This is a genomic window from Ruminiclostridium cellobioparum DSM 1351 = ATCC 15832, from assembly GCF_000621505.1.
GTDB lineage: Bacteria > Bacillota > Clostridia > Acetivibrionales > DSM-1351 > Ruminiclostridium > Ruminiclostridium cellobioparum.
On sequence record NZ_JHYD01000025.1, the window covers coordinates 115,344 to 158,974 of the forward strand.

Annotated in this window: 53 protein-coding genes and 2 rRNA genes (1 of these 55 only partly in view); 8 read left to right on the plus strand and 47 right to left on the minus strand. The window is 40.6% G+C overall.

Annotated features, from left to right (window positions below; all coding sequences use genetic code 11):
• The 24 genes from T344_RS0110500 to T344_RS0110605 all read right to left on the minus strand — a co-directional run.
• On the minus strand, positions 1-70 hold the 5' end (the start) of the coding sequence (locus T344_RS0110500) for a hypothetical protein (protein ID WP_027628667.1). 254 nt of this gene lie to the left of the window's left edge; the window shows 70 of its 324 coding nt (coding positions 1-70); it begins with the start codon at positions 68-70; its stop codon lies beyond the left edge, outside the window.
• A gap of 105 nt (positions 71-175) precedes the next feature.
• Positions 176-631: a hypothetical protein gene (locus T344_RS0110505; protein WP_027628668.1), complete on the minus strand. Its 456-nt coding sequence runs from the start codon at positions 629-631 to the stop codon at positions 176-178.
• A gap of 260 nt (positions 632-891) precedes the next feature.
• On the minus strand, positions 892-1,359 hold the full coding sequence (locus tag T344_RS0110510; RefSeq protein WP_027628669.1) for a phage holin family protein: 468 nt from the start codon (positions 1,357-1,359) through the stop codon (positions 892-894).
• 1 nt (position 1,360) lies between these two features.
• Positions 1,361-2,047, minus strand: coding sequence for a peptidoglycan recognition protein family protein (locus T344_RS0110515; RefSeq protein ID WP_027628670.1), 687 nt, complete (start codon positions 2,045-2,047; stop codon positions 1,361-1,363).
• Positions 2,048-2,255: 208 nt separating this feature from the next.
• A complete protein-coding gene (locus tag T344_RS31930) occupies positions 2,256-2,459 on the minus strand; it encodes an Ig-like domain-containing protein (protein ID WP_162178034.1) in 204 nt (67 codons plus the stop codon).
• A 186-nt stretch (positions 2,460-2,645) separates the two neighbouring features.
• A complete protein-coding gene (locus tag T344_RS0110520) occupies positions 2,646-2,849 on the minus strand; it encodes a hypothetical protein (RefSeq protein WP_027628671.1) in 204 nt (67 codons plus the stop codon).
• Positions 2,850-2,863: 14 nt separating this feature from the next.
• Positions 2,864-2,986 carry a CD1375 family protein gene (locus T344_RS31725; RefSeq protein ID WP_278246150.1) on the minus strand — a complete coding sequence of 41 codons (123 nt, stop codon included), beginning with the start codon at positions 2,984-2,986 and terminating at the stop codon, positions 2,864-2,866.
• Entirely contained in the window at positions 2,986-3,231 is a 246-nt protein-coding gene (locus T344_RS0110530) for a hypothetical protein (RefSeq protein ID WP_027628672.1), read from the minus strand. Before T344_RS0110530 ends, T344_RS31725 begins: the two co-directional genes overlap by 1 nt.
• Before the next feature lie 98 nt (positions 3,232-3,329).
• On the minus strand, positions 3,330-5,543 hold the full coding sequence (locus tag T344_RS0110535; protein WP_027628673.1) for a hypothetical protein: 2,214 nt from the start codon (positions 5,541-5,543) through the stop codon (positions 3,330-3,332).
• A gap of 4 nt (positions 5,544-5,547) precedes the next feature.
• Positions 5,548-6,087: a YmfQ family protein gene (locus T344_RS0110540; RefSeq protein WP_027628674.1), complete on the minus strand. Its 540-nt coding sequence runs from the start codon at positions 6,085-6,087 to the stop codon at positions 5,548-5,550.
• The gene (locus T344_RS0110545; protein ID WP_027628675.1) at positions 6,080-7,129 is read right to left on the minus strand and encodes a baseplate J/gp47 family protein; all 1,050 of its coding nucleotides are present in this window, start codon (positions 7,127-7,129) and stop codon (positions 6,080-6,082) included. The genes T344_RS0110540 and T344_RS0110545 overlap by 8 nt, the downstream gene beginning before the upstream one ends.
• Positions 7,122-7,550, minus strand: a complete 429-nt coding sequence (locus tag T344_RS0110550) for a DUF2634 domain-containing protein (protein ID WP_027628676.1) — start codon at positions 7,548-7,550, stop codon at positions 7,122-7,124. The genes T344_RS0110545 and T344_RS0110550 overlap by 8 nt, the downstream gene beginning before the upstream one ends.
• Positions 7,547-7,807: a DUF2577 family protein gene (locus tag T344_RS0110555; protein ID WP_027628677.1), complete on the minus strand. Its 261-nt coding sequence runs from the start codon at positions 7,805-7,807 to the stop codon at positions 7,547-7,549. Before T344_RS0110555 ends, T344_RS0110550 begins: the two co-directional genes overlap by 4 nt.
• Positions 7,808-7,817: 10 nt before the next feature.
• Positions 7,818-8,828 (minus strand): XkdQ/YqbQ family protein, encoded by a 1,011-nt coding sequence (locus T344_RS0110560; protein WP_027628678.1) that lies wholly within the window; start codon positions 8,826-8,828, stop codon positions 7,818-7,820.
• Between the two features lie 2 nt (positions 8,829-8,830).
• Positions 8,831-9,445: a LysM peptidoglycan-binding domain-containing protein gene (locus T344_RS0110565; protein ID WP_027628679.1), complete on the minus strand. Its 615-nt coding sequence runs from the start codon at positions 9,443-9,445 to the stop codon at positions 8,831-8,833.
• Between the two features lie 2 nt (positions 9,446-9,447).
• On the minus strand, positions 9,448-11,376 hold the full coding sequence (locus tag T344_RS0110570) for a tape measure protein (protein ID WP_027628680.1): 1,929 nt from the start codon (positions 11,374-11,376) through the stop codon (positions 9,448-9,450).
• 14 nt (positions 11,377-11,390) lie between these two features.
• Entirely contained in the window at positions 11,391-11,531 is a 141-nt protein-coding gene (locus T344_RS30995; RefSeq protein WP_154669440.1) for a hypothetical protein, read from the minus strand.
• A gap of 26 nt (positions 11,532-11,557) precedes the next feature.
• Positions 11,558-11,950, minus strand: a complete 393-nt coding sequence (locus T344_RS0110575; RefSeq protein WP_027628681.1) for a phage tail assembly chaperone — start codon at positions 11,948-11,950, stop codon at positions 11,558-11,560.
• A gap of 59 nt (positions 11,951-12,009) precedes the next feature.
• Positions 12,010-12,438 carry a phage tail tube protein gene (locus T344_RS0110580; RefSeq protein ID WP_034861090.1) on the minus strand — a complete coding sequence of 143 codons (429 nt, stop codon included), beginning with the start codon at positions 12,436-12,438 and terminating at the stop codon, positions 12,010-12,012.
• A gap of 26 nt (positions 12,439-12,464) precedes the next feature.
• Entirely contained in the window at positions 12,465-13,535 is a 1,071-nt protein-coding gene (locus tag T344_RS0110585) for a phage tail sheath subtilisin-like domain-containing protein (protein WP_027628683.1), read from the minus strand.
• A 4-nt stretch (positions 13,536-13,539) separates the two neighbouring features.
• The gene (locus tag T344_RS0110590) at positions 13,540-13,995 is read right to left on the minus strand and encodes a phage tail terminator family protein (protein WP_027628684.1); all 456 of its coding nucleotides are present in this window, start codon (positions 13,993-13,995) and stop codon (positions 13,540-13,542) included.
• Positions 13,995-14,357: a hypothetical protein gene (locus T344_RS0110595; protein WP_027628685.1), complete on the minus strand. Its 363-nt coding sequence runs from the start codon at positions 14,355-14,357 to the stop codon at positions 13,995-13,997. Before T344_RS0110595 ends, T344_RS0110590 begins: the two co-directional genes overlap by 1 nt.
• A 5-nt stretch (positions 14,358-14,362) precedes the next feature.
• On the minus strand, positions 14,363-14,950 hold the full coding sequence (locus tag T344_RS0110600; RefSeq protein ID WP_027628686.1) for a hypothetical protein: 588 nt from the start codon (positions 14,948-14,950) through the stop codon (positions 14,363-14,365).
• A 428-nt stretch (positions 14,951-15,378) separates the two neighbouring features.
• Positions 15,379-15,810, minus strand: a complete 432-nt coding sequence (locus tag T344_RS0110605; protein WP_027628687.1) for a hypothetical protein — start codon at positions 15,808-15,810, stop codon at positions 15,379-15,381.
• Between the two features lie 286 nt (positions 15,811-16,096).
• On the opposite strand from T344_RS0110605, the gene T344_RS0110610 reads away from it, so the two are divergent.
• A complete protein-coding gene (locus T344_RS0110610) occupies positions 16,097-16,414 on the plus strand; it encodes a helix-turn-helix domain-containing protein (protein WP_027628688.1) in 318 nt (105 codons plus the stop codon).
• Positions 16,411-16,908: an ImmA/IrrE family metallo-endopeptidase gene (locus tag T344_RS0110615; RefSeq protein ID WP_027628689.1), complete on the plus strand. Its 498-nt coding sequence runs from the start codon at positions 16,411-16,413 to the stop codon at positions 16,906-16,908. The genes T344_RS0110610 and T344_RS0110615 overlap by 4 nt, the downstream gene beginning before the upstream one ends.
• Positions 16,909-16,939: 31 nt before the next feature.
• On the opposite strand, the gene T344_RS0110620 is transcribed toward T344_RS0110615, so the two are convergent.
• The 5 genes from T344_RS0110620 to T344_RS0110640 form a co-directional block, all read right to left on the minus strand.
• Entirely contained in the window at positions 16,940-17,518 is a 579-nt protein-coding gene (locus tag T344_RS0110620) for a hypothetical protein (RefSeq protein WP_027628690.1), read from the minus strand.
• 189 nt (positions 17,519-17,707) lie between these two features.
• Positions 17,708-18,400 carry an L-ribulose-5-phosphate 4-epimerase gene (araD, locus tag T344_RS0110625; protein WP_027628691.1) on the minus strand — a complete coding sequence of 231 codons (693 nt, stop codon included), beginning with the start codon at positions 18,398-18,400 and terminating at the stop codon, positions 17,708-17,710.
• A gap of 42 nt (positions 18,401-18,442) precedes the next feature.
• Positions 18,443-20,050 carry a xylulokinase gene (locus tag T344_RS0110630; protein WP_027628692.1) on the minus strand — a complete coding sequence of 536 codons (1,608 nt, stop codon included), beginning with the start codon at positions 20,048-20,050 and terminating at the stop codon, positions 18,443-18,445.
• A 120-nt stretch (positions 20,051-20,170) separates the two neighbouring features.
• Positions 20,171-21,652: an L-fucose/L-arabinose isomerase family protein gene (locus tag T344_RS0110635; RefSeq protein WP_027628693.1), complete on the minus strand. Its 1,482-nt coding sequence runs from the start codon at positions 21,650-21,652 to the stop codon at positions 20,171-20,173.
• A 225-nt stretch (positions 21,653-21,877) separates the two neighbouring features.
• The gene (locus tag T344_RS0110640) at positions 21,878-22,972 is read right to left on the minus strand and encodes a GntR family transcriptional regulator (RefSeq protein WP_027628694.1); all 1,095 of its coding nucleotides are present in this window, start codon (positions 22,970-22,972) and stop codon (positions 21,878-21,880) included.
• Positions 22,973-23,233: 261 nt separating this feature from the next.
• Between T344_RS0110640 and T344_RS0110645 the strand changes: the two genes are divergently transcribed.
• A complete protein-coding gene (locus T344_RS0110645) occupies positions 23,234-23,740 on the plus strand; it encodes a hypothetical protein (RefSeq protein ID WP_027628695.1) in 507 nt (168 codons plus the stop codon).
• 142 nt (positions 23,741-23,882) lie between these two features.
• On the opposite strand, the gene T344_RS0110650 is transcribed toward T344_RS0110645, so the two are convergent.
• From T344_RS0110650 to T344_RS0110665, 4 genes are all read right to left on the minus strand, one after another.
• Positions 23,883-25,628, minus strand: coding sequence for a glycoside hydrolase family 13 protein (locus T344_RS0110650; protein WP_027628696.1), 1,746 nt, complete (start codon positions 25,626-25,628; stop codon positions 23,883-23,885).
• 32 nt (positions 25,629-25,660) lie between these two features.
• Positions 25,661-26,503, minus strand: a complete 843-nt coding sequence (locus T344_RS0110655) for a sugar ABC transporter permease (protein WP_027628697.1) — start codon at positions 26,501-26,503, stop codon at positions 25,661-25,663.
• Positions 26,500-27,384: a carbohydrate ABC transporter permease gene (locus T344_RS0110660; RefSeq protein ID WP_242842055.1), complete on the minus strand. Its 885-nt coding sequence runs from the start codon at positions 27,382-27,384 to the stop codon at positions 26,500-26,502. The genes T344_RS0110655 and T344_RS0110660 overlap by 4 nt, the downstream gene beginning before the upstream one ends.
• 106 nt (positions 27,385-27,490) lie before the next feature.
• A complete protein-coding gene (locus tag T344_RS0110665) occupies positions 27,491-28,756 on the minus strand; it encodes an extracellular solute-binding protein (protein WP_027628699.1) in 1,266 nt (421 codons plus the stop codon).
• A 211-nt stretch (positions 28,757-28,967) separates the two neighbouring features.
• Between T344_RS0110665 and T344_RS0110670 the strand changes: the two genes are divergently transcribed.
• Positions 28,968-29,990: a LacI family DNA-binding transcriptional regulator gene (locus T344_RS0110670; protein WP_034861095.1), complete on the plus strand. Its 1,023-nt coding sequence runs from the start codon at positions 28,968-28,970 to the stop codon at positions 29,988-29,990.
• A 445-nt stretch (positions 29,991-30,435) separates the two neighbouring features.
• Here T344_RS0110670 and T344_RS0110675 read toward each other — a convergent pair whose 3' ends face one another.
• Positions 30,436-30,825 carry a secondary thiamine-phosphate synthase enzyme YjbQ gene (locus tag T344_RS0110675; RefSeq protein WP_027628701.1) on the minus strand — a complete coding sequence of 130 codons (390 nt, stop codon included), beginning with the start codon at positions 30,823-30,825 and terminating at the stop codon, positions 30,436-30,438.
• Positions 30,825-31,505, minus strand: a complete 681-nt coding sequence (gene sfsA / locus T344_RS0110680; RefSeq protein WP_027628702.1) for a DNA/RNA nuclease SfsA — start codon at positions 31,503-31,505, stop codon at positions 30,825-30,827. Before sfsA ends, T344_RS0110675 begins: the two co-directional genes overlap by 1 nt.
• 222 nt (positions 31,506-31,727) lie before the next feature.
• Between sfsA and T344_RS0110685 the strand changes: the two genes are divergently transcribed.
• The gene (locus T344_RS0110685; RefSeq protein ID WP_027628703.1) at positions 31,728-32,108 is read left to right on the plus strand and encodes a desulfoferrodoxin family protein; all 381 of its coding nucleotides are present in this window, start codon (positions 31,728-31,730) and stop codon (positions 32,106-32,108) included.
• Positions 32,109-32,173: 65 nt separating this feature from the next.
• Here T344_RS0110685 and deoC read toward each other — a convergent pair whose 3' ends face one another.
• Positions 32,174-32,842, minus strand: a complete 669-nt coding sequence (gene deoC / locus T344_RS0110690) for a deoxyribose-phosphate aldolase (RefSeq protein WP_027628704.1) — start codon at positions 32,840-32,842, stop codon at positions 32,174-32,176.
• Positions 32,843-33,275: 433 nt separating this feature from the next.
• Between deoC and T344_RS0110695 the strand changes: the two genes are divergently transcribed.
• Positions 33,276-33,521, plus strand: coding sequence for a hypothetical protein (locus T344_RS0110695; protein ID WP_027628705.1), 246 nt, complete (start codon positions 33,276-33,278; stop codon positions 33,519-33,521).
• 195 nt (positions 33,522-33,716) lie between these two features.
• Here T344_RS0110695 and T344_RS28005 read toward each other — a convergent pair whose 3' ends face one another.
• From T344_RS28005 to T344_RS0110740, 9 genes are all read right to left on the minus strand, one after another.
• Positions 33,717-34,523 carry a YegS/Rv2252/BmrU family lipid kinase gene (locus T344_RS28005; RefSeq protein WP_242842057.1) on the minus strand — a complete coding sequence of 269 codons (807 nt, stop codon included), beginning with the start codon at positions 34,521-34,523 and terminating at the stop codon, positions 33,717-33,719.
• A 148-nt stretch (positions 34,524-34,671) separates the two neighbouring features.
• Positions 34,672-34,842, minus strand: a complete 171-nt coding sequence (locus tag T344_RS0110705) for a small, acid-soluble spore protein, alpha/beta type (protein WP_027628706.1) — start codon at positions 34,840-34,842, stop codon at positions 34,672-34,674.
• A 475-nt stretch (positions 34,843-35,317) separates the two neighbouring features.
• The gene (gene nadC / locus T344_RS0110710) at positions 35,318-36,154 is read right to left on the minus strand and encodes a carboxylating nicotinate-nucleotide diphosphorylase (RefSeq protein WP_027628707.1); all 837 of its coding nucleotides are present in this window, start codon (positions 36,152-36,154) and stop codon (positions 35,318-35,320) included.
• A 36-nt stretch (positions 36,155-36,190) separates the two neighbouring features.
• Positions 36,191-37,792, minus strand: coding sequence for an L-aspartate oxidase (nadB, locus tag T344_RS0110715; RefSeq protein WP_027628708.1), 1,602 nt, complete (start codon positions 37,790-37,792; stop codon positions 36,191-36,193).
• Between the two features lie 29 nt (positions 37,793-37,821).
• Positions 37,822-38,736, minus strand: a complete 915-nt coding sequence (nadA, locus tag T344_RS0110720) for a quinolinate synthase NadA (RefSeq protein WP_027628709.1) — start codon at positions 38,734-38,736, stop codon at positions 37,822-37,824.
• Between the two features lie 242 nt (positions 38,737-38,978).
• Positions 38,979-39,146 carry a FeoB-associated Cys-rich membrane protein gene (locus T344_RS30340; protein WP_004629330.1) on the minus strand — a complete coding sequence of 56 codons (168 nt, stop codon included), beginning with the start codon at positions 39,144-39,146 and terminating at the stop codon, positions 38,979-38,981.
• A gap of 39 nt (positions 39,147-39,185) precedes the next feature.
• Positions 39,186-41,339, minus strand: coding sequence for a ferrous iron transport protein B (gene feoB / locus T344_RS0110730; RefSeq protein ID WP_027628710.1), 2,154 nt, complete (start codon positions 41,337-41,339; stop codon positions 39,186-39,188).
• Positions 41,340-41,418: 79 nt separating this feature from the next.
• On the minus strand, positions 41,419-41,640 hold the full coding sequence (locus T344_RS0110735) for a FeoA family protein (protein WP_004629302.1): 222 nt from the start codon (positions 41,638-41,640) through the stop codon (positions 41,419-41,421).
• Positions 41,641-41,696: 56 nt separating this feature from the next.
• Positions 41,697-41,906 (minus strand): FeoA family protein, encoded by a 210-nt coding sequence (locus T344_RS0110740; RefSeq protein WP_004629427.1) that lies wholly within the window; start codon positions 41,904-41,906, stop codon positions 41,697-41,699.
• A gap of 347 nt (positions 41,907-42,253) precedes the next feature.
• On the opposite strand from T344_RS0110740, the gene T344_RS0110745 reads away from it, so the two are divergent.
• Together T344_RS0110745 and T344_RS0110750 are read left to right on the plus strand one after the other, a co-directional pair.
• Entirely contained in the window at positions 42,254-42,628 is a 375-nt protein-coding gene (locus T344_RS0110745) for a metal-dependent transcriptional regulator (RefSeq protein WP_084331196.1), read from the plus strand.
• 168 nt (positions 42,629-42,796) lie between these two features.
• On the plus strand, positions 42,797-43,159 hold the full coding sequence (locus tag T344_RS0110750; protein ID WP_027628712.1) for a metal-dependent transcriptional regulator: 363 nt from the start codon (positions 42,797-42,799) through the stop codon (positions 43,157-43,159).
• Between the two features lie 128 nt (positions 43,160-43,287).
• Here the strand turns inward: T344_RS0110750 and rrf are convergent.
• A 5S ribosomal RNA gene (rrf, locus tag T344_RS0110760) occupies positions 43,288-43,404 on the minus strand.
• Between the two features lie 140 nt (positions 43,405-43,544).
• Positions 43,545-43,631 (minus strand): 23S ribosomal RNA (locus T344_RS0110765); the annotation flags it as partial.

Here is a 43,631-nt window from a genome sequence, read left to right on the forward strand (position 1 = left end):
CGAAATCATATCCGCAATTACACCTTACAGCTCCTTCAGGATTATCAATATTGCAATTTGGACATATCATATAGTTTGACCCCCTTAATATTTATACCTACAATCTAACATCGCCACCATAAAATTACAACATTTTTCTATATAATTTTTATAAATTGATACTAGAGACCTATAATCAATCTATCCGTTCTTTTACATGGACCTTATTTAATATATACCTTTTAAATAGCAATCCTTGTGTTATACCAAATCCAATAGCCCCTATCAAGTGAGTATAGTAAGCCTTCAACTCCCTTAAGGGTATTGTTTTCCCTTCTACTATCAGAGTAATTAATATCTCAATGATAATCCAAGCTACAATACCGGTTATTACAGATTTCAACAAAATGTACTTTCCTCCGGTTTCTTTAACCAATTTAAAAAGTACAGCTGATATTATCACACCAATTGAACCTTCTATAACAAACCCTAAAGGCACTGTTGGTCTATTTAATGTTACAATAAGGCTGGTTAGTTCGTAATCGCTGTGATTTGCCAATCCGGTCAGTTTTCCTATCCATGTTATCATTTCAGATATAATTGTGGAAAATACCCCGATCATTCCTAATATAAGTGTTTTATCCTCTTTCAATGTTAAAACCTCCGAATTGATTAATAACTTGCAAATTTGAATTAAAAATCATATATAGTTTAAATAAAATTTAATATTTAATGCATTTTTATTCATTCAACATACCAATCTTGAATAAGATGTTTGGATACCAGTTATTTGATATCTTAAGTTATTATTTGGTATCAAAAATTAATTTTTCTTTTACCCTTTCAAGGTGACTGCCTTTGGTGCTTTATCGGAAAAAAGTTGTGTTAGGCCTGCTTCCTATAGGTTTGCCATTATTTATTTTCTGTGGTTTTCTCTCCTGCTGCATCGACACTCTCTTTTAAAAGTGCAATAGCTCTTTGTAAAAAAACCGGTACAGGAGCTCCCATCCTGCCGGCATTTTCAATTATACTTCCAAGTTCGGTAAGTATGTACCATACTATAACTATTGGACTTAAAAGAACCGTGTAGGTGAACGGCAGTGAGACACTTGGTATATTATTTATCATATTGCCAATTACGGCATCAAGTATTAACGTTACTAAAACAGCTATGATACTGCCTGTTTTATGCCATATGCCCTCACGTGCAATCTTGCTTTCCCACTCTCCTCTTTTCCAGGCTGCCATAGATCCTGTTATCCAGTCCACAGACATGCACACAACAAAAGTTATAACCAACCAGCCGAACCAACCCAACAGTGCTGAAACACTTGTTAATAGCGCAATAATAGAAGCCTTATAAGAATTAATCTTTTCCATATCATTCACCCCCAAACGCTTTTGCAACTTTTATAATCAGTGCGGAAAATGCCGGATCTATGTCCTTTCTTTTCAGCCAGTATTGGTATACCGTATTTATCTTCTTTGAAACAACTTCCAATGCCTGCTCAAATGTCAGAGGTTCTTCCATTGCCGCTTTTATCAGGGGTATAAAATTTTTCTCTGCAGCTGTCCTGCTATTACCTCCGAACCATTTCAATCCCGGACACGACGTGTTTTGTACCCAGCAATGATATATAAGTGTTGAAATGGAAGGAACTATATTAAACTTTTTACAGAGAAGTGCATTGAGCAATATTATACTTTGCTTTTGCTCCTCAGTCATAATGTTTGAATCAAAGTTCCCGACGTTCTCAATAGTTATTGAATCCTTGTTAAGAGGACTCAGGAAGCCTCCGCCATCTTTTGTAAGCGGCCTGCCTACACATATGCTTCCATCGGGGAATGTACTGAAGTGTTGGGCTACTTCACTCATTTTGAGCATGTTGACATGATAGTTTTCCATGCCCTTCATTAGCTGAAAATGGTTGTTTTTAACGTCTTTATATGCCGGGCTGGCTGTGTGATGCTGTTGAATTGTTTTAAAGGCCTTGGTTCCCTTTAGCCCTTCAATGTAAATCCTGAATTCATCCCGGTTCATTAAAATGAATTTGCCTTCTTGTTTCATTTGTCTCACCCTTTCATGTTTTTTGTAATATAAAAGGACTAGCCATTTCTGAGTAGTCCTTTGGTTTAAAAAATAATTTATTTAGTTAGGACTATAATTCTTACAGCCTTACCCTTACGTAAATCCGTCCTATTTCATTGCCGTCTTTATCACTTGCAACTACATATGTCTATGCTTAAATCAGCTGCAAGCTGATATTCTAAATCTACTACCAGGACATTGATTGATTCGGTATATGAATATCCTTACTTGTACAGGTAATTATCGTGTTCCCTGGTTTTAATGCTTTAACCTTGTCATTTGCATCAATTGTGGCTATTGAAGGAGCAGAAGATATCAAATTCATATTAGCATTATCACTTAATTCATCACTTACGCTTAGTTGTTTTTCTTGATTTACCTCAAGAACCAATTTTAATTGATTAGTTTGTTGTGGGGCTGTTGGAGTGGCCGAAACTTCATTTAAATTAGGGCCCTCTCTTTCATTTGTAATAGCATTTATAACCTAATCCATATCAAGATAAGTCTGATATTTTATGTAGACTAATAGTATAATTAGAAGGTTATATAATAAAAGAGAACCTTTTACAGTCCTCTTTTATCCTTGCACCAAAGGCTTGCCGTAACCGTCCAGGCCTATTGCGTTAAGTCCTGCTAAAACAGCCGGTCTTAATACCGCTGGTACTGTGTCAATAGTACGGTCCGTAATGTCGGTATTGACTATTAGTGCTATGTATACGTCTACCATAAAGCTCCCTCCTTTCAATAGAATGGCCCAGGCTATTTTTAGCCTTGTTATCATAAAAGTACCTCCTGTTACTTAGGTATTGTTGTTGCATCACGATCAAGCATTTCCTGGACATCTTTTTTAAGGTGCTCCGGCACTGTATCAAAAGTCCTTAATCCGTTTTTAACCAGGTTATAGTAAACTTCTGCCATTAATGAGTACCTCCAATTTGTAGAGCAATAAATTTTTCGTATACTTCTGCTAAAGCGTTCATCAAGATTAAGGACTTTCTCAAATTATCCGATCGAGCAGTTTCCAATTGTGCCTTTAGCTGCAATACCTGTTGTTCCAGCGGTGCGTTTGGGTTTGGCATATCCTCATATACGGCTATATGGGGCGTTTTTGTAACATCAATTCTTGTTAAATATTTGCCTGCCGGAGTCTCATTTAGTATCAAAAAAGGAACCCCTACCGGTTCCCTTAAATTGCTACCCCGAGACTGGCTTATTATAAAACCTGTATTATCGTAAATTACTAATGTTGCATAAAATCCTCCTATTCATATGCTTCCCAAACATAAGTATGAGTTGCTCCCGTAGCAACAGGCAATGTAAAACCTGTTGAAGTTATTGAAACCGGTGCTACATCACCCTTAATACTATAATTAACGTTATTATTGAAACCATTGTAATACTTAGTTATTCTAACTACTTTGGGGTAATCTACTTGATAATCTATTTGATCAGAACCCTCCTCATATGTTGAGTAATATGCCTGTCCTGAGACAATAGTTTTTAATACTATTTTTGTGGGTTTAAATGTTAAACCTGATATAGTAAAAGGATAAAACCACGTCCCTGTTGAACCATTTAAATCTGTAAACGGAACAGCTTCAGGAGAAGTATATACTATTGTACCTTTAGTCCACCGCTTGCCTGAAAACGACCCTACTAAACCAAATATACTTTTACCACTCACTATATTTGCAGCTATAAAATTTGGATCTGTTGCGGCGATAGAGCCATATCCGCTTCCATTAACTTCTGACTTATAATATCCCTCTTTGGGCCTAAGGGTTAATGTCCCATCATTATAAGCTTTCACCTCTTCTACCCATGTAGGCCCTCCTACTGCTTCAAGTGTTCTATTTGGTATACTTCCTGCCAATCTCCAACCACTCGCATATGCTATCTTATTTGATAAAATATCTCTTGAAACAGCATCTGCATCACTAATTAATAAAGGCAAATCACTATCCCACCAATCATACTTCATGTATGATCTATATGCTACTGGCGCAGTTGTACCTTCTATAATCATTATAGAATCAAAATAAGCTATATTGGTGTCTACTGACCCAGAATGTAATAATATTGCTATCTCAGAATTAATTCCCGAATTAAATGTACCAACACCAGTTTTTAATATAGTAGCTATATTAGAATCAAATACATATAAAACGCCACCAACACCTGAAACATTTCCCGATATATAATAATCAGTATTTGGCTTTACTTTTACGTATTGTCTAACATATCTAGTAGTCGATGTTGAAGATATTTTGAATCTACCATTCTCTACACTAAAAGTGGTTCTTGCTGGGTCACTATTTAGCCAACTCCCAACACCTTCTTCGCAATTACCATTTCTAATCATATTCGTGAAAGTACCCACATTAACGTTCATTTCTTCTTTGGTGGGCTCATTACCTACTCCATATGCATCGGTAAGGTCAATTGCCATTATGGAATCAACATATCCACTAGCTATAGTGTTATAAGAATATATCCTGAGCCTTACTTTAGTATTACCGGCGGGAAGATTGGCAATCATACTAATACGTTGCCACTGATTCAATAATGTCGGATTTACATAAACAGCTCCATAGCTTTCAGTCCCTTCAGGATTAGATGGAGTTATATAGAACCCATTCACACCAGCGCAGGATGTAAGATACACCATACAAGTCATATATACTTTATGACCGCCGGGCATGGTAATATCCTGAAACATATAACAATATTGTGAACCATTATTATTAAAAATTACTGACTTTGTACCACTATAAATTTTACCAGTACTTATACTTACAAGGTTCCAACCCCAGCAATTAAAATCATTCTCAAAACTTCCATTCTTAACTAAATTAGGTAACTTAGGTATCTCACCTCCTTCACCCTGTAATATAAAATTTCCTGATGTTGTATTGTATTTAAGCGAATAGGTACCGTTCAACCTGAGCTTACCCTCCGTAAGAGCACTTCCCTTACCATCAACCATAGGCTTTGCTCCAAGACCATTGACATTGATTGTCGCAGATCCTGTATTGGCTACATTGATTTTTACTACTATGCCCATTCCATCTATGTAGGATGTCGGTGCGGGGCTTAATGTCACAGCATATGTATTGGCACTTCCTGTTGCTACTGCATACCCGGGCTGCCTCACATAATCAGATAAATGCGATTGAACCGCATCATATGATGCGACACCTCCAGCAGTGTTAAAATCCTTCTCTGCTGCTCCCTTCAGTCCAAGCAAGGACTTAATTTCATCAACAGTTTTTACAACAAACTGTCCTACCGCAGATGACAGCAGGAACTGATTTGCAGCTGTCGCCAAGGACTTGCTGATCTTTCCGTCGGCCTTATCACTTACATTTTTCAGGCCGCTGTCAATTATGTCCATATTTTGATTGATTACTTCAATATCGGCAGTCTCATTGAGGCCGGGTTTTACAAGGTTATAATTGGTTGTGTTTGTCGACATTTCATTACCTCACTTTCAGGTTTTCCCATGTATTTTCTTTTACTTGCTGCCATGTCAGTGTTTTTACATAATCCCACATGTTGTATTTAAATGTATACTGAACTTGCAAATGGGCCGGCTTTATTTCTTCAATTGCTTTTTTCAGGTCGTCCAAATTTGGAGGAATACCCTTGATGCCGGTGAATTTCACTGTAAAACTGTATTCACAGGGATTTTCTATAATACTTATTTCTCCGTTATCATAGCTTTGAGCAACAGCCTGCATCAGTTTTACAGTTACGGTGCCAACTCCCCGTATTTTCGATTTGACGACTCCGCGCCTGAAGTCTGTCTCCTTTGTTTCATCAACAGGTATGCCAAGAAATTCTTCCCAGAACTTTAATCCCCAGGTGGCTTTATCAACAAAACACTGGTCCAGGATACCGCTAATCGATGCCCACAAGGAATCAAGTTCTATTCCTTGTGTATCGTATATTGCATTAAACACCTTACTTTTAAGGATAAATTCAGGTATATAGGATTTTAAAGTATCTGCTTTATTCATTTACAGTCACCGTCCCGACAATCGCTACCTCTTCTGCTCCTATTTTTAGGTTGGTAGAACCATCATTTACCGACAGGTTTGAATAGTCCTCAATGCCGGCGCACTGCATTATGGCATTACCGACTTGCGCATAGCTCACATAACTCTGTCTGAAAGCAATTGATTTTAAATAGTCACTAACCTTTGAAACAACTTCCTCTTTTATTTGCTCCAAAGTATGGGAGAAATCTTTTACTACTGTAACATTGATATCTATGACAAGCGGCTGAGCTGCATCTACATCTACTTTGGCACCAATAGGCCTGTTGTTTTCAATCACCGCGGAAACACTTGACACAAGATTCACATTGGCCGGCCTCTTTTCTGTATCTATAACAATTACTTTCACTGTTCCGGGGCCGTCCCAAACGGGAAATACTTTTGCATCACCTATTCCGCCCACGCTTAAGGCCCACAATTTATAATCGTTGGCATTCCCGGATGTCGAAGGCATCCTCACTTTAATCAACAATCTTTGCAGCAGGCTCTGATCACTTTCTATATCGCTTCCGCCAGTAATGGGTTCAATATTCGTTACACCTGTTATTCCTACTACCTGTACAGGCAATTGAATCAAGCTTCCTGCCGGCACATTGTATTTTATTCCTATATCCTCGGCAGTAACCTGTAAATCCAATATCCCTCCGGTTAAAACTCCACTTTCTGCCGTTGTATAAATAAGACCTCCGCTGGTTTGTATCTGAGTTCCTACAGGTATCGTTACCCCGTTATTCCCTGTAAACCTGACACTGCCGGCTGCTCTTGATCCCATAATACGGCTTATTCCGTATTCTCCGGCCCGCATGTCCAGGTAGGTTCCTGATGAGGTCTGTGCAAAAGCCAGTGCCAGCAACCTTTCCAATTGTATATAGCTTTGAGCCAGTTCTACAGAAACAGGTGCCACCGCATCATTTGCAAAGGACCCTTCCGACTTGTCAATATCAGTGCTGATCCTGCCTAACATCCTTTGCTTTATCACTTCCTCGGTTTGAGATTCATACATTTATACCCACCTCCCCTAAATCACTTAATATTGTAAAATCAACGGATATTTTATCCTCTTCAATAGTTGTTGAAAGAATCTTTATTCCCTTGATATGCGGGTTGACTGAAAAAGCCTCTTCAATGTACCTCTTCACTTCACTTTTAACAAATTCCGAAGATATATTGCTGCCAATCAAATTTGCAATTTCCTGTCCATAATCCCAGCTATATGCCAGGTATTTATACCTTTCTGTTACCAAAGCCTTGTATGCCCATATTTTTAATGCCTCCAGGCCTTCTGTTACTTTCTGCCTGCCATCTTCAAATATAAAGTCATTACTCATAAAGTCCCAGGCATACTCCCTTAAAGCAGCATTATCCGTTATTTCCCGGGCTTCCTCCGCCTGCAGCCCTTCTTCTATAGCCGGAAATATACTCATAAACTCACCACCTTGCATATTATAAGAAATACTTTTTTATCAGCCGTAGGGAGTATCGCTACCTCATCACCGTTTTTCAAAGAACCTGTCAGATATTCCGCAGCTTTAAAATCGTCCTTATCAAGCTGCAAGCCATTGACACTGATCAACAAATCAGGAGACGGGTTTATTACTTTCCCCAGCATCACTGAAGGAGGGTTGTATATACTCCCCTCCTTCCTCATTACATCAATTATTAATTTAAAAGGATCATCCATCTTCTTACCCTCACATGTCCCAATGCTTGGAGATATCGGAACTTTTTTTCTTCTTTTTGCTCACAAACGTATTTTCATCCATAACTTCATCAAAATTCAATTCAAGCTGCATGGTATATGCTCCATTTTCCCAGGTGTGGGTGTCGGAATCTATAACAAAACCCTGTATGGTGTCCGAATAAATATCCTTAATTCCAACCAGATACCCGGTTATACAGTCAACATTCCCAACAGCGTTTACGGTTCCGGTCCTTGCAACTCCGTGAAGCATTGCCTTGGCAGCCACAGCTGGATTTGTGCCTTCTTCTTTCTGATAAACATCCTCCAGACGTCCGAAGGCTTTTACCCATTCGGCCTCAATTACCGTCCCGGATACGTTCCCATTTGCGTCAACTATTTTTACGGTATTTATCATGTCCTCGAGACTCTCGCTATAGGTACTGTCTGTTATATCTCTGCTGTCATAAAGTACATAGTCGATTGCCAGACTGCCCTTTTGAATGACCGAAAGCTTATTATCGTCCATTATGACCATATACTTCTTACCGTTTTGTTCGGAAGCTTTATTGTAGGCCTTCATTATTATGTCATAGCAGGTTTCACCAATGGGAATAAAGCTTTGAATTATTCCTGTACCCGCAAATTCTCCGGCCGGTATGCCGAAATCAGCACATATACCGGCTGCTATACGTTCTGCCGTGGTTTTTTTAAAATTGTAGGAAGCTTTGTTTTTTAAAAGATATATTGCACTGTCATAAGCTGTTATTTCAAGTGCATCCCCTTTGCCTGTCCTTGTTTTTACAAATACATACCCTTGGAAAAGTACAGTATTCCCAATTCGAAGTTCAATAATATTACCAAGTTCAACATTAACTTTCGGCAGATAATAATCGGTCGTGGATGACGCAACCGTTATATCAAGTTTTCTTGCCACCTGTGAATATGAGCCGCTCCAGGTGACGCGGGCAACAAGCTCTGTAATGTCTCTCCTGGCTTTGGAATCCTTAACGAAAATCTTCATGCTTACACCACCAATGTCTGTCCCGGATATATCAAATCAGGGTCAGGTATTTTGTTCTTACTCACCAATATGGAGTATTTACTCCCATCCCCATATAACTTTTTTGCTATCGCCCAGAGACAATCCCCGCTTTTAACAGTGTATTTCTTTGGAATTGTTTTTTCAGCCGGTCTTTTAGCTGCCTTTGATTCAGGTGTGATTTTTGAAATGGGAGCACCAGGAAATCTGTATTCCTTTAAGCTTAGGGTAAAATATACATCTCCCGTACAATCTTTTTCTCCATAGCTGAAATTTTCTACGGCACAGGCAAGGTTTACGTTTGTTCCTGTTATAGTAAGTCTTATGGGCCGCAGGGTATCCTTCCATTTTTTAATAAGCTCCACACAGTCATAGGGTTCGGGAAAGCCATTATATGCACAAAACGTATATTCCTGCGCCGGGAAGAAGGAGGAAATCTCAATCTCGGCCAATTTACCCCTGCCTATTACAGCAATTTCACCATAGCTGTTAATATCCAGCACATTGACATTTGTTCCATGGCTTATCTGGAATTCCTGAGGCGGCACGGGCAGCCGTAAAATATCTTCCCTGTTATTGTATGACAACCAAAATTCCATAACTATACCCCTCCTGTGTTCAGGCTGTATTTATACAGCTTTAAAGCCAATCTTTCGGTGACTTTCTCTATGTCGGCCTCTTCTCTTATTACCAGATGGTCGGCAAGCTTTGCTATGTTTATGGAGAACCCTGCCGTTTTGTTGGCTTCCTGCTTTGTGAGTACCCTCTCCCCCTCATGCAGCAGTGCCGGATAATTGTTGTATGGCACCCTGCCGACACCAAATGCATACGGCATAGCCTTTGAGCTTTTTATGTAGGATTCATAGATGCTTCCATTGCCTAACGAACTGGATTTTTTCATTTGCTCGGCTTCATTGATCTCTTTTCCCATGTCCTCTACCAGGCTTGAGGCTTTCCCGTCCGCAGACCCAAATAGTCTGCTGCCTATGCCTTTAAGCATCCCTCCGAACATTGTCCAGCCGACTTTAAATCCAATTTCGGAAAATCTGGGATAGTTTTTGAACAATGCTTCTATCAGAATTTCCACAGCCTTATCCGCCATGTTTGAAAAGATCTCATATATCTTGCTTCCGCCCTCTCCATCAAACCATGCTTTTATTGAGGTATATATCTTGTCCAGGATCATTTTGATTTTCTCTCCAAAATCCACTTTTTGAAACTGCTCATCGCCAAATAGCTTTTCAAAAAAGTTTACCAGCCGGTCCGCATTGTTTCCGAGAAATTCTCCTATGGATTTCCCAACATTCTGGATATTCTGCCTAAACAAATCCATTCCGGTTCCGTTTTTGGTCAGCTTGTCGGTAAACCTTTGAAGACTTGGCAATATACCCTGCCTTATCCCTTCCCCGAAGGATCCCAATATATTTAAGGTTACAAACTTCTTTATATTTCCGAGCGTGGCTAAAAACGTTCTTGACTGCTTCTCCATATTACCGCTGAAATCCTGTCTCATACCGTTCCGGATTGCTCTGATGGCCTTATCAGCGGGTAATAACCCTTCTTCTGCAAGATTTTTTGCCTGGTCAGCCGACTTTTCTATCCCCTTAGCCACATATTCCCATGCATCAATTCCGTTGTCGGCCAGCATATCCATTTCCTGGGCCGATACCTTTCCTTTTCTCTGCATCTGTCCCAGGGCATTGATTATATTGTCAACACCTTCCTGACCTTTGCCGGTACCTGCAGCCGCATCTCCGGCGTCCTGCAGCAGGCTTATCATGTCATTCTGTTTAAACCCCTTTAAAAGCGCAGCTTGAGTTGTCCTGGCCAGATCCGAAAATTCAAACGGTGATTTTATGGAGAAATCCTTTAAATCCTCCATCATTTTCTGCCCATTTTTGCTGTTTTTGAGCATCATTTCAAATACCGTTTGCGTCTGCTCCATCTCACCAGCAATATTAAGCATCGATATACCTGCATTTGCAGCACTGTTTACGACTCCTGTCACATAATTAAAGATATTCAGAAGGTTGCCGGCAATCCCTTTTATGGGATCAAATATTGATTCTCCGCTTCCGGACGATGATTTTCCTTCGCTTGCCAGAGCTGTTTTTTTATTTTCTGCCGACATACCTTGAAGGTCTATTTCCTTCTTGTTGACTTTATCCATATCAGCATCCAATTTTTTAATGTTTCTCTCTAAGTTTTTTATTTCCTTATTTGCACCATCAGTGGAAAATTGCAGCTTGATTTTTCTTGAAACTGCATCATGAATTCTCTTCTTCATCGCATCAGAGTGTCTGCCTGTTTTATCAAATTCCTTTTGCGCATCCCTTAGGGTATTTGTCAGATTCTTTCCTGCCGCCTTTGTATCAATTTTCAACTGCAATTTATTTGAGTAAAGCATACCCAATTGTTTGTATAGCTCCTGACTCTCCCTCTGGAAATTTTTTTGCTGTTTCATCATGTTATTAAGCGCCTGTGTAAAATTGTCTTTCAGCGCAAATATGCTCTTTACTTCATCTGCCACAATGTCACCTCCTTTTAAAGAACGTTTATATAAGAATTCTTTTCATCCTCTATTTCCTGCCTGGCAAACGCATCTATTACCATCCAATCAGCCTCGGACTGGTTCCAGAAGACAGATGGACGAATACTTTTGTCTTTTTTCCAGCAATAGTACATTAAGCTGGTCCGTCCATCCGTCCTTATCAGTTTTTTATTTCTTGTACCGTATCTCCTCCGAAGCCGGACAGTTCAGATATGATTTCAAATATCCTGTTTATTTCTCCCGGACGCAGCAGCTTTTTAACCAGTTCTTTGGGTGTTGCAGCCTTAAACCTGCCCATCAGCTCGTCGCTTTTAAAGTTGGGGTTTTTTACACCTTCAATGATGGTGAATATCTGCAGTTCAAGTGTATCGATTTCATCCCCGTTTGTTGCACTTTCCTTTATCTGAACGTATTTGTCCATTGACAGACTGCAGCAGGTGAATACCACCTTTTCTCCGGTTTCTTCAGAGAGCCTTTTCATTTCAATATCCCTGGTCGATGCCTCAAGCCTGCTTTCATCCATTGTCAGTAAAATATCCATTACATTTTTCATTGTCTTTCCCTCCGTTTTATATAAAGTTCAATAAAGGGACGGATTATCCGTCCCTCTTATTATTGTGGTGCTACCACGTCCATAAAGTAGAAATCTTCAAATGTGAAAGGGCAGTCAACTTCCCCATTTTTCTGAGCGGCCCAATCCGCAAGGGTCAAATCATCGAATGAAGCATTTCTCAGCACTATTCTTTCGGCACCGTATGCAGCCGGGTCTGCCAGCTTTGAAACAATAGTGACCTTGATATCCTGACCTGTTCTTATAAGAGTCCCGATCTTTATTGCCATACGTGAGTTAACCTTATTTAACTTCATAGAGCCTTTACCTTCCCATCCGGATAATTTTTTACCCGGCGTAGCTCTGCCGCACATGGGAACGTCTTCTTTTTTAATATCAATTTTTGCCTGAAGAGCAGTGCATTCGGAAATTTTCTCTCCATCCATCCAAACCTCTCCCCAGCTTCCGTTCATTACTTTTGATGCATCCATCTGTCAGTCACCTCTTCTCCTCTTCTTTATATAGCCATTACCAGTGATATATCCTCAATGGCATCCAGCGGTTTTATAGCCCCTCCCAGGAATACCTTGTCGTTAGTGTTGTACTCCTTTACTTCCTGGTCGCTAAGGTTATCTGTATTTACTCCGATTGATTTCAGATATATCTTCTGGGCAGTGATATCTATATTGGCTGAATTTTCAGCATTGCCGTCCAATAGCTGGTCTGCTGCAAGACCTTCCAGATAACCGTTAATTGCTGTAATAAGAAGTACCTTGTTATCATAGCTGTTGGGGTACTTGCCTATGTAACTGTCCTCGGCCGTCCTCTTTATATCACTGTAGATCAGATCAAGAATATCAATTATTTTGACCTTTTTGTAAACCTCGCCTTTGTCTGCGGTAGTAGATACAAGTGAATTTACCGCTCTTGCCACCTTTACCTTCTCACCGTCGTTGAATATCTCAAATTTACCGCTGTCAATGGCGGTATCCAGCTGTGTTTTGGTAAGCCTTGGTGAAACATCGGTAACTTCGGGCAGCACCTGGAATGTAGCTGATATGTTGAGCGGTGTTCCTGCCAGCAGCCCGGCTATACGCGGAGCATACTCCACATTGGTGTATGATACGGAACCGGCTTTTATTGTCCCTGTTGTAAAGTTTATAATCCCTTCGTGATCTGCCGCTATTCCCGGTAAAACAGCCTTTACCTTTTTGTTCAGGCTCTCTCTGAGAGATTTTGTCCAGGCTGCAATTCCCGCCATCTCATCTGCCTCTATGCCCACTACCGCCAGGTAGTCCCACTTGGCCGTTTCTAGATATGCCTGTGCCTCTGTGTAATCTGTACTTGCTAAAGGCTGTACATAAATAAGTACTTTTGACGGAGGCTTGACTCCCCCGGTAAACGCCAACTGAATGGCAGCCTTGTTGGCATCGGACAGATCAGAAGGTGTATCTGCAACCGTCAGGAGTTCCTTAAAGCCATTATTTGTGCTGTCCTTCATGATTAGCGCAACTATGCCCCTCTCTCCTCTTTTTATTGCACTTACTGCTGCTGATTTAAATGCTATGCTGATGTTAGGTAATCCCATCTTTTTAATCCTCCTTTACATTTATTATGATTTCTTTTGCTTTCTGCAGATTTTGTGTATTTTCTTCTCTTAAATTGAAGTATTCAAAATCCACAGTAAAATTGACCCTGTTTTCCCTTAGTTCCGCCCTGAAGCCTTGCTCCGAAAGCTTTATCATCTGATTTTTTACCGGTATATACCCATTCTTGAAAAGGCTTTTTACAGTTTCATATACACTTGACTTTTCGGCTATCCCAGTGATTCCGTAAGCATTTTGTGTTCCAAAATATATAATCTGAAAGGATGACCGCTCCTTTGTTGTTGATCTGTTGGAATCCTCCCAGGTATCAGATATTAACTGAATATAAAAAGAAGGTCTTTTAAAGTTTTGGGGTATATTGTCTATATAAAAACTATGCTCAGGAAATGCGGACAGCAGAGAAATATTTATTGCATCCATGATATCTTCAATTGTTATCATTAAACACTCCTTTTCAAAGAAATGCCGCATTCCAGATGACCCCGGACTTTGTACGGAATTGAAGCAATGTACTTTTCCGAACCTGTCAATATGACCTCTTTGGTCTTTTCGTCGACTGTTACCGGCATACATACAATATCTCCTGCTTTTATGTCCATTTCCCCAGGACCGTACAAAACCAGTTCCATGCTTATTTCTGCCTGAGGAGTCTCCTGCCTGTAGCTTCCCCTCTTCTTCCACGGCCATGGCAGGCTTGTACAGCACGGATAAGGTCCTTTTTGAATTGTGGCAGTATCAGGCCGGTTTAAATATCCGGTACCCGTCACATTCCTGTAAATAATGCATTTTTGATTGTATCTCATCCTCTTCAGCCCCTTTTTTTGTACAGGTCAAGTATAAGTTTTATGGAAGCCGGGATATCGTTCAGATATTTCTCGGCAAAATCTCCCGACCTGCGCTCTGCCAGTCCTTCAGCATCCCTGTTCAGATATTTCATTGTTGTCAGGTCAATGCATGCACCTTCCAGGTCATATGGCAGGGTTCTGGGCCGTTCTTCCGACTGGTCCTTTGGAAGAATGTATCCCGACTCATACTTCACCAATATATTTCTTCTGTCGCTTGCAGGCCAGCCAAGCTCCCGGAATAAAACAGCTGTACCCGCCTCATTGTTATTCTCGGTATCCAACTCCCGTATGTCTATTTCGTTTCCTTCTACAAGTACCGACAGCACCTCTCCCGCCGGATAATGCCTGAGCGGCAAAGTGTCGCTTCCTGTTCCCGCAAGCTTTTCTTCCCTTATCTCATTATTGAATTTTCTTCCCGTATAGGTTTCAATGAATTGTGAAACCTCGTTGATTTTTTGGTTTATAAGGTCATCGTTTATGTCAATCAGGCACCCGTTAAGATTACTTTTTACTGCTGCGGCAGTTGTTAATGCATTGCTGGCTAATTCCATGTTTATCACCTCCCAGCGGTTTTAGTTCTTTGTTCCCTTACTGTTCATCCCCGGTAACAGAACATAATTCTTTTAATGGCGTTCCCGGTCTATGCGGCTTTCAATTATTAATTAATTTTTAAGACTTTTTTCATTTTCTTTCTCCTCCTTTTTATTTTTTCGAGCTCAAGCTTTTCTGATCAGTTCTATATTTAATAAAGCTGAATTATTATCCTCAGCCGGGGATGCATTTGCAATTGTTTCTTTAGCCTTGCAGGTTTACCATTTATTCACTGCGGCTCAGCAGTTATATTCATTGTTCGAATTTTTGAGCAGCAAAAAGGAGAGTATGTTTCAACTCTCCTGAACACGCTGTTTATACGCTGCTTTCGTGTGAAAATATATTTTTTGATAATACAATTATATAGCTTTTGATGTGCTAATGGGTGCTAATCATTTATACTTTTCATAAATTTATCATGCTTCAATCTTACCGAGGATGTTCCATAGTTCATACACTGCCCTATCTGTTCCCATATAAGCCCGTCTATATATTTGTATGTAAGTATCTGTCTTAAATCACTGTCATCAATACTTTGTATGAAATCTATAGCCTCATCGATCCTGCCGTAAAGTTCATGATATTTATCACTGATCTTCTTTCCTATTGCATCTCTCTTCCTGATACATTCTTCAGACATTTGTTCACAGCCGACAAGGGTAAATGACCGGGGCAAATATGGAAATTGTGCCATACTCCCCCTGACCCTGTCAGTGACGATTGTCTCATTATCTCCATAGTTTAATTCCCTGAGTTTTTCTCTAAGCTGTTCCACTTCTCTTTTCAATTTTATAATTTCATTGAGCCGTTCTTTAGTCATAGCTTCCTCCTAATAATGTTTGCAATATATCCCCGGTACACTAATTTTCATGGTCGGTATTATTATTTTAATTTTAGAGCTAAAAGCATTGACAAGCATTAGACTATGGTCTATGATGGATGTATGCCCTTTTCCATTTGCAGCAATAATCTTGTTGCCAGGGTACTGTATTTAATTATTTTTTTATAATACAATTTTGTCGATTTATTTAGCTATAGAAATATTATATAGACTGTAGACTAATAAGTCAATATAATTTCCAAATATCTTAGATTGGAGTCTATATATGAATTTATTTGATAGGATTAAAAGTCTATGTGAAGAAAAAGATGTTTCAATATCCCGGCTTGAGCAGGAAACAGGTCTGGCAAACGGAAGTATTAGAAAGTGGTCTAATGCTGTTCCTTCCGGCGACAGGCTGGCCAAGGTTGCAGATTATTTTAATGTCACTACGGATTACCTGCTGGGACGGGATATTTCAGCCACGGTTGCCGCCCACCGCACCGACGGGTATGGTGACGATCTGCCGCCTGAGGCACAGGAAGAATTAAAAAATTACATTGACTATCTTAAGGTAAAATATAAGAAGAAGGACAATAAATGATAAAAACCCTTGATAAGAAAGAAGCCCTGCTTAATGAATGTAAGGAACTTGGGATAAATGTGGTTTCCAATACCCTCCCGGACAACGTAAAGGGTCTATACTATTCTGACAGTGAAACAGAACCGGTAATCACTCTGAATCCAAGTATTGATACCCAATCCGAACTCTGCTGTGTAATTGCCGAGGAACTTGGGCATTATCACACCTCCTGCGGAAATCTGCTGTCCGGGGATACCGACAGGATTGTCGTACTCCAGCAGGAAAGCAGAGCACGAAGGTGGGCTTATGAAAAGCTTATTCCGCTGGAAAAGTTCATTGAAGCCTATAATATTGGTATCCGGAACAGTTATGAACTATCCCAGTTTCTTGATGTCACAGAAGAATTTTTGGAGGAGTGTATCTGCAATTATAAAGCAAGGTATGGGATATATAAGGTTTTGGGTAAATACATTATATATTTTGAGCCTCTTGGAGTACTGAGAAGCTTTGATTAGAATACTGCTTATACTATCATAGCTATATAGCTTATGGGAGTCTGATTATCTCTTTTTCAACCGTACCGTTACCGCCGAACCCATAGGTAAGCTCTACCGTATTGTTATTTATCCATGTCAAAATATAATCTTTGTTTGTGAAAGGTCTGTACCCATTGTCGGTAAGTATCTTTGCATTTATTTTTTTTACAAAAAACATGTTGTCTTTAATATAAAAATCACTCCAGCCTGCCAAAAGCCAGGTATTTTCTTCGACAATAAGGGTATTGGAATTATCCGGAGAATTAAAATAAAAATATTTTGAATCTATTCTGTCAATTAAGCCAAAGGAGCTGATCAAAAGTAAAGCCAATATACCGACAACGGTAGTCAGCACGATCAGCCATACCTTCGGTATTAAGATCAATTCAAGCAGGATCAGTAATAGAAGAATAAGGACATTTATTGCAGGGTTGAGTATATGCCGGCAAAAATCGGCAGTTATCAGATATATATAATTCCTTGACAGTATAACCAGAGTAATTTTAAATAAAACCATTATTATCAATAATACGGATAGCCCTATAGCTGCTCTTTTGTTTCCCTGACGTGTATTGAAGATACTTTTCATAACCTGTGCCTCATATGACCGAATTTTCTAATGTATATACCGATATCGGTTATTATAACACAATAATATATTTTAACTAATATATTTTTATTAATGCATAAATAAGGCCTCCGGGAACCTGATCAGTATCCCGAAAGCCTCTATACATCGCGGAGCAGAAAACGCTATAGCCAAACCGGCTCTTTCCTGCTACTTCTTCTGTCCATAATAAGCTCCCGCCCCGTGCTTGCGCAGAAAATGCTTGTCAAGCAGCACCTGTGGCATGGCAGTTACAGCTGGATTCAGCTGTTTACACTGAATTGCCATCATAGCCACCTCTTCCAGCACAACAGAATTGTGTACCGCTTCGGCAGCATTTTTCCCCCAGGTAAACGGAGCATGGTTTTTTACAAGCACAGCGGGTATATAATTGGGGTTCAGCTCTTTAAAGGTTTCAATTATTACTACTCCTGTATTAGCCTCATACGCAGACTCTATTTCGGCCCTGGTCATTTCACGCGTACATGGAATTTCACCATAGAAGTAGTCTGCATGGGTTGTTCCATATGCCGGGATTCCAATACCCGCCTGTGCAAATGAAGTTGCCCATCTTGAATGTGTATGGCATACTCCCCCTATATCGGGGAAGGCATTGTACAGAGCCACATGTGTGGGAGCATCGGAGGAGGGTTTCAAATCCCCCTCTACAACCTTGCCTGTCAGGTCAATCAACACCATATCCTCTACCTTCATAACATCATAATCAACACCGCTGGGCTTGATAGCAATAAGACCCTTTTCCCTGTCAATACCGCTTGCATTTCCCCAGGTATAGGTCACAAGCCCGCGTACGGGGAGCTCCAGGTTTGCTTCCAGTACTGCCTGTTTCAGTTGTTCCAACATATATATTCACCTCAAAATCATTCATTACCAGTCTATAAAATCTTATCTCAGATTGTTAACGGCAGCTCTTTCAATATCCAGACCCTTTGTATAGCGTTTCAAAAATTCATTAAAGCCGGCAACCTCAGCCGGATCAGGCGCGATGGAATTCCCCTGTTCCCCGTCAAAAACCTCACGTTTAAGGAAGTCCTCCAGCGATTCATTTTCATTCCGGTTGACCATATATGAACCGAGCAGGGCAATCCCCCATGCTCCGCCCTCTCCCGCAGTTTCCATGACAGATACAGGAACATTAACAGCCGCTGCCATGATCTTCTGTCCCACCAGCTTTGTCTTGAAGAACCCGCCGTGTCCCATCAATTCGTCCAGCTTAACCGCTTCTTTTTCCAGAAGGATATTCATACCTGTTTTAAGCGCTCCCAGTGCCGTATACAAATTCACACGCATAAAATTGGCAAGGTTGAAGTTACTGTTTGCCGAACGCACAAACATGGGACGACCCTCTTCAAAATGTGTAATATGCTCTCCGGAAATGTATCCATAGGCCAGTAAGCCTCCGCAGTCCGGGTCACCCTGGAGCGCCGCGCCAAGCAGGGTATCATAAAGCCTGGGTTTGTCTACATTCAGTCCCAGTGCCTTCACAGCCTCTGCAAACAAACCCATCCATGCGTCATAATCCGAGGTACAATTATTTGAGTGCACCATGGCCACCAGCTTGCCATCAGGTGTTGTTACCAGATCAATCTCCGAATATGCCCTGGACAGCTCCTTCTCCAGTACGACCATTGCAAAAACCGATGTACCTGCCGACACATTTCCTGTACGGGCCGATACACTGTTGGTAGCCACCATGCCGGTTCCCGCATCCCCCTCCGGCGGACAAAGCGGAATTCCCGGCTGCAGCTGACCGGAAACATCCAGCAGCTTTGCTCCGTCTGCTGTGAGCTCTCCCGCTTTGGTTCCTGCAACCAAAACCTTTGGAAAGATATTTTCCAGCTGCCATGGGATATTGTCCGCACTGACAAGTTGATTGAACTGCTTGATCATTCGCATATTGAAATCCCTGGTATCCACATCAATAGGAAACATACCCGAGGCATCGCCAACTCCCAAAACCTTCTGTCCCGTCAGTTTCCAATGTATATAGCCGGCTAGCGTTGTGATGTAGTCTATATTGGAAACATGCTCTTCCTTATTCAAAATGGCCTGGTAAAGATGGGCGATGCTCCACCTTTGGGGAATCGGATAGCCAAACAGCCCGGTCAGAGCTTCCGAAGCCTGACCGGTTATGGTATTGCGCCATGTGCGGAATGGCGTTAAAAGCTTTTCTTCCTTATCAAAAACCATATATCCGTGCATCATGGCACTGATACCGATTGAGCCGGTAGTTTGAATGGTTACACCGTACTTTAACTTTACACTCTCAGCCAGCTTATTGTAGCTGCTCTGTACACCCTTCCAGATATCCTCCAGGCTGTATGTCCAGACATTGTTGAGATAACTGTTTTCCCAGTCATGACTGCCCGAAGCAATTGATTTGTTACCCTCAGCCACAAGAACCGTTTTGATTCGTGTGGAGCCCAGTTCAATCCCGATTGCAGTCTGCCCGTTGACAATGGCATTTTTAATATCCTTCAATTCTAAACTCATTTTTTTCCTCCCCAAAGTTTGCTTATTGATACAAACAGGATGCTATTCAATGCTAACTACTATATTTATTCGCCGTTGACCGGATTAATATTACTGCCCCATTTTATTTACCTGCTTTATTTATTTAAATGGATTCTCATCTTTGTAAAGCATGGCTGCAGGCTGATTAAATGCAACATCACTTACACCCAGAAGCTTCATGGCAGCAAACAGAAGCTTGCCCACATGTTTGAAGGCCACTCCCCCGTGGTGAGGATATCTCCCGGCTATAAGTACGTGCCTGTAGAATCTGCCCATCTCTTTTATTGCAAATATTCCTATACCTCCAAAGGATTTAGGATCTACATCGATTATTTCACCTTCGGCAACATAACTTCTCAGCTGGCTGTCCGCTGTTCCCTGAAGTCTGAAGAAAGTGATATCCCCGGGTCTGATGGCTCCTTCCAGGGTACCTCTTGAAATATCGGGCTCCTTGTCAGGTTCAAGCAATCTGCGCATTATGAGCTGATACTTCATTGAACATTCCTTCATATGACATGAAGGTGTATTTCCGCAGTGGAAACCCATGAACAAATCGGTAAGTGAATAACCTGCGAACTTGCTCTGATTATTTGCATACATGTCCTTAGGCACCGTGTTGTTTATATCGAGCAGTGTTGCCGGCAGCTGTGTGGCACATGTGATTATATACTCGCTTAATGCGCCGTAAATGTCTGTTTCGCATGCAACAGGTATCCCTATTGAAGCAAGTCTGGAATTCACGTAGCAGGGAACAAACCCGAACTGTGTCTGGAAAGCCGGCCAGCATTTATTTGCAAAAACTACATATTCGGAAGCACCTTTATGGTCCTCAGCCCAATCCTTCAATGTAAGCTCATATTGTGCCAGCTTTGGAAGAATTCCGGGATAACCGTTTCCGTCCCCCAGCTCTTGTTCCATTTCTTTTATTACTGCGGGAATCCTCGGGTCATCCTTATGGTTGTTAAAAGCCTCAAAAAGGTCAAGCTCCGAGTTTTCCATCACCTCAACCCCCAGGTCGAACAAAGGCTTGATAGGTGCATTACATGCCAGGAAATCATGCGGTCTTGGGCCAAAAGTGAATATTTTCAATTTTGAAAGCCCCAGTAAAATTCTTGCAATAGTTTCAAAATCAGCAACCATATCTGCTATTTCTTCGGGAGTTCCAACCGGATACTCGGGAATATACGGATTCAATTTTCTGAGAGCCAGGTTATATGAGGCATTAAGCATACCGCAGTACGCATCTCCGCGTCCATTGATCAGATTACTCTCGGTTTCTTCAGCCGCAGCCACGAACATTACAGGACCGCCGAATTTTTGAGCAAGTATGGTCTCAGGTCCTTCAGGTCCGAAATTTCCGAGGTATACCACCAGCGCGTTTGTTCCTGAAGCCTTCAGTTCCTGCAAAGCCTTCAGTACATCCTTTTCATTTTCAACCGCCGTGTTTGCTTCAAAAATTTCAATGCTTTTTTCAGTACAGACTTTAACAACTGCTTTACGCCTTTCCACGCTCAATTCCACCGGAAAACAGTCCCTGCTTACCGAAACAATCCCAAGCTTTACTTTTGGAATATTATTCATTTAATTAGCCCCCCTAATTTTTTAATAAATTATTTATATTTCACTTCAAACGTATCAAATTAATCAACATATCAACTTTAAGCTGCAGGCATTTAATATAAAGCGGTATAATATTAGTATGCTCATGCGTACAAGTCATTCTAAAAATTTTAAACTGAATAAATGATTATCTAAATATCTAAATGATCTAATTTTTATTGCCAAATCAGAAATTGAATACTCAACCTACCTCTTTATGCAGGATTCCTTGATTATAAGCTCGGGTACAATAATCTTCTGTACCGGGTTATCCAAATAATTATTATCTTTGAGCATTTCCAGGAGCAGTTCAGCTGCCGCCTCTCCCAGCTTCTCTTTAGGGTGGCTGACACTGGTGATCCTGACCGGACAGTTTGCAGAAAAGTAGGAGTCATCAAAGCCTGTAATTGAAATATCTTCAGGTACTTTGACACCCAGGCTGTTCAGCAGTTCGTATACCCTGAATGCAATTTCGTCATTATAGCAGGCTATAGCGTCAACTCCGCTCTTATTCTCTATCATCTGCCTGATGACATTATAGGGTTTTACCTCCCTGTCCTCGGTGTGAAACCATATTACCTGATCGGGATTATATGGCAGACCGGCTTCACTGATGCCTCTTGCGTACCCCTTGTGCCTTTCCAGCCCCTGTATATCATCAGCTTTAAATATCCCTACTATCTTTTTATGTCCCAGCCCTGTCAGATATTCTACCGCGGAATACATTCCCTTTGCATCATCCAGCAGCACATGGGATTTGCTTTCCAGCTTCTGATAGTAACCGTGAATAAAAATATAAGGTATGTGATGTTTGTCCAAAGCCTCATAATACTGCAGGTTGTTGGAAAACAACGCACTTTTGGTGGGTTCTATAATAAGTCCTTCAATATTTTTCTGCAGCACATCCTCCAGACAAAGTGCTTCCTTTTCGGTATTGTTGTTGGTGTTCTTCAGCATAATGCTGTAGCCGTTACCTGAGAGCACACTGTCAATCCCCTGAATGACCTTTGGAAAAATGTATTCCGAAATATAGGTGGTAATTACGCCGATATTCCGGGAATCATTTCTTTTTCTGCTCCTGTCCATGCAGTAGGTCCCCCTGCCGTGTTCGGTATAAAGGTAACCTTCATTAACAAGCATGGAAATGGCTTTCCTCACCGTGTGCCTGCTCAAAGACAGTTTTTCGGCCAGCATGTTTTCAGAGGGTATCTGCTCTCCGGGCCGGATTCTTCCCAACAGTATTTCTCCCTTTAAATACTCCATGAGCTTATAGTATTTAGTCTGGTTGTCACTTTTTTGCATTATATTCTCCTGAAAAACAACTTGTACGTACATCTATATTATACATTAATATTTAAATTGTGCAATATTTGCAGTTCAATTTTTATTCTTAATTATACAATATTATATCCTGTAAAATCAAAATAAAAAAGCCGGCAATAGTTGTATGATGAATCAATACAAAAAATTGCAGCCTTATATTAACCTCCTCCTCATTATGTGCATATAATTATGTATACCACTATTTAATTATTGATGATTTATTATCGAGGAGTGAATATTATGGAACCAGCCACCAGTCCGGTAACCGAATTAGCTGTCAGACTAAAGGAAGTCAGTATTAAAAATACCGCAGAGGCCATATATAATAAAATTAACCTTGTAAAACAAATACAGAATGACAAACAGACCATAAACGTACTTGAAGAGATAATTAACGACCTGACAACCGATAAAAACGAACTTATTCAAATAACCAAGTGTTACGAACAGGAGTTCCTGTCACAGGACATATCCGATGAGGACATTGAGTATATAACCAAGGAATTGCTCCCCATTATAACGACTTTTCTGCCTTTCAGCGGCGGTGACAGTGAATTTGTTTCTACAATACAAAAGATATTGTCGGCTGAAACCTTTAAAATATTAAAACTGCTTGGATTCAATTATAAGGAAGCTATAGGCCAGCCTCTGACCAACCTTGTAGCCCAGGCTATACAAAATCAGAACCAGAACCAGAGCCAAAATACTAATAAATATCCGGTTAACAAGGGATATAGCAGAAAATAATTTACAGCTCACAAAGTACATGTTGAAATTTGTAAAATTTCAGCCATGTACTTTTAATAGAGCTTCTCATTTAATAGAGCTTCTCATTTTTTAAGTTGCCCTACCTTTTCAACTGTTCAGGTATAACCCAAACAACCTGCTTTCAAGCCTTTCGAGCAGTCCTGAAAAGTGCAAACCCCCGGGGCTGCAACCTTGAACCGTCATCAAATCCTTCGGCCAAAACTATCTCTGCAGAAGTTAAATCAGGCTCCGATGCTATATCAACCGTCTCTCCGGAGACATTAAGCGCAACCGTCACCTGCTCGCTTCCTGTATAACGCCTGAACATATACAAACCTGTACCCGGTTCTGCCCTTACCGTCTCATACTCTCCGCAGTGCAATGCATTGGAACTCCTGCGGAAACTGATCAGCTTCCTGTACAGCTCTGATATCGTTTCATCTTCCTGCTGCTCCCACACCATGGGATGGCGGTATTCGTGCTCCAGCATGCCCTGTATGCATTTTTCATCCCCGTAAAAAACGGAGGGGATTCCAATAAAGGTCATTTGGAAAACAGCTGCCAGCTTAAATTTTGCCATATCTCCCCCGCAAAGGGATAAAAATCTCGGAACATCATGGCTGTCCAATAAATTAAGCTGCCCCGGAGTAATATTCTTGTTATATCTCATGCGCATTTCGGTTACACGCCCGTCAAAACCTGCCGCATCCAGCTTGCCAAGAGCGAAGAAATCGCGGCAGTTTTTACGGAAGTCATAATTCATCGTTGAGTCGAACATATCTCCCTTAAGCCAGGACTGTGCACTTTCCCATACCTCTCCTATCAGAAAGCAGTCCGGGTTTACAGACTTCGCAGTATTTCTGAACTCCCGCCAGAATGCATAATCCACCTCGTTTGCCACATCCAGCCTCCAGCCGTCAATATGGAACTCCTCCAGCCAGTACCTGCATACCTTAAGAAAATATTCCCTGACTTCCCGGTTGGCGGTATTCATTTTAGGCATCTTTCTCTCATATGCAAAACAGGTATAACCGGGGACATCCTCAGGGTTGTCGGGACGTATCACCGGAAACTCCAAATGATAAAACCAATCCTTGTACCTGGATGCTTCTCCGTTCCGGACTACATCGTCAAAAGCAAAAAAATTCCAGCCACAGTGATTGAAAACACCGTCAATTATAATTTTTATATTTCTTTTATGGCATTGATCCACCAGAGTTTTAAAGTCTGCGTTTGTTCCAAAGCAGGGGTCGATGCGGAAATAATCTACAAGGTCATATTTATGATACTCTCCGGCAGCAAAAATTGGATTTATGTAAATACAGTTGATTCCCAGTTCCTCAATATAATCAATATTCTCTGTAATTCCCCGTATGGTTCCCCCGTTCCTGCTCTGCGTGGCTATATCCCCCAGGTTTGCAGTTATACCCTGTTTTGAAATAAATCTTCTGCCGGTAGCAAAGCTGTCGGGAAAGATATTGTAAATCACGGCCGAATCAACCCAGTCCGGAATACGCGCAATATCAGCTTTATGGTTAAAGGGCAGCTGAAAAAATTCAGACCTTTCGGCTGGCATTTCTTTTGTAAATATGCTTGAATAGTACAGAAGAGTTTCCTTTCCGTCATTCAGCTGAAAATAGTAGCAGATTCTGGTATAGGGAGTGTGCAATTCCAATTCGTAATAATCAAAAAGCTCGTCACTTCCAGCCAGCTTCATAGGCCGACTGGAAAACACCACCGGATTTTTACCGTAAGCCCTGTCACCATAGAAAAAAAGGCATTCCCGCATATCTCCCCGTGCGGTGCGCAACCTGAAAACAACATGCTCCTCATCGATTCCATGAGCGTAATTGGATAATGGTATATGTAGTACAGCTTCCTTTTGCATATATAACTCCTTGATTCTTAATATTTTGATATTTATTGCTTTACTCCGCCTGCAGTCAAGCCTGAAACCATATATTTCTGCAGCGCAAAGAATATTATGAGTATTGGAATGGAAACAAGAATAGATGCTGCAGAAAATACAGGCCAGTTCCTGGTGTACTCCGTTGCCTGCAATGAATACAGACCTGTCGCAAGAGTGTACTTCTCTGAACCTGTCATAAATGTTACTGCAAAAATATATTCGTTCCATACAAATATCAGTATCATAATTGATGTAACCAGTATGGCCGGTCTGGCAAGAGGGAGCATTATTTTTGTGACCAGTCTCAGGTCGCTTGCCCCGTCGATTTTGCCTGCTTCTTCAATTTCCACAGGTATGGTGTCAAAATAACCTTTCAGGTTCCAAATTCCAAAGATGGCCATAGTACCGGTGTATATGAGTATAAGCCCCAGATAAGAGTTAACCAGTCCAAAAGGCTTCAATATCCTGTACACCGCAAACATTGACAATATGGACGGAAACGCATTCAATAACAGTAATATATAAAGAATCGACTTCCTTCCCGCAAAACGCTTCCTGGAAAATGCATAAGCCCCGGTCACCGAAACACCCAATGCTAAAACAACGGTGGCAACCGACAGAATCATGCTGTTTTTAAGCCAGAGCAGGAACGGGTTGTCTATCAGTACTGCCTTATAATTATCCAGAGTAAAAACCTTCGGAATAAATGAAAATCTTGATGTAAGTAAATTATTGCCGGCATTGAATGAAACCGATATTGCATAAAGAATCGGTACCAACGATCCTATACATATGATTATAAAAAATACATTCAGCAGTATAAGTTTGACAGTCCTTCCGGTGTTGTTTTTCATGTTCCTTCCTCCCTGATATCTTTACGGGTAATAACAGAAAGAACTATCAGAATCGCAAAGATAATTATTGAAATGGCCGAGCTGTATCCATAGTTATTGGTGATAAATGCTTTTTCGTAGGCATATGTGATTATGGTATGGATATCCGCTCCGGTCTTCGCACCCTGCTGCTGTGTCAGAAGAAATACAATGTCAAACTGCTTGAAGGTGGTAAACGTGGTAAGTATGACTGCCGGTGCAACAACCGGCCTTATAAGAGGGACCGTCAGTTTGGTTATCTGTGCTCCAAATCCCGCACCTTCAATTCTGGCACTTTCATAATAGGTTTTATCTATGCTCTGTAAGGCACCGTCAATTATCATTATCATGAAAGGCAGTGCAAGCCAGAGGTTTACCGCCACACATGCGGCAAATGCAATGCTGTTGCTGCTGAGCCAGCTTACTCCGGAAAAACCCATACTCTTCAGCCACTGGTTTAACAGGCCGAATTCAGTATTGAACATTCCCATCCTCCAGAGCAAAATGGTGACATATCCCGGCATGGCCCACGGAAACATCAGAAGTGTCTTATACAGGTTTTTCAATTTCAAGCCTTCGGCATTTAAGCCCAAAGATATTAAAAACGCAATAACAAGCTGCAAAACAACATTTATTACAGTCCAGAGAAGAGTCCTCAGCAAAGCCGGTAAAAACCCCGAATCAAATATAAGTACTGCTTTCTTATAATTTTGGGCACCGATGAATGAGAAATCAAACCAGTGATATATACTCATGTTTGTAAACGAAATATATCCCGTATAAATAATTGGAAATAACACTATCGCTCCAATAGTCAGAAGCGATGGAAATGAGTACAGGTAAGGGACAAGCTTCTTCTTCAAATATGCCACCTCTCTTTGTGACGATTAAACTGCGCATATTTTCCGTAAAGGGTGCTGCAGTTTAACAGCATCACCCTTTACGGATCACAATAATTTTATTCAAGTACTATTTCATAGCATCAATCTGTGCCAATGCATCCTTCTGGGCCTTTTCAGCCGAGGTCTTAACGTCGGCATCATTTTTATTTACGGCAGCAAGCATTGTTTCGGTAACAGTCCACATGAGATCCATTTCAGGTACATTAGGCATTGGTACTACATTTTCTGCAGTCTTCTTCATTGACATGAGCATTTCGTTTGAGGTTATTGATGAGTCCTCATAACACTTCTGATTTGCCGGTGCACAGTTGGCTGACCTGGCAAGCGCCAGACCGATATCGGTTTTGGCCAGCTGCCTAAGTACCGCGGTAACTGCATCCTTCTTTGCTTCTGCCGACTTAAGCACACAAACACCTTGTACGCCGGAATAAGGCGTTAACGGCTTTCCGGTTGAGTTGACGGTTGGCATTGGGGCTATACCCAGATCTATATTTGCAGCTTTAACATCAGGAACCAGCCAGGGTCCTCCGATTATGGAATGTGCCTTTCCCTCCTTGAACAAGGTAGTGACGGTATTGTATTCACCGTCTTTAGGCAGGTACCTTATAAACTTTTTATGATATTCCATGGCATCCAGTGTTTCCTTTGTATTAAGACCGGGCTCCGCTTTTTCATTGATTATAAAGCCCCCGAAGGCGTGGAACCAGCTTGCGGCGTAATATGCCGTACTGTGCTGCTCAACAAAACCGTAAGTGCCGTCCTTGGTATTGGCCTCCATATATTTCAGGAGTTCGTCAGTAGTAGCAGGCGGCTGCTTCATCAGTGCCTTATTGTACATAAACATCTGAGTTTCGAAATATACCGGCAGCTGGTATATCTGATCCTTATATGTAGCTGCTTTAACTGTCATGGGAATCAAATCTGCCATATCGTCCTTTGTAATGAAGTCGGTTACCGGGGCAAGTATTCCCATCTGGGCAAATACCCCTATTTTATCATGGGCAAAGAAATACATATCCGGAGCGCTCTTAGGATCATTTCCCACAAGCTTAAGGGCATCCGACATTTTTTCTTTCCGCTCCACCTTTACTTCTACTGCCGGAGCAAGCTTATCGAGCTCTGCCTGAAGCTGCTCGGCAATACCCTTGTCTGTTTCATGCCAGATTGTGATTTTAACGGGCTTGGCTCCTTCACTGTTTTGCGCCTGCGAACCGGAGCTCGCTGCCGATGCGGATGGGCTGTCCGGCGAAGGAGAGGATGATGAATTTCCGCATCCAGCGACAGCTGTTGATAGTATAAGTGCTGACATAAGAATGGCAATAAATTTTTTCAAGTTGGTTCCTCCTTATATACATTTTAGGAAAACGTTTTACTCAAGCTAATCGTTAATTTGCACATAAATTTGTATCCGTTTTCCTCTATTTATCATCATTATAGCCATAAAATTTTAATAAATCAATAGATTCAGCACCTTAAGCCTTGATTTATTTAGGAAAACGTTGTACTATATAAATATACTTTTTATGTTCGGAAGGAGAGTTTTTATGCCGGTAACCATAAAAGATGTGGCCAGAGAAGCAGGAGTATCCATTTCTACCGTATCAAAGGTAATCAATGGGGCTCCCTCCATATCTCAGGCTACAGTTGAACGTGTTAACAATATAATGAAAAGTCTGAATTACTTTCCTAACCAGAATGCCAGCAATTTCGCAAGGCAGTCCACAAGAAATGTTGTGTTTCTTACCAGATTGGAACGGGATGTGGCATTTTCCAATCCGCATATGTTTGAGATAATGTGCGGAGCTCAAAAGGCTTTATCCGATAAGAATTACAATTTGAGCCTCATGAGCATAAGCTCTGACCAGGAGGAGAGGGAGCTTATAAAAAAAATAATTGCGCAAAAAAGCGCCGATGGTGTGATATTGCACGGCTCTGTAATTAACAGGGAATTGCCGTCGCTCCTGGTAAATACAAATTTTCCTCATATTATAATAGGCAGGCCCGACTTCGAAAGTCAGCTTTGCTGGATTGATACAAATAATTATCTTTCAGGAGAAATTGCCGCCAATCACCTGTTGGACTGCGGCTACAGCAAAATCGCATTTATTGGCGGACATGAACATGATATGATATCCACACACCGGCTTCAAGGTTTTCAGAGTGCTATGGAGCAGAAAAATATCGAAGTTTCGGGCAGCTACATAAGCTTTGGAGATTCCACAAAAGATTCAGGCTACACACAGATGAATGCTCTCCTTGACTGCGGAATCAGACCGGAGGCCGTCATTTGTGAAAATAACGGCATAGCTCTGGGAGTGGTCAAGTCACTTGGCATGCATGGTCTTTCCATCCCGGATCATATGGCTGTAATTACTTTTGACGAGTATCCTTTTTCCCATATTATTGAGCCCATGCCTACAGTTGTCAATATTAATGTCTTTGACATGGGAATGCAGGCGGGTTCCACCCTGATCAGGAAAATTAAGAACCCCTCTCTTCAGGTTCAAAGCTATACTACACTTCCCGAACTTATAGTAAGAGGAACCACCAGGCGGCAAAAAATCTAAATTATACTGTTAATTTAAAATGTATTATACTTGTGGATTAAATCTTGAATATTTCAACATACTATCCCCATACATATAGCTATATCCACAACTTTATTAACAAAATATAGTCTTTCTGTGGAAAAAGTATTGATTTCTTATTATTTAATCCACAGAGTTTTCACATTATTCACTTTTATTTGTTTATAAATAGGCTGTGGATTTTCTCATTGGATTATCTACAAGAAATCCCCATATTTATTGGCTTATCAACAGTTTTATCAACATAATGTAGTATATTTGTGGATAACTTCGCATTATTTTAACATAATATCCACAGTTTCTCCCTGTTATGCACAGTTTCTTGTGGGTAATTCGTCCTATTGACTATAAGACTGCGGCTCCTAAATCTTTCAGACTGAAAATTTTAGGAGCCGCAGGTAAAAACACATGCGGAAATTCATACTTATAATACCTTTACATAAAACTTCCGGTTTCTGGGTCCATCAAACTCACAGAAGTATATTCCCTGCCATGTCCCCAGGACGAGTTTTCCGTTTGCGGCAATAACATACTGGCTGCTTCCCACCGCACTTGCTTTTAGGTGTGCATGACTGTTTCCTTCCATATGCCTGAATTCTGCCCTGTCGGGATACGCTTTGTCCAGTCCCAGCAGCATATCCTTCACCACGTCAGGATCAGCATTTTCATTGATGGTTATTCCTGCGGTAGTATGTGGACAGAACACCAGGACCGCACCGTCCCTTATTCCGCTTTTTGCAAGTGCGTCCGCTACCCTGCCGGTTATGTTGTAGAAATTCTGTCTTTCAGTTTTTAAACCGTACTCATAAAGCATTAAAGTCTCACCTCAACCCTTTCCGCTATTTCAATGCAATTTTCTCCTACCATGCAGTCACAGGCCACAACGTTAACGCCCCTGGCCTCAGCAATTTTTATAGTTTCAGCAAACTCCTCATGTGTTCTGTAATTAGGAGTAAAGTAGCTCACCCCTTTCATCTGAATAACAAACACTATGTAAGCCTTATAACCTTCCTCCATGCACTCCATTAACTCTTTGATGTGTTTGACCCCTCTTTCGGTGGGCGCATCGGGAAATAAGACAACATTATTGTCCTCCAGAGTAACTCCCTTGACCTCAATAAATATTTTTTCCTTTTCTGTCTCTATATAAAAATCAAATCTGGAATTTTTGTACCTTGCTTCAGGCTTAATCAGGGTAATATCCTCCAAAAGTCCCCCTTTCAGCAGCCATTCATGGAAAACCTTGTTGGGGACCTGACTGTCCATATTGATCATCCTGTCACCCTTCTTAACACCGATAAGGTCATACCTGGTTTTTCTGGAGGTTTTATCAAACTCCTGTACAAATACCGTAACCCCTGGTTTCAGCAGTTCTCTGCATCTGCCGGTATTTTTTACATGACATACCTCTTCCCTTCCATCAAGCTCAATATGTGCAATAAACCTGTTTGGCCTGCAAATAAACCTTGCAGTCTTTATATTATTATAAACCACCCTTGCCTCCGCTGTTAATGAAATCAATGACATGAAAATTATACCCCTGCTTCCTATGGTTTAACAAGAGATTAAATATTAATGTGTTTTGGATATGGAAATCAGGGTATAAAATATAACAGGTTTGGATAAAAGTATAGAATGAATCTTTTTTGGCATGCTGCATTTATTGTGCGCAGCCAATACGGATTCCCAATAAAGTCACGAGGGGAGATTTTAATTATGAAGAATGAGGTATCTTTTTTCCGTTGTAAGCATTGTGGAAATATGGTTGCATTAATAAAAAGCGGCGGCGGAACTCTTGTCTGTTGCGGAGAACCCATGGAAAAACTTGTTCCCAACACAACCGAAGCGGCCGTTGAAAAACACATCCCTGTTTCACTCAGAAGCAACGGCAGTATCAATGTTGAGGTAGGCTCGGTCGCACATCCGATGATTGATGTTCATTATATTGAATGGGTAGCCGTTGTTGGCGATGAAGGCCTGGAAATAATAAACCTGTTCCCGGGAGATGACCCAAAAGCTATTCTAAGTGATAAGAAGAATGCTGAAGTTTATGCATATTGCAACATCCATGGTTTATGGAAAGGTGAAGTAAAATAGTAAATGACAGTGAAAAACACCCTTCAAAATATGCGTAAAAGCATATTCTGAAGGGTGTTGATTTTTTAATATCCGCTGCCGGTGCTCTTTTCCTTATTTGCGATTGCCACCGAGGCGCTTGCTCCTATTCTGCTGGCACCGGCCTCTATCATGGCTTTAGCCGTTTCATAATCCCTTATGCCACCCGAGGCCTTAACCCCGAGGTTAGGCTTTACCATATCCCTCATGAGCTTTATATCTTCAACTGTTGCTCCGCCTGTACTAAAACCCGTGGATGTCTTTACAAAGTCGGCTCCCGCTTCTTTGCATATCCGGCAGCTGGTCCTTTTCTCCTCATCGGTCAGCAAACAGGTTTCAAGAATAACCTTTACAAGGGCTTTACCGCTTGCTGCCTGCACTACGGCTTCTATATCCTTTTTAACATAATCAAGATCACCCGACTTTATGGCACCCACATTAATTACCATATCAACTTCGGCAGCGCCATTCTGAATAGCTTCTGCAGCCTCGGCAGCTTTTGCTGCAGAAGTGGTTGCACCCAGAGGGAAACCAATTACGGTACACACCTTTACTTTGCTGTCCTTTAAAAGCCGGCTGCACAAACCTACATAACAAGGATTAACACATACCGACGCAAAACCGTACTCCACCGCTTCACTGCAAAGCTTTTCAATCTGTGCTTTTGTAGTTTCAGGCTTAAGAGCCGTATGATCTATCAAACCTGCAATATTCATGACAAATCCCCATTTCCGCACGGAACATTATTCCCTGCTTTTTGAATTTTAAATAATCTGCTGACTTAAAAAATTTATCCCTTACTTATATAAATAAAACCCTTTTACTCTTCTTATTATCACCAATTATTAAGGAAATTTCAAGATACCGCGGTCAAAACTGCTTTAACTATGGTTCCCGATCTTAACATAAAAAAATAGGTTAGTCGCCATCGACTAACCATGTAAAGGGGGTCAAAATGTATTTTGTGAGGTCAATATTATATTAGCCATTAAATGAAAAAATTATACAATACATTATTAAAATTTTTACTATCAAATAATTTTAGAGACTTGTGCAAATAATAAACTTCAAACGGTAAAACTTATAATTGCTGCAAAGCATATTAAATTCGGTATTTTAAAATAATTACTTATGAAGAGGTGCGGTGATATGGAGCTTCAAAATAACATAATAAATTTCGAAAGCTTGAATGACAAAAATACACTTGAAGTGGTACAGAACAGACTTAAGCCAGGAGAAACTCTCATTCTGGACGTGGGCAACAACTACTTTCATCAGGCCGACGAAATCTATGATGTATTATCAAAGAATGGCTATTATGTAAAGAAAACTCTTGTAAACGGCCGGAACCAACTGCTTGTTGCCTATGAGGACAATAAGCATCAGATGTATTGACTTTAAAACCGGTATCCTGGATTTTATACCATGATACCGGTTTTATTATATATACACAAAGAGAATTTCCAATATTTTTTGTATGGCAAATCTTATTTTTATTGATTAAGGTCATATATATTCTGCGGTACAAAAACCTCCAGAAGCTTATGTTTAAATTCTATAGCCGCCGGAAAAAGCTCTGATTTTTCTCCATCAACGGTTAAGGGCAATGGGCGACCTGCTTGTCAGCTCACACTTTTTTGCCTTGAGTATGATAACATTTTTGTCATTGACCGATTCCTTGCTGAGGACCTTGAAGAAAATGCTGGCCAGATTTATATTCGAACATTTCTTTACAAGTATGATATCCATATAGCCGTCGGTAAAATCGGCATCATTCAACAGGTTTGGAAAGCCGGCAGCCTGTTTTCCGTTAACAATTAAAAACAATATGAATTTACCTTCTATAATATGCTCATCAGCCGTAACTTTCAAGTCAAAGCTCTTTATATTTGCAACTTCGGACAAACCCTTGAGATAATATGCAAAAGGTCCGAAATTTTTCTTAAGTTCACTGTTTGTACTGAAGGATACATCTACAAAATTTCCGCCTGCAAAAGTACTCAAAAAATAATGTGAATTGTTGATATGCCCCACATCGCACATGAGAGTCCTGCCCTGCAGGATAATGTTCAGGCTTTCATGCAGGGAGTTGATTCCCAGGCACTTGGCAAAATCATTACAGGTTCCTGAAGGAATTACACCGATAGGCATTTTGATATCGTTGTCCAGAAGGATGTTTGCAACAAAATTTATAGTGCCATCACCGCCCGAGGCAATTACAAAATCATAAATTCCTGACTTCAGGGCACTTACGAGATATTCATTGTTGGCATCTATAAGTCTGTACGGCTGAACAAGAATACCTTTCTTTTGAAAAGTACTCAGTATGTAATCCAGCTCGTTTGGAACCTTGCGGCCGCCCGATATGGGATTGTATACAAACAATGCGTTTTTCAAAGCTTTCCCTCCCGTAATCATCTCTTCATTTAATAATAAATGAATTTACCTTGAAAATCAACTGATTGAGTTACAGGAAAGACTATGTAATGGGGAGGCAGTCAGACATAATCCGCTGCCAGCCCCTAAATGACGCTAAACTAACCCATTAATGGTTGACACTTCTTTCAGCCATTTCAATTGCCTTCTTAACCATACTTCCGCAATCTCTCGAAGAAACTGATCCCCAGCCCTCAGCTGAAACTTTGTTGTAGACTCCAAGTTCCTTGGCAATTTCCTCTTTAAGGGCTTCTGACATGATACTCTTATGTCTACTCATAGTTAGTGCCTCCTTTTTAAGGCATTTTTACTGCGTATTAAATTTCATCAAAAGAAACCTTGTTTCTCACTCAAAATAATACGCTTTTATGCCTTTGATTTATTTTAGCGTACATTGATATTTTGTCACCTTACATAAAAAATATAGAAGGTAATTGTTTTCACGCTATCCACATTATACACATGTTTTTTTTGCCATAATTTTTACAAACCACTATATATGCAGGTATTGAATCTTTTATGCAACAATATTTTGTAGAATGCACACAGTTACCAATTGAATCCAAAAACGAAAGCTATTTATTCACATTTTTTGAGCAATGTGTGGATAACCCTGTTTTATTCAACAACAGTCAAACCATTGGTATTCGTGGTCTTCACAGATTCAGTAAAACTCATATGTGAATAACTTGAAAAAACTGTGGATAATTTAAATAATTATCCACAGTTTTCATTTACAACAAAAAAGGCCGTTTTTATTCTATATTCATACTGATATCAACCGAGTTGGCAGAGTGGGTAAGTTTCCCCACCGAAATAATATCAACCCCTGTCCTGGCAACATCATATATTGTTTCCTCAGTCATATTGCCCGATGCCTCCACCAGCGCTCTCTTATTAATTAGAGCAACAGCTTCTGCCATTTTTTCATTTGACATGTTGTCAAGCATGATAATGTCTGCTTTGCAGTCAAGAGCCTCCTGTACTTCTTCCAGCGATTCCACCTCGACCTCTATTTTAACGGTGTGGGGTATGCTGGCCCTTACCCGGTTAACTGCATTGGTTATTCCGCCTGCTGCCGCTATATGATTATCCTTGATCAATACACCATCCGACAGTGAAAACCTGTGATTTGACCCTCCGCCGGCATTTACGGCGTATTTCTCCAAAAGCCTCAGCCCAGGAGTTGTTTTTCTGGTATCAGTTATTTTGACAGGTAAATCCTTGACCTTCATGGCATACCTGCTGGTCATTGTTGCAATAGCTGAAAGCCGCTGCAAAAAGTTCAGTGCTGTCCTTTCACCCTTAAGCAAAGCCCTTGCAGGCCCGCTTATTCTTGCGATGATATCTCCTTTTTTGACGCTGTCACCGTCCTTGATCAATGCAGTAAAGCTGACCCTGCTGTCAAGGACTTCAAAAACATGCCGGGCAACCTCAAGCCCTGCTATGACCGCATCCTGTTTTGCAAGAAATTCTGCGTTTGAAACATCTCCCTCGCTGATTATATTATCGGTAGTGATATCTCCTAACGGCATATCCTCTTTTAAGGCATTCATAACAGTGTCGTGCAAATAATATTTATCAAGCTTCATAACAACCTCCGTAATGTATTCTGTGATAAAAGTTCATTATAGCTCAAAAATTGATTTATCCGGCAAAACCCTTACTATATTTCTCTTCCAGTTGAGATCATCCGTCCTGTCGAAATCCGATCTGAAATGAGCTCCCCTGCTCTCTTTTCTTTCAAGCGCCGCTTCAATTACAAGATTTGCGACAGTTAACATATTTGCTACCTCAAGTTTAACAAGACTGAAGCCTGTTAAGTCACTATACCGGCTATATATTCCATTAATTGTGTTTTTTGCGGCTTCAAGCCCCCGCTCATTCCTGATGATGCCGACATACTTAGTCATGGTATGCTGAATCTCTTCCTTCATAGCCTTTAATACTTTATCGTTTTGGGTATTAAGAGAGAACTCCATCTGAACCTCTTCCTCTTCCTGAATTGAAGTGTTAACCCCTTCAGAAATTTTTGCGGCGATCTTCCGGCCGAATACCAGCCCTTCAAGCAGGGAATTGCTGGCCAGCCTGTTTGCCCCGTGAATACCCGTACAGGCTACTTCACCGCAGGCGTATAACCCTGCTATGTTAGTCTGCCCGTCCACATCTGTTCTGATGCCCCCCATGCAATAATGCTCTGCCGGAGCAACCGGAATATAATCTCTGGATATATCGATGCCATAATCCATGCAGGTCTTGAATATGTTGGGAAACCTACTTTCAAGGTACTCCCTCTCTTTAAAAGTAATATCCAGAAAAACGTTTTTTGATCCTGAAAGGGACATCTCCTGGAATATAGCCCTGGATACAACATCTCTCGGGGCCAGCTCTCCAAGCTGGTGATATTTCTGCATAAAGCGCTCGCCCCCGGCATTTCTGAGCATGGCACCTTCACCGCGCACCGCTTCTGAAATCAGGAAGCTTTTATCCTTAGGGTGATAAAGAACAGTAGGGTGAAACTGGACAAACTCCATATCCATGGCTTCAGCTCCCACTCTAAGGCACATTCCGATACCGTCTCCGGTTGCAACCTCTGGATTTGTCGTATGAGAGTAAATCTGACCAAAGCCTCCTGTGGCAATTACAGTATGTCCGGCACTGAAAAATTTCATTTTTTCAGCTATTTCATCGTATACAATAACACCTTTGCATTCACCATTTCTAACAACGAGATCCACGGCAAAATGTCTTTCAAATATAGAAATATTGCTTCTTTTCCGGGCTTCCTCAATGAGCTTGTCACAGACTTCCTTTCCGGTAGTATCCCCCGAATGAATAATCCTGTTCACACTGTGAGCCCCTTCACGGGTAAGAGACAATTGCTGGCCGCTTTTATCAAAGTTAACTCCTAGACTGCAGAGCTTTTTTATATTGTCGGCAGCTTCCTCAACCAAAACCCATACACTGTCATCATTGCAAAGGCCTGCTCCCGCAAAAAGAGTGTCCTTGAAGTGTAACTGGGGTGAATCATTCTGTTCGTCGAGGGATACGGCTATCCCTCCCTGCGCCAGCACTGAATTACTTATGTCAAGTGTTTCTTTGGTTATTATCCCTATCGATTTATCGCCGGGTATCTCCAATGCTGTGTAAACCCCGGCAATACCGCTTCCAACAATAATAACATCTTTTTCAACAATTTCTATACTCGCCCTTCTGCCTTCATCTTCCATATATTCCCTCCCAAAGACCCCGCATGCACCTATTTAGCCACCTCTAACATCCTTGTAAGTGAGTGTGATGCACGTTCAATAATATCTTTCTCCAGATTTATTTCGTACTTCTTGAACGCTAACGCGTCATGAACACTCTGAAGAGAAGTCTTTTTCATATTAGGGCATATGAGACCAGTCGACATCATATAGAAAGTCTTATGGGGACTGTCTTTTTTAAGCTGATATAAAACACCCATCTCGGTTCCTATTATAAATTTATCATGATCAGAGTTTTTAGCATAATCAATAATTTGTTTGGTGCTGCCCACAAAGTCAGCCAGCTCCTGAATCTCCGGCTGACATTCCGGATGGACCAGCAGCAGCGCATCAGGATGCAGCTCTTTGGACGCAAGAACCTCATGTGATTTGATTTTATGATGTGTAATACAATATCCTTCCCAGAAAATAATATTTTTCTCAGGGCACATTTTGGCAACATAGCTTCCTAAATTCTTGTCGGGAACAAAAAGAATATCTTTTTTATCTATTGATCTGATGACCGACAGCGCATTGGAGGATGTACAGCAGATGTCGCATTCCGCCTTAACCTCGGCACTTGAATTTATATAACAGACTACAGCGGCCTCGGGATATTTTTTCTTGGCCTCCCGCAATGACTCTGCAGTAACCATATCTGCCATAGGACAGCCTGCATTAATTTCCGGAAGCAGGACTGTTTTCCGGGGAGATAGAATTTTTGCGCTCTCGGCCATAAAATGTACTCCGCAGAAAACAATGGTATCGGCAGTACTTGATGCACAATATTGGCTTAAAGCAAATGAATCTCCTACAATATCGGCTGTCTCCTGCACGTCGTCAACCTGATAGCTGTGAGCAACAATAACCGCATTCTGTTCCTTCTTCATTTTATTTATATTGCTAATCATCGTTTGTTTATCCATTAATTGCTACCTCAATGTCTTGTTAATTTTTCAACAATATATCCTGTGATTAACCTGTAAAAAGTTAAAATACTGCATTTATTTTAATACTTATGAATTGCTTTGTAAATGCTTTTATTGCAAAAGAGCCCTTATTTACTTAATAAAATAGCAGTATTCTATATCATCTTTATTCTATATTTATTCAATTGTGCTGTTTGGGTGAAAACTAAAAAAAGAGGGCCTTTAGCCCTCTTTCCTACTTACTTATGGCAATCGCTTGCTTCAGAACAACCTGAACACCCGCAGCCGCAAGTGATTTCTCCTCTTTGTCTCTTCCTGATCCTGTGGATCACAACCCAAACCATTAATCCGATTACTATTGCAGCTATTATTATTGTCGCTAAATTGTCCTTTAAAAATTGTATCATAGTGGTTCCTCCTTACTTAACAGGAATTTTATTAACCAATTAAACATTTACCTGTCCGCCTGCGGATAAAACTTTTTCTTTCTTCACCGGCTTGTAGGGGCGGAATAACATCCAGAGCATGAATCCCAGAACCAACAAAGCCGCTATCGTACCTGGGCCGAATGAAACAGCACCGGTTACAAGACCGCCCAGCTGGAAAATTATGAGTGCTACTGCATACGCAAGAACCGTCTGATATCCAACAGCAATAAGTGTCCATTTCCATCCGCCCATTTCACGCTTAATTGCACCGATGGCCGCAAAGCATGGAGCACACAATAGATTAAAGGCCATAAAAGCATATGCGCTGATTACTGTAAACATTGATGCAACCTGTGCCAGCAGTGCAGGATCATCCTCTGCTGCTTCCGAAATTCCAAATAATACTCCAAATGTACCTACAACATTTTCTTTGGCTACAAGACCGGTCACTGTTGCAACTGCTGCTTTCCAGTTTCCAAAGCCCAACGGTGCGAATATGGGAGCAATGACATTGCCTATGGAAGCAAGAATACTGTCTCCTTCTTCGGCCATTTGCAAATTCCATCCGAAGCTTGATAAAAACCATATGACTCCGCAAGCCACAAATATAATTGTACCGGCTTTTATAATAAATGCCTTTCCACGTTCCCACATGTGAATCAGAACGCCTTTAGCACCAGGAACATGATATTGCGGAAGTTCCATAACAAACGGAGCCGGATCGCCCAAAAACAACCTTGTCTTTTTAAGAACTATACCTGAGAACAGAACCATTGCAATACCCAGGAAATATGCCGACGGCGCTACCCACCAGGATTTCTCCGCAAACATGGCTCCTGCAATCAATGCTATTATAGGAAGTTTTGCACCGCACGGGATAAAGGTTGTGGTCATAATGGTCATCTTCCTGTCCTTATCCTGTTCAATTGTCCTGGATGCCATAACACCCGGAACACCGCAGCCTGATGCAATCAACATCGGTATAAATGATTTTCCCGAAAGCCCGAACTTACGGAAAATTCTATCCATTATAAAAGCTACACGGGCCATATATCCACAGTCCTCAAGAATGGAGAGGAAAAAGAACAGGATCATCATCTGTGGTACAAATCCCAGAACTGCTCCAACACCACCTATAATACCATCAACGACCAGACTCTGTAACCATTCGGCGGCACCTACGTTAGCCAGAAAATCTCCGACTGCAGGCTGTATCCAGGCACCGAACAAGGTATCGTTCGTCCAATCCGTGACAATGGTTCCCAGCCATGACACCGAAACAAAGTATACTATAAACATAACAACTACAAAAATAGGCAATGCCAGCCATCTGTTCGTTACAATCCTGTCTATCTTGTCAGAGGTAGTCATTCCTACTTGTTTTTTATTAAGGCACTTCTTAATAATCTTCCCAATGTATATATACCGTTCGTTTGTAATTATACTTTCACTGTCGTCATCCATATCGGCTTCACAGGCCACAATTATTTCTTCTACCTTCTGCTTTATAGATGAATCAATTGTTAACTGCTCCAGAACCTTTTCGTCTCTTTCAAAAATCTTGATGGCGTACCATCTTGACTGTTCTTTGTTGCTTATTATACTGTCAACTGCAACCTCTATCTGGGCCAGGCCGTTCTCAACCACATTGTCAAAAGTATGCTGCGGAATTGTTTTTGCTTTACTTTTAGCAAGAGCTATTGCTTTGTCAGTTACTTCTTTTAAACCTGAACCTTTTAAGGCAGATGTTTCATAAACCTCACAGCCTAGCTCTTTGCTGAGCTTCTCCAAATTTATCTTATCGCCATTTTTTCGCACAATGTCGATCATATTCAATGCTATTACTACCGGTATGCCGATTTCCACCAGCTGTGTAGTAAGATACAGGTTTCTTTCTATATTTGATGCGTCAACCAGGTTGATGATTACGTCAGGTCTATCATTTAAGAGATAATTACGTGTCACTACCTCTTCAAGAGTGTAGGGCGATAGGGAATAAATACCGGGAAGGTCCATTATAATAACATCCCTGTGACCTTTAAGCTTTCCCTCTTTTTTCTCTACAGTAACACCAGGCCAGTTTCCAACATATTGAGAGCTTCCTGTTAATTCATTAAACATTGTCGTCTTACCGCAGTTTGGATTTCCGGCAAGTGCAATTTTAATAGCCATTGTTCCTTCCTCCTATTTTCCGAAAGTTAGACTATGCTAACTCGTAACTTTAAAATATGCAGAGCTTTTTATACTCTGCTTAGTCCACCAATATCATTTCGGCGTCTGCTTTTCTCAGTGACAATTCATATCCTCTGACTGTGACCTCCACCGGATCTCCCAACGGAGCAACCTTGCGTACATAGATGGAAGTACCCTTGGTGATACCCATATCCATTATTCTGCGCTTAATCGCACCTTCTCCGCTAAGCTTCACAACTGTAACAGTTTCACCACAGTTTATGGTTTTGAGTGTTCTCATTGTGTTTCCTCTCTTCTATATAAAATTTTTTGTGTGAACATTTAAAGTATACGATGTTAAACAATGATCCTGCTGGCCATACCTTTATCTATTGCTACACGGGCATCCTTTACATTAACTATCATATTACCGCCTATTTCTGAGATGACGGTAACCTTTGAACCTATGACAAAACCGAGATTCTCCAGGAATCTTTTGGTCTCATCCTTACCCCGAATTGATTTTATAGAATTAATCTCGCCTTGAGAAGCCATTGTTAAAGGCATAAAATCACTCCTTCAAAGGTTAGTATCTGCTAACCCTTCTTCAAATAATTTGGTTAGCCCTAACTAACCTCTATAAGAAGTTTACTACTGCTAACTATGTTTGTCAATATATTTAATATATATTTAACGATTTTTCTTATGTTTTTTTATATATGTTAAATATTGCAAATTTGCATTATTATCCATACACCTTGATAAAAAGCTTACATATGCTATAATTATATGATTAAAATAATTAATTATTTAATTTTTTGATGCCGCTGGCCAAATGGTTTAATTGATTGATTCAATTATATTTTTCAGACGCTGTGCGGCTCAAAGTCACAACATGGCTTAGGAGGTTAATTATGATTAAGTTACAAGAATCCGGTGAAAATTATTTGGAGACAATACTTGTTCTTAAAAATAAAAATGGGAATGTACGTTCAATTGATATTGCAAATGAACTAGGTTATTCAAAACCCAGTATAAGCCGCGCAATGACTATACTAAAAAATGCAGAATATATTATAATAGATGAATCAACAGGTCATATAACCCTTACTGATAAAGGATACAATATTGCAACAACAATGTATGAGCGTCACCAGATATTGTCCACTTATTTAATTTCACTCGGCGTTTCTCCCGATGTGGCTACACAGGATGCCTGCAGGATCGAGCATGTCATAAGCGAAGAAACGTTTGAAAGAATCCGTCAAAATACAATAATTAAGGATTAGCAAGCGGAAATAACACTTAAAGATCTGGCAGATTGCATGCCAGGTCTTATTTATTATTGCAAGCATTTTTAATTAATTCTTATTTAATATCAGTTGACTATCTTCATATAGTATGCCAATATATAGTTAGCTTATGCTAACCTATTATCATGGATCAAGGAGATGTCTATGCTGTCTAATTCTAAAATTAAATATTTAATTTGTGTATATAAATTAAGCAATGGCGGTGGACCTGTTAAGTCGGTAGACATAGCCAATACTCTGTCTGTCACAAAGTATAGTGTTTTTAAAATACTGAAATATTTTGCGGAAATCGGATTGATTGAAAAGCAGCACTATGGTCAAGTACATCTGACTCCCGAAGGAATAAGAAAAGCAAATTCCTTATATACGGAATATGTAATCTTATATACCTTCTTCACCAAATATTTAAATGTTTCGGATGAGGTTGCTGAAGACGATGCTATTGCCTGCATAGGCGTTTTATCAAGCCAAAGTATTGATAGAATATCCAAGCACATCTTTAATTAAATATCCCTCTACAAGGCCTCAGACGCTTCTGCTTGCAGTCCCAAAGTCTTGGGGCATATTTCTTTTGTGCAGCTTTCTTTGCAGACAAAGAAAGCCTTGAGTGTATTATCCTCAAGACTTTCATATAAATCTGGCAGAGACTTACTTTCCCGGGCCGTTGCCAGCCAAGTATTATCAGCACTGAGATGCTTAACTGCCGTGTTCGGTATGGGAACGGGTGTATCCATCTCGTCATTTCCACCAGAAAATTTACAGATTTTAACTTTTTAACTAATTCTTTTGAGATCTACTCATTGAGAATTAAATAATGTATCGAAGTAATAAGAAGATTTGAAACTAACTCATAGATTTTTTAAGACTATCTACTCTTGAATACCTGTTTCTTTGGGTCAAACCCTCGACCTATTAGTATCAATCAGCTTAATACATTACTGCACTTACACTCTTGACCTATCAACCATGTAGTCTACAT

What these genes read in the sequence shown, in the direction of transcription:
- T344_RS0110735 (WP_004629302.1), bottom strand. Translation starts at nt 41,640, where the DNA reads ATGAGAACACTCAAAACCATAAACTGTGGTGAAACTGTTACAGTTGTG.
- nadC (WP_027628707.1), bottom strand. Translation starts at nt 36,154, where the DNA reads ATGAAGCTTGATAAATATTATTTGCACGACACTGTTATGAATGCCTTA.
- T344_RS0110600 (WP_027628686.1), bottom strand. Translation starts at nt 14,950, where the DNA reads ATGGAATTAGCCAGCAATGCATTAACAACTGCCGCAGCAGTAAAAAGT.
- T344_RS0110560 (WP_027628678.1), bottom strand. Translation starts at nt 8,828, where the DNA reads ATGAAGATTTTCGTTAAGGATTCCAAAGCCAGGAGAGACATTACAGAG.
- T344_RS0110595 (WP_027628685.1), bottom strand. Translation starts at nt 14,357, where the DNA reads ATGAGATACAATCAAAAATGCATTATTTACAGGAATGTGACGGGTACC.
- T344_RS0110605 (WP_027628687.1), bottom strand. Translation starts at nt 15,810, where the DNA reads ATGACTAAAGAACGGCTCAATGAAATTATAAAATTGAAAAGAGAAGTG.
- deoC (WP_027628704.1), bottom strand. Translation starts at nt 32,842, where the DNA reads ATGAATATTGCAGGTTTGATAGATCATACGGCTCTTAAGCCTGAAACT.
- T344_RS0110555 (WP_027628677.1), bottom strand. Translation starts at nt 7,807, where the DNA reads ATGGATGATCCTTTTAAATTAATAATTGATGTAATGAGGAAGGAGGGG.
- T344_RS0110565 (WP_027628679.1), bottom strand. Translation starts at nt 9,445, where the DNA reads ATGGAATTTTGGTTGTCATACAATAACAGGGAAGATATTTTACGGCTG.
- T344_RS0110510 (WP_027628669.1), bottom strand. Translation starts at nt 1,359, where the DNA reads ATGGAAAAGATTAATTCTTATAAGGCTTCTATTATTGCGCTATTAACA.
- T344_RS30340 (WP_004629330.1), bottom strand. Translation starts at nt 39,146, where the DNA reads ATGATACAATTTTTAAAGGACAATTTAGCGACAATAATAATAGCTGCA.
- T344_RS31725 (WP_278246150.1), bottom strand. Translation starts at nt 2,986, where the DNA reads ATGGCAGAAGTTTACTATAACCTGGTTAAAAACGGATTAAGGACTTTT.
- T344_RS0110610 (WP_027628688.1), top strand. Translation starts at nt 16,097, where the DNA reads ATGAATTTATTTGATAGGATTAAAAGTCTATGTGAAGAAAAAGATGTT.
- T344_RS0110515 (WP_027628670.1), bottom strand. Translation starts at nt 2,047, where the DNA reads ATGAAACAAGAAGGCAAATTCATTTTAATGAACCGGGATGAATTCAGG.
- araD (WP_027628691.1), bottom strand. Translation starts at nt 18,400, where the DNA reads ATGTTGGAACAACTGAAACAGGCAGTACTGGAAGCAAACCTGGAGCTC.
- T344_RS0110685 (WP_027628703.1), top strand. Translation starts at nt 31,728, where the DNA reads ATGAAGAATGAGGTATCTTTTTTCCGTTGTAAGCATTGTGGAAATATG.
- T344_RS0110550 (WP_027628676.1), bottom strand. Translation starts at nt 7,550, where the DNA reads ATGAGTATATTTCCGGCTATAGAAGAAGGGCTGCAGGCGGAGGAAGCC.
- T344_RS0110545 (WP_027628675.1), bottom strand. Translation starts at nt 7,129, where the DNA reads ATGTATGAATCTCAAACCGAGGAAGTGATAAAGCAAAGGATGTTAGGC.
- feoB (WP_027628710.1), bottom strand. Translation starts at nt 41,339, where the DNA reads ATGGCTATTAAAATTGCACTTGCCGGAAATCCAAACTGCGGTAAGACG.
- T344_RS0110705 (WP_027628706.1), bottom strand. Translation starts at nt 34,842, where the DNA reads ATGAGTAGACATAAGAGTATCATGTCAGAAGCCCTTAAAGAGGAAATT.
- T344_RS0110675 (WP_027628701.1), bottom strand. Translation starts at nt 30,825, where the DNA reads ATGCTTTATGAGTACGGTTTAAAAACTGAAAGACAGAATTTCTACAAC.
- T344_RS0110630 (WP_027628692.1), bottom strand. Translation starts at nt 20,050, where the DNA reads ATGAGTTTAGAATTGAAGGATATTAAAAATGCCATTGTCAACGGGCAG.
- T344_RS0110655 (WP_027628697.1), bottom strand. Translation starts at nt 26,503, where the DNA reads ATGAAAAACAACACCGGAAGGACTGTCAAACTTATACTGCTGAATGTA.
- T344_RS0110580 (WP_034861090.1), bottom strand. Translation starts at nt 12,438, where the DNA reads ATGGATGCATCAAAAGTAATGAACGGAAGCTGGGGAGAGGTTTGGATG.
- nadA (WP_027628709.1), bottom strand. Translation starts at nt 38,736, where the DNA reads ATGGATAAACAAACGATGATTAGCAATATAAATAAAATGAAGAAGGAA.
- T344_RS0110750 (WP_027628712.1), top strand. Translation starts at nt 42,797, where the DNA reads ATGCTGTCTAATTCTAAAATTAAATATTTAATTTGTGTATATAAATTA.
- T344_RS0110740 (WP_004629427.1), bottom strand. Translation starts at nt 41,906, where the DNA reads ATGCCTTTAACAATGGCTTCTCAAGGCGAGATTAATTCTATAAAATCA.
- T344_RS0110615 (WP_027628689.1), top strand. Translation starts at nt 16,411, where the DNA reads ATGATAAAAACCCTTGATAAGAAAGAAGCCCTGCTTAATGAATGTAAG.
- T344_RS0110535 (WP_027628673.1), bottom strand. Translation starts at nt 5,543, where the DNA reads ATGTCGACAAACACAACCAATTATAACCTTGTAAAACCCGGCCTCAAT.
- T344_RS0110695 (WP_027628705.1), top strand. Translation starts at nt 33,276, where the DNA reads ATGGAGCTTCAAAATAACATAATAAATTTCGAAAGCTTGAATGACAAA.
- T344_RS0110670 (WP_034861095.1), top strand. Translation starts at nt 28,968, where the DNA reads ATGCCGGTAACCATAAAAGATGTGGCCAGAGAAGCAGGAGTATCCATT.
- T344_RS0110540 (WP_027628674.1), bottom strand. Translation starts at nt 6,087, where the DNA reads ATGAATAAAGCAGATACTTTAAAATCCTATATACCTGAATTTATCCTT.
- T344_RS0110585 (WP_027628683.1), bottom strand. Translation starts at nt 13,535, where the DNA reads ATGGGATTACCTAACATCAGCATAGCATTTAAATCAGCAGCAGTAAGT.
- T344_RS0110590 (WP_027628684.1), bottom strand. Translation starts at nt 13,995, where the DNA reads ATGATAACAATTGAAGATATCATGGATGCAATAAATATTTCTCTGCTG.
- T344_RS30995 (WP_154669440.1), bottom strand. Translation starts at nt 11,531, where the DNA reads ATGTACTATTGCTGGAAAAAAGACAAAAGTATTCGTCCATCTGTCTTC.
- T344_RS0110645 (WP_027628695.1), top strand. Translation starts at nt 23,234, where the DNA reads ATGGAACCAGCCACCAGTCCGGTAACCGAATTAGCTGTCAGACTAAAG.
- T344_RS0110520 (WP_027628671.1), bottom strand. Translation starts at nt 2,849, where the DNA reads ATGATAACAAGGCTAAAAATAGCCTGGGCCATTCTATTGAAAGGAGGG.
- T344_RS0110745 (WP_084331196.1), top strand. Translation starts at nt 42,254, where the DNA reads ATGATTAAGTTACAAGAATCCGGTGAAAATTATTTGGAGACAATACTT.
- T344_RS0110620 (WP_027628690.1), bottom strand. Translation starts at nt 17,518, where the DNA reads ATGAAAAGTATCTTCAATACACGTCAGGGAAACAAAAGAGCAGCTATA.
- T344_RS0110640 (WP_027628694.1), bottom strand. Translation starts at nt 22,972, where the DNA reads ATGCAAAAAAGTGACAACCAGACTAAATACTATAAGCTCATGGAGTAT.
- T344_RS0110650 (WP_027628696.1), bottom strand. Translation starts at nt 25,628, where the DNA reads ATGCAAAAGGAAGCTGTACTACATATACCATTATCCAATTACGCTCAT.
- T344_RS0110575 (WP_027628681.1), bottom strand. Translation starts at nt 11,950, where the DNA reads ATGAAAAATGTAATGGATATTTTACTGACAATGGATGAAAGCAGGCTT.
- T344_RS0110635 (WP_027628693.1), bottom strand. Translation starts at nt 21,652, where the DNA reads ATGAATAATATTCCAAAAGTAAAGCTTGGGATTGTTTCGGTAAGCAGG.
- nadB (WP_027628708.1), bottom strand. Translation starts at nt 37,792, where the DNA reads ATGGAAGATGAAGGCAGAAGGGCGAGTATAGAAATTGTTGAAAAAGAT.